The sequence below is a fragment of the Actinoplanes campanulatus genome, assembly GCF_014647795.1.
Classification (GTDB): Bacteria; Actinomycetota; Actinomycetes; order Mycobacteriales; family Micromonosporaceae; genus Actinoplanes; species Actinoplanes campanulatus.
This window is the reverse complement of record NZ_BMPW01000007.1, coordinates 170973-228643: the sequence shown is the minus strand read 5'-3', so window position 1 is coordinate 228643 and position 57671 is coordinate 170973. Positions and strand designations below refer to the sequence as shown.

At 70.8% G+C, this 57671-nt stretch carries 48 protein-coding genes (2 of these 48 cut by a window edge); 26 read left to right on the top strand and 22 right to left on the bottom strand.

Annotated elements, in window-relative coordinates; all coding sequences use genetic code 11:
• The 3 genes from IEZ13_RS15770 to IEZ13_RS15760 form a co-directional block, all read right to left on the bottom strand.
• Nucleotides 1-115 carry the 5' portion of an alpha/beta hydrolase gene (locus IEZ13_RS15770; protein WP_183221828.1) on the bottom strand. It extends 1553 nt beyond the left edge of the window, so 115 of the gene's 1668 nt are visible here — the first part of the coding sequence; the start codon lies at nucleotides 113-115; its stop codon lies beyond the left edge, outside the window.
• 452 nt (nucleotides 116-567) lie between these two features.
• Nucleotides 568-846, bottom strand: coding sequence for a hypothetical protein (locus IEZ13_RS15765; RefSeq protein ID WP_183221829.1), 279 nt, complete (start codon nucleotides 844-846; stop codon nucleotides 568-570).
• A gap of 135 nt (nucleotides 847-981) precedes the next feature.
• Nucleotides 982-1470: a hypothetical protein gene (locus tag IEZ13_RS15760; RefSeq protein WP_183221830.1), complete on the bottom strand. Its 489-nt coding sequence runs from the start codon at nucleotides 1468-1470 to the stop codon at nucleotides 982-984.
• Between the two features lie 96 nt (nucleotides 1471-1566).
• Between IEZ13_RS15760 and IEZ13_RS15755 the strand changes: the two genes are divergently transcribed.
• Together IEZ13_RS15755 and IEZ13_RS46495 are read left to right on the top strand one after the other, a co-directional pair.
• Complete coding sequence (locus tag IEZ13_RS15755) at nucleotides 1567-3036, top strand: AAA family ATPase (RefSeq protein ID WP_183221831.1); 1470 nt, start codon at nucleotides 1567-1569, stop codon at nucleotides 3034-3036.
• A 525-nt stretch (nucleotides 3037-3561) separates the two neighbouring features.
• Nucleotides 3562-3681 (top strand): DUF397 domain-containing protein, encoded by a 120-nt coding sequence (locus tag IEZ13_RS46495; protein ID WP_229794720.1) that lies wholly within the window; start codon nucleotides 3562-3564, stop codon nucleotides 3679-3681.
• Nucleotides 3682-3747: 66 nt separating this feature from the next.
• Here the strand turns inward: IEZ13_RS46495 and IEZ13_RS15745 are convergent, their stop codons facing one another.
• The 6 genes from IEZ13_RS15745 to IEZ13_RS15720 all read right to left on the bottom strand — a co-directional run bounded on the left by IEZ13_RS15745 (nucleotide 3748) and on the right by IEZ13_RS15720 (nucleotide 13827).
• Nucleotides 3748-4962, bottom strand: coding sequence for a TIGR02679 domain-containing protein (locus IEZ13_RS15745; protein ID WP_183221833.1), 1215 nt, complete (start codon nucleotides 4960-4962; stop codon nucleotides 3748-3750).
• Nucleotides 4955-9160, bottom strand: coding sequence for an SbcC/MukB-like Walker B domain-containing protein (locus IEZ13_RS15740; RefSeq protein WP_183221834.1), 4206 nt, complete (start codon nucleotides 9158-9160; stop codon nucleotides 4955-4957). The genes IEZ13_RS15745 and IEZ13_RS15740 overlap by 8 nt, the downstream gene beginning before the upstream one ends.
• Nucleotides 9161-9173: 13 nt before the next feature.
• Nucleotides 9174-10496, bottom strand: coding sequence for a DUF2398 family protein (locus tag IEZ13_RS15735; RefSeq protein ID WP_183221835.1), 1323 nt, complete (start codon nucleotides 10494-10496; stop codon nucleotides 9174-9176).
• Nucleotides 10493-12031 carry a TIGR02677 family protein gene (locus IEZ13_RS15730; RefSeq protein ID WP_183221836.1) on the bottom strand — a complete coding sequence of 513 codons (1539 nt, stop codon included), beginning with the start codon at nucleotides 12029-12031 and terminating at the stop codon, nucleotides 10493-10495. The genes IEZ13_RS15735 and IEZ13_RS15730 overlap by 4 nt, the downstream gene beginning before the upstream one ends.
• Nucleotides 12032-12315: 284 nt before the next feature.
• Nucleotides 12316-13104 carry a hypothetical protein gene (locus tag IEZ13_RS15725; protein WP_183221837.1) on the bottom strand — a complete coding sequence of 263 codons (789 nt, stop codon included), beginning with the start codon at nucleotides 13102-13104 and terminating at the stop codon, nucleotides 12316-12318.
• Between the two features lie 12 nt (nucleotides 13105-13116).
• Nucleotides 13117-13827 (bottom strand): helix-turn-helix transcriptional regulator, encoded by a 711-nt coding sequence (locus IEZ13_RS15720; RefSeq protein ID WP_183221838.1) that lies wholly within the window; start codon nucleotides 13825-13827, stop codon nucleotides 13117-13119.
• A 56-nt stretch (nucleotides 13828-13883) separates the two neighbouring features.
• On the opposite strand from IEZ13_RS15720, the gene IEZ13_RS15715 reads away from it, so the two are divergent.
• Nucleotides 13884-14672: a DUF2249 domain-containing protein gene (locus IEZ13_RS15715; RefSeq protein ID WP_183221839.1), complete on the top strand. Its 789-nt coding sequence runs from the start codon at nucleotides 13884-13886 to the stop codon at nucleotides 14670-14672.
• Nucleotides 14673-14712: 40 nt separating this feature from the next.
• On the opposite strand, the gene IEZ13_RS15710 is transcribed toward IEZ13_RS15715, so the two are convergent.
• Nucleotides 14713-15444 carry a S1 family peptidase gene (locus IEZ13_RS15710; RefSeq protein ID WP_183221840.1) on the bottom strand — a complete coding sequence of 244 codons (732 nt, stop codon included), beginning with the start codon at nucleotides 15442-15444 and terminating at the stop codon, nucleotides 14713-14715.
• 148 nt (nucleotides 15445-15592) lie between these two features.
• On the opposite strand from IEZ13_RS15710, the gene IEZ13_RS15705 reads away from it, so the two are divergent.
• The 5 genes from IEZ13_RS15705 to IEZ13_RS15685 all read left to right on the top strand — a co-directional run bounded on the left by IEZ13_RS15705 (nucleotide 15593) and on the right by IEZ13_RS15685 (nucleotide 24595).
• Nucleotides 15593-16408, top strand: a complete 816-nt coding sequence (locus IEZ13_RS15705; protein ID WP_229794719.1) for a basic amino acid ABC transporter substrate-binding protein — start codon at nucleotides 15593-15595, stop codon at nucleotides 16406-16408.
• Nucleotides 16405-17199, top strand: coding sequence for an amino acid ABC transporter permease (locus IEZ13_RS15700; RefSeq protein ID WP_183221841.1), 795 nt, complete (start codon nucleotides 16405-16407; stop codon nucleotides 17197-17199). Before IEZ13_RS15705 ends, IEZ13_RS15700 begins: the two co-directional genes overlap by 4 nt.
• Nucleotides 17199-17954 carry an amino acid ABC transporter ATP-binding protein gene (locus IEZ13_RS15695; RefSeq protein WP_183221842.1) on the top strand — a complete coding sequence of 252 codons (756 nt, stop codon included), beginning with the start codon at nucleotides 17199-17201 and terminating at the stop codon, nucleotides 17952-17954. Before IEZ13_RS15700 ends, IEZ13_RS15695 begins: the two co-directional genes overlap by 1 nt.
• Before the next feature lie 146 nt (nucleotides 17955-18100).
• The gene (locus tag IEZ13_RS15690) at nucleotides 18101-24175 is read left to right on the top strand and encodes a polymorphic toxin-type HINT domain-containing protein (protein ID WP_229794718.1); all 6075 of its coding nucleotides are present in this window, start codon (nucleotides 18101-18103) and stop codon (nucleotides 24173-24175) included.
• Nucleotides 24176-24199: 24 nt separating this feature from the next.
• Nucleotides 24200-24595: a hypothetical protein gene (locus IEZ13_RS15685; RefSeq protein WP_183221843.1), complete on the top strand. Its 396-nt coding sequence runs from the start codon at nucleotides 24200-24202 to the stop codon at nucleotides 24593-24595.
• Between the two features lie 15 nt (nucleotides 24596-24610).
• Here the strand turns inward: IEZ13_RS15685 and IEZ13_RS15680 are convergent, their stop codons facing one another.
• Nucleotides 24611-26179, bottom strand: a complete 1569-nt coding sequence (locus IEZ13_RS15680) for a methyl-accepting chemotaxis protein (RefSeq protein ID WP_229794717.1) — start codon at nucleotides 26177-26179, stop codon at nucleotides 24611-24613.
• A 555-nt stretch (nucleotides 26180-26734) separates the two neighbouring features.
• Here IEZ13_RS15680 and IEZ13_RS15675 point away from each other — a divergent pair.
• Nucleotides 26735-27868, top strand: coding sequence for a PQQ-binding-like beta-propeller repeat protein (locus IEZ13_RS15675; RefSeq protein ID WP_183221845.1), 1134 nt, complete (start codon nucleotides 26735-26737; stop codon nucleotides 27866-27868).
• Nucleotides 27869-27918: 50 nt separating this feature from the next.
• On the opposite strand, the gene IEZ13_RS15670 is transcribed toward IEZ13_RS15675, so the two are convergent.
• Nucleotides 27919-28542 carry a hypothetical protein gene (locus IEZ13_RS15670; RefSeq protein ID WP_183221846.1) on the bottom strand — a complete coding sequence of 208 codons (624 nt, stop codon included), beginning with the start codon at nucleotides 28540-28542 and terminating at the stop codon, nucleotides 27919-27921.
• Nucleotides 28543-28676: 134 nt separating this feature from the next.
• Between IEZ13_RS15670 and IEZ13_RS15665 the strand changes: the two genes are divergently transcribed.
• From IEZ13_RS15665 to IEZ13_RS15655, 3 genes are all read left to right on the top strand, one after another.
• On the top strand, nucleotides 28677-29432 hold the full coding sequence (locus tag IEZ13_RS15665) for a DsbA family protein (RefSeq protein ID WP_183221847.1): 756 nt from the start codon (nucleotides 28677-28679) through the stop codon (nucleotides 29430-29432).
• Nucleotides 29429-30049, top strand: coding sequence for a vitamin K epoxide reductase family protein (locus IEZ13_RS15660; protein WP_203833896.1), 621 nt, complete (start codon nucleotides 29429-29431; stop codon nucleotides 30047-30049). The genes IEZ13_RS15665 and IEZ13_RS15660 overlap by 4 nt, the downstream gene beginning before the upstream one ends.
• Before the next feature lie 145 nt (nucleotides 30050-30194).
• Nucleotides 30195-31322, top strand: coding sequence for a cytochrome P450 family protein (locus IEZ13_RS15655; RefSeq protein ID WP_183221848.1), 1128 nt, complete (start codon nucleotides 30195-30197; stop codon nucleotides 31320-31322).
• 4 nt (nucleotides 31323-31326) lie between these two features.
• Here IEZ13_RS15655 and IEZ13_RS15650 read toward each other — a convergent pair whose 3' ends face one another.
• Both IEZ13_RS15650 and IEZ13_RS15645 read right to left on the bottom strand, forming a co-directional pair.
• Nucleotides 31327-31719, bottom strand: coding sequence for a hypothetical protein (locus IEZ13_RS15650; protein ID WP_183221849.1), 393 nt, complete (start codon nucleotides 31717-31719; stop codon nucleotides 31327-31329).
• A 183-nt stretch (nucleotides 31720-31902) separates the two neighbouring features.
• Complete coding sequence (locus tag IEZ13_RS15645) at nucleotides 31903-32322, bottom strand: iron chaperone (protein ID WP_183222010.1); 420 nt, start codon at nucleotides 32320-32322, stop codon at nucleotides 31903-31905.
• Between the two features lie 533 nt (nucleotides 32323-32855).
• On the opposite strand from IEZ13_RS15645, the gene IEZ13_RS15640 reads away from it, so the two are divergent.
• Entirely contained in the window at nucleotides 32856-35000 is a 2145-nt protein-coding gene (locus IEZ13_RS15640) for an ATP-binding protein (protein WP_229794716.1), read from the top strand.
• Here IEZ13_RS15640 and IEZ13_RS15635 read toward each other — a convergent pair.
• The gene (locus IEZ13_RS15635) at nucleotides 34979-35512 is read right to left on the bottom strand and encodes a hypothetical protein (protein ID WP_183221851.1); all 534 of its coding nucleotides are present in this window, start codon (nucleotides 35510-35512) and stop codon (nucleotides 34979-34981) included. The two genes, IEZ13_RS15640 and IEZ13_RS15635, sit on opposite strands and share 22 nt — an antisense overlap.
• Nucleotides 35513-35709: 197 nt before the next feature.
• On the opposite strand from IEZ13_RS15635, the gene IEZ13_RS15630 reads away from it, so the two are divergent.
• Nucleotides 35710-38532, top strand: coding sequence for an FAD-binding and (Fe-S)-binding domain-containing protein (locus IEZ13_RS15630; protein WP_229794715.1), 2823 nt, complete (start codon nucleotides 35710-35712; stop codon nucleotides 38530-38532).
• On the opposite strand, the gene IEZ13_RS15625 is transcribed toward IEZ13_RS15630, so the two are convergent.
• Nucleotides 38522-38710 carry a hypothetical protein gene (locus IEZ13_RS15625; RefSeq protein WP_183221853.1) on the bottom strand — a complete coding sequence of 63 codons (189 nt, stop codon included), beginning with the start codon at nucleotides 38708-38710 and terminating at the stop codon, nucleotides 38522-38524. The two genes, IEZ13_RS15630 and IEZ13_RS15625, sit on opposite strands and share 11 nt — an antisense overlap.
• A 370-nt stretch (nucleotides 38711-39080) precedes the next feature.
• Here IEZ13_RS15625 and IEZ13_RS15620 point away from each other — a divergent pair, with 370 nt between their 5' ends.
• The 4 genes from IEZ13_RS15620 to IEZ13_RS15605 all read left to right on the top strand — a co-directional run bounded on the left by IEZ13_RS15620 (nucleotide 39081) and on the right by IEZ13_RS15605 (nucleotide 45937).
• Nucleotides 39081-40331, top strand: a complete 1251-nt coding sequence (locus tag IEZ13_RS15620) for an alkaline phosphatase (RefSeq protein ID WP_183221854.1) — start codon at nucleotides 39081-39083, stop codon at nucleotides 40329-40331.
• Between the two features lie 140 nt (nucleotides 40332-40471).
• Nucleotides 40472-41104 (top strand): hypothetical protein, encoded by a 633-nt coding sequence (locus IEZ13_RS15615; protein WP_183221855.1) that lies wholly within the window; start codon nucleotides 40472-40474, stop codon nucleotides 41102-41104.
• Nucleotides 41101-44205 carry an ATP-binding protein gene (locus IEZ13_RS15610; RefSeq protein ID WP_203833897.1) on the top strand — a complete coding sequence of 1035 codons (3105 nt, stop codon included), beginning with the start codon at nucleotides 41101-41103 and terminating at the stop codon, nucleotides 44203-44205. Before IEZ13_RS15615 ends, IEZ13_RS15610 begins: the two co-directional genes overlap by 4 nt.
• Nucleotides 44206-44215: 10 nt before the next feature.
• On the top strand, nucleotides 44216-45937 hold the full coding sequence (locus IEZ13_RS15605; RefSeq protein WP_183221856.1) for an AIPR family protein: 1722 nt from the start codon (nucleotides 44216-44218) through the stop codon (nucleotides 45935-45937).
• Nucleotides 45938-45987: 50 nt separating this feature from the next.
• On the opposite strand, the gene IEZ13_RS15600 is transcribed toward IEZ13_RS15605, so the two are convergent.
• Complete coding sequence (locus IEZ13_RS15600) at nucleotides 45988-46209, bottom strand: hypothetical protein (protein ID WP_183221857.1); 222 nt, start codon at nucleotides 46207-46209, stop codon at nucleotides 45988-45990.
• A 208-nt stretch (nucleotides 46210-46417) separates the two neighbouring features.
• On the opposite strand from IEZ13_RS15600, the gene IEZ13_RS15595 reads away from it, so the two are divergent.
• From IEZ13_RS15595 to IEZ13_RS15580, 4 genes are all read left to right on the top strand, one after another.
• Entirely contained in the window at nucleotides 46418-47413 is a 996-nt protein-coding gene (locus IEZ13_RS15595; RefSeq protein ID WP_183221858.1) for an arabinan endo-1,5-alpha-L-arabinosidase, read from the top strand.
• 95 nt (nucleotides 47414-47508) lie between these two features.
• Entirely contained in the window at nucleotides 47509-48486 is a 978-nt protein-coding gene (locus IEZ13_RS15590; RefSeq protein WP_183221859.1) for an arabinan endo-1,5-alpha-L-arabinosidase, read from the top strand.
• 148 nt (nucleotides 48487-48634) lie between these two features.
• Nucleotides 48635-49198, top strand: a complete 564-nt coding sequence (locus IEZ13_RS15585; protein WP_183221860.1) for a Uma2 family endonuclease — start codon at nucleotides 48635-48637, stop codon at nucleotides 49196-49198.
• 75 nt (nucleotides 49199-49273) lie between these two features.
• Nucleotides 49274-49672 (top strand): DUF6582 domain-containing protein, encoded by a 399-nt coding sequence (locus tag IEZ13_RS15580; RefSeq protein ID WP_183221861.1) that lies wholly within the window; start codon nucleotides 49274-49276, stop codon nucleotides 49670-49672.
• On the opposite strand, the gene IEZ13_RS15575 is transcribed toward IEZ13_RS15580, so the two are convergent.
• The gene (locus IEZ13_RS15575; protein WP_183221862.1) at nucleotides 49669-50598 is read right to left on the bottom strand and encodes a TIGR03619 family F420-dependent LLM class oxidoreductase; all 930 of its coding nucleotides are present in this window, start codon (nucleotides 50596-50598) and stop codon (nucleotides 49669-49671) included. The genes IEZ13_RS15580 and IEZ13_RS15575 overlap by 4 nt on opposite strands.
• Before the next feature lie 83 nt (nucleotides 50599-50681).
• On the opposite strand from IEZ13_RS15575, the gene IEZ13_RS15570 reads away from it, so the two are divergent.
• Nucleotides 50682-51314: a TetR/AcrR family transcriptional regulator gene (locus IEZ13_RS15570; protein WP_183221863.1), complete on the top strand. Its 633-nt coding sequence runs from the start codon at nucleotides 50682-50684 to the stop codon at nucleotides 51312-51314.
• The gene (locus tag IEZ13_RS15565; protein WP_183221864.1) at nucleotides 51311-51754 is read left to right on the top strand and encodes an acyl-CoA thioesterase; all 444 of its coding nucleotides are present in this window, start codon (nucleotides 51311-51313) and stop codon (nucleotides 51752-51754) included. Before IEZ13_RS15570 ends, IEZ13_RS15565 begins: the two co-directional genes overlap by 4 nt.
• 104 nt (nucleotides 51755-51858) lie before the next feature.
• Here the strand turns inward: IEZ13_RS15565 and IEZ13_RS15560 are convergent, their stop codons facing one another.
• The 4 genes from IEZ13_RS15560 to IEZ13_RS15545 all read right to left on the bottom strand — a co-directional run bounded on the left by IEZ13_RS15560 (nucleotide 51859) and on the right by IEZ13_RS15545 (nucleotide 56069).
• Nucleotides 51859-52692: a geranyl diphosphate 2-C-methyltransferase gene (locus IEZ13_RS15560; RefSeq protein ID WP_183221865.1), complete on the bottom strand. Its 834-nt coding sequence runs from the start codon at nucleotides 52690-52692 to the stop codon at nucleotides 51859-51861.
• 2 nt (nucleotides 52693-52694) lie between these two features.
• Nucleotides 52695-53738 carry a family 2 encapsulin nanocompartment cargo protein terpene cyclase gene (locus tag IEZ13_RS15555; protein ID WP_183221866.1) on the bottom strand — a complete coding sequence of 348 codons (1044 nt, stop codon included), beginning with the start codon at nucleotides 53736-53738 and terminating at the stop codon, nucleotides 52695-52697.
• A complete protein-coding gene (locus tag IEZ13_RS15550) occupies nucleotides 53738-55150 on the bottom strand; it encodes a family 2B encapsulin nanocompartment shell protein (RefSeq protein ID WP_229794714.1) in 1413 nt (470 codons plus the stop codon). Before IEZ13_RS15550 ends, IEZ13_RS15555 begins: the two co-directional genes overlap by 1 nt.
• Before the next feature lie 100 nt (nucleotides 55151-55250).
• A complete protein-coding gene (locus tag IEZ13_RS15545) occupies nucleotides 55251-56069 on the bottom strand; it encodes an alpha/beta fold hydrolase (protein WP_183221867.1) in 819 nt (272 codons plus the stop codon).
• 54 nt (nucleotides 56070-56123) lie between these two features.
• Here IEZ13_RS15545 and IEZ13_RS15540 point away from each other — a divergent pair, with 54 nt between their 5' ends.
• Nucleotides 56124-56396 (top strand): hypothetical protein, encoded by a 273-nt coding sequence (locus IEZ13_RS15540; RefSeq protein ID WP_183221868.1) that lies wholly within the window; start codon nucleotides 56124-56126, stop codon nucleotides 56394-56396.
• A 42-nt stretch (nucleotides 56397-56438) separates the two neighbouring features.
• Nucleotides 56439-57671: the 5' portion of a putative bifunctional diguanylate cyclase/phosphodiesterase gene (locus tag IEZ13_RS15535; RefSeq protein WP_183221869.1), read on the top strand. 981 nt of this gene lie beyond the right edge of the window; 1233 of the gene's 2214 nt are visible here — the first part of the coding sequence; it begins with the start codon at nucleotides 56439-56441; its stop codon lies beyond the right edge, outside the window.

Genomic DNA, 57671 nt, shown 5'->3' with positions numbered 1-57671 from the left:
CGCCGGTGGTGAACTTCCAGCCGTCGCCGGCCAGATCCACCCCGAAGTCGACCGACCCGGTGGTGGCGCACGCGGTCGACGAAGGCCCCGCTGAAGCCGATGTGGGAACGTTCACACACGCAAGCGAAAGGAGTATGGTGCCCAGCAAGGCGCGGGTCTTCAGTGACATGAGGTGTGCTCCCGGAGAGAAGAGACAAGTCCACAGACTCAAACAGGAAACATGCTGGACGCACACTCGCAATATCCACGTTCCGTGTCAATGGGGACGGACGCCGGGAGCCTGGTGTTGGAAATGTGCGAAACGCTCCGATGGTTCGGCAACGGAGCTGATCACCTCGACGGCGTAGCGGTCGGCACGGGTACTGCTCGCCGGAGTGCTCGATGGTGGCGCCGGTGGCCTGGATGTCGATTACCGAGTGCCCGCGGCCCGCGAGCGCTCGCGTGTGCCCTGCATGCCACCAGGCACAGGGCTGGCAGGGCAGCAGCGCGCGGCCGGCGGCAGATATGGATACGGTGCCGACGTCGCCTTGATACCCGCCAGCGGCGGGCATCAGGCTGATTCACGGCTCAGAAGGGTGCAGGGCCGCTACCGGTGAGCGACATCAGAATCTGCGTCGCCAGTAGTTTCCGGACGCCGGTGACGGCAACAGCCCCGATCTGGTCGTAAGGCAATTCCAGGTACAGCCCGTCACTCGCGTCCCGGATCTCCGCGTTGATCTGGTCCGGACGGAAGGTACCGCTCCAGCCGTTGATGCCCCCTCGCTGGTTGGTGCTCAGCGAAGCCATGCCGGACACCTGTGTTCCGCCGGCAAGGATCAGCCTCGCCGGCCCGGAGTAGGTCGTCATAGTTGCCAACCGTAACCGGCTCCCCGGCGGCCGCCACTTCAGAGTGACCTGAATGCCGCCGGGTCGCGTGCCGCTGGGCACGTCGCGGCATGAAGGTGAGCGGCGAGCACGATCAGCGGCAGATCGAAATCGGCCTCAACCGTAGGCGATTCCAGCCTGGTCGAGTAGGCGGCACATGTCGTGAAAGCCCTCCACGCACGCATCGACAACGACGCCGTAGTGGCCGGCGGACTTTGCATACTCCAACAGGAAGTACGGGTCGAGGGCGTCGGGAGCATAGATGTTGGCCTCGACAACCTCGCCGCTCACCGCGTTCTCGAACCGGCAGTGCTCGCCGTGCGGGTCCAGATACCAGGTCGCGTCGCCATATCGCACGGAATCCGGACAGTCGTCCTCCGGCGACGCGCCGGCCCTCATCTGCTCGACGAGCGCTCCCGCGATGCGGCGGAATCCGGCGACAAGGTCTTCCAGGGTCGGGCGCACGCTCGAGGCTTCCTCTGCGCTGACGAGCCGCAGGACGGTCAGAACCGGCCCCCGGCCTCGTGCCGAGGCGAAGACGGCCACATCCGGCCCGAGCGCGGACTTCAGGTCGCGCGCAGCGGCTGTCGCGATCGGCATAGTCATGGCGTCGTCGAGCGGGATGAGGAGGCTGCCGAGCCACAGGGTTATGGTTCTGAGAACTATACTTCTGTGAGTTGCTGGGCCGTGGGAGGCGCGTTCGTGGACAAACCGCTACGGATCTTCGGCCGGGCCCGGGAGTGGGACGGTCTCGCTTCCTTCGCGACCAGGCCCACCAGCGCGATGCGCGGCGGTGCGTCGCTTGCCGTGGTGAGCGGCCGGCGTCGGCAGGGCAAGAGCTACCTTCTGCAAGCGCTCGCCGAGGCATCTGGAGGGATGTATTTCGCTGCGACCGAGGCGACCGAGGCGGAGTCGCTCCGGCTGTTCACCGAGGCACTCGCGCGGCACACCCGCGAGTTCATCGAGACGCCGTTCCGGGATTGGAACGACGCGATAGCGCACATGTTCCGCAGCTTCAGTGACCGTCCGGCGGTCGTCGTGATCGATGAGTTCCCCTTCCTGTCGAGGACGACACCGGCTCTGCCGTCGATCATCCAGCGTGAACTCGGCCCGGGCGGCAGCGGTCAGGCGAGCACAGCACGGCTGGTGCTGTGCGGGTCGGCGATGTCGGTCATGGGAGGCCTGCTGGCCGGGCAGGCACCGTTGCGTGGCCGAGCGAGCCTCGAGCTCGTCGTCCAACCGTTCCGGCATCGGGAATCAGCCGAGTTCTGGGAGATCACCGACCCCCGGCTCGCAGCCCTGGTGCATGCGGTCGTCGGTGGGACCCCGGCCTACCGTAACGAGTTCACCCAGGGCGACGCCCCCACCTCGGTCGAAGACTTCGACGCCTGGGTGGTCCGGACCGTGTTGAACCCGCAGACGCCGCTGTTCAGGGAGGCGCGATATCTGCTGGCGGAGGAGTCCGCCATCCGGAACCCCGCCCTCTACCACTCGGTGCTGGCGGCGATCGCCGGCGGCCACAACACCAACGGCGGGATCGCCAACTTCATCGGACGGCGCGCGGACCAGATCACGCACCCACTCAACGTCCTGGAGGACTGCGCACTGATCGCCCGCGAACCGGACATGTTCCGGCCGGGCCGGGCCCGTTACCGGATCGTCGAGCCGCTGATCACCTTCTACGAAGCGATCATGCGCAAACGCTGGGCCGAACTGGAGATCCGCAGGGCTGAGCAGGTCTGGGCGACATCGCGGCAGACCTTCCTCACGCAGGTCGTCGGCCCCCACCTCGAAGCCCTGTGCCGGGCCCTCGCCCTGGAATCCGGCGACCAGCTCTTCACCGAGCAGCCCTCAGAGGTCGGATCCGGCACGGTCAACGACCCGGTCAACCGTACGCAGATCGAGATCGACGTGGTCGCGTTGTCCGCGCAGGAGGCGAACAGTCCTCGGCGCATCGTGTCTCTGGGTGAGGTGAAGTGGGGCGAGGTCATCGGCCATCCTCATCTCCACCGTCTGATGAGAGCGCGCGACCTGCTGCGAGCCAAGGGCTACGACACCGAAGCCACCACGCTCGCGCTCTACGGCGGTGCGGGGTTCACCACGGAGCTGACTGCGGCCGCCGCGACGGACGACCGCATCCTCCTCGTCGGCCTCGACCGCCTGTACTCCTGAGGGGTGGTTCGTAGCTTTCCGGGTCATCTATGCGTTGGCGCCACGGGCTGGCAATGCATGGCGATCTATCAATGGAGGAGGGGCGAGCGTCACCCTGCCGACGACGTGACGGACTCGGTCTCGCCCGCGACATTGAGTGGAATTCCTGCCGTCTGTAGGAACGCTCGCAGCGTCGCGGCGAGTGACTCCAGCCTGTCGTCTTCGACGAAGGCGTAACCGCCGTACGAAAGACTGTTGGCCGCCTGCTCCGCCGCATCGCGGATCGGGTCATGACCATCAAGGACTGGGCAACCGGCGGGCGCTCAACGGTCACCGCGTCAGGGCACGGAAACCAGGCACAGTCACAGGCGCATTTCGTCTTCCAGGGCTTGAACCACACGCGCACTGCACGGTGTCTCCGCATGGCCTTCTCCTTCCGTGGAGGTGAGGGGGCGGGTGTGGCCGCTACAGCACGGGGGACGTCAGCCACCACACCTGCACCGCCGTTGTGCGCGCGCACTTCTATTGGGTCAAAGACAACGGCGCGTGAATGACACCATCGAGGTCCGCGACACGAAGGACCGGACCAAGCCCGCACACGTCTTCACCCTGGCGGAGTGGAACGCCTTCATCGGCGGGGCGAAAGACGGGGAATTCGACCTCTGACGGGACGGTAGCCGGCCGAGCGCCACGGGGTGTGGGAAAGAAGCGGCAATCGATGAAAGCGGGCGGCTACGCCCGTAGGTCTGACAGCAGGGTTTCGAGGAGCCGCTCCTCCATCACCGCGCGGCCCGTGTCAGCCATGAGCCGGGACAGGGCAGGATCCCAGACCGTCGGGGCCGGGGTGCCGGCCAGCGGGATTCCGGGGCCGTCGGCTGCCGCGTAGTCGGTGCCCGACATACGCCACGGGACCGCGCCGGGGTAGCGGGCCAGGGCGGCTGCGGTCAGGCGCACGCCGGTCCAGTCGAAGTCGTTGCGCCAGTGGATCACGGTGTCGGGCCGGTGGCGGGACAGTAGGGCGTGGACCGCCGCGGAGGGGACGCCCTCGGTGCAGATCAGCGGGGCGGTGGCGGTGCCGGCGGCGGCGCGCAGGACGGCCGGGTTCTCGCACACGAAGATCTTCGCGAGATCCAGTACGAGCGGGGCGAGCCGCAGTTGGTGCAGGGTGACCCGGAACGGGACGTGCTCGGCCGCCGCCGCCGAGAGCCAGTCGCCGAGCAGGCCGCCGGAGGCCGGGAGGTTCAGGACCAGGACCTGGCTGGCCAGGTCGTCGGGGACCACCCCGGCCAACTCCCACAACGCCCGCTCCTGCTCGGCGCCGGCCGGGGCCGGAACCTCGTTCCAGGTGGCGAGGGCTCGCTGGATCAGGCCGCGCAGCGGGCCGTCGGTCAGGGCCTTGGTGTCGCCGAGGACCCGTTCGGCGAAGACCGGCATCGGCTCGGCGCTTGCCGGAAGCGCGTCCAGCACCGCCAGCACCTGGGCGAACGGCAGGCCGCCGCGGACGATGCGGGTGAGGGTCCCGTCGCGGCGGAGAGCGTCGATCCAGGTGTCGAACCACGGCTGCCCGGCGTGCCGGCTCGACGCTGCCTGCTCCAGGACGGCGTTGCGGGCGTCCGCGAGTTCGGCACGCTCACCGGGGCGGTCACGGAAGGGACCCACCGCCGACGCAAGATCGATGCCGTGGGCGTCGCGTAGGTAGCCGTCCAACTCGACGAGCCGGACCGAGACCCGGGCGACGCCGGCGGGCCGGTGCACCCCGGTCACCCCGATGACGACGTGCCGTTCCGCCTCGTCCGGTGCGGACAGCGACACCGACCCGGAGAGGCTGCCGCCGGTGCGTTCCAGACTGCGCCGGGCAGCGGCCAGCAGCCGTCCCCACCCCGGGCCGGCGGACCGGCCCGCGGCGGAGGGAGGAGCCGGGTCGGAGGCGGGGGAGGGGTCAGACATCGGCGGGGGCCCGGCGAGTTTCCGGGGAGCCCAGGGCTCGGGCGAGGGTTCCGTCGAAGTCGGCCACGTTCATCGTGCCGTCCCAGACCAGCAGGACCGTCGACACCGCGTGGTCCACGGTGGAATGGGACAGGTCGTAATGGGCGCAACCGGTGACCGCCGGATGCGTGGCCCACAGGTCGTAACCGGTCATGAACAGGTCCAGGTCGAACTGCTTGGCCAGCGACATCAGCTCACCCCGTCCGTTGTCGTCGACCCCGGCGAACGCCTCGTCCAGGCCCAGCAGCCGGGGCGCGTCCGGGCGGGCCGAACCGAACAGCGCGTTCGCGGCCGCGAACAACGGCAGATGCAGCGACACCGACTGCTCACCACCGGAGAGCTGGCTGTGCCGGGCCCGGGTCAACGGTTCGGCGTTGCTGCCCGGCCGGTGCAGCGTGAACGCGAACACCCGCCACTGCCGGTAGTCCAGGACCTCGGCCAGCAACTCCCGGTACGGCTTCTCCGGCGCCTGTGCCCGGGCCGTCTTGATCCGCGACGCGAAATGCCGCCGCAGCATGGTGAGCTGGCCGGGCCCGAGCCGGGCCGGGTCGCGTTCCAGCAGCTTGCACACCTCACGCTGCTCCGGATCCAGATCATCGGAGAGCCGCCAGCCGACACCGACGGTCAGGCCGGACGACATCCGGCGGGCCCGCATCTGCGTGTCCATCGCGTCGACCAGGTCACGGGCCTCGATCGTACGGCGGTGGATCTGCCCGGCCAGCTGACCCAGCAGCGCGTCCTCGAAGACCCGCTGCTCCGCGTCGGTGAGCAACTGCTCCTGGTCACGGCGTTCACCGGCGATGCGTTCCGCGAAGTGGGCGACCGGGGTCAGGCCCTGCTCGTCGGCGACCCGCACCACGATGACGCCCTCGTCGGTGTCCCACTCCGGCCGGTGATCGAGGCCCGCGGCCGGCAGCTGCGCCTGCAGGTCGGTGAGCGCGCCGGTCAACCGGGTGGCGCTCTGCTTCAGCGATGTCTCGGTCGGGGTCAGCTCCCGGGTGGCGGTCAGGATCGCCTCATGCAGCGCCACGACGGCCGGGTCGAGATCGTCGTCCGCGGCCTCGGTGGCCGGCCACCGCAGGTGCGGCGGGCAGCGCATCAGACCCAGAAGATCACTTTGCGCGTACGGGCGGAGCCGCACCGCCTCCCGCTGCGCCTCGACGACCGCGTCCGCCGCGGCCTGCTCCCCGAGTTCGACCCGGGCCGTGGCACCCGCATGATCACGCAGCGCTGAAGTGTGCGCGGCGCGGGCCGCGGACAGCACCGACTCCGCCTCGGTGACGGCCTGTTCGGTCTGTGCCACCTCGGCCAGCACCTGTTCGGCCTCGGCCCCGATCGCCGCCGACAGGGTCCGCAGTTCCTCGTCCTTCTCGGTGTGCCGGGCGTGCGCCTCCCGTGCCGTGGACTCGGCCTCCTCCACCTTCGCGGCCGCCTCGACGTGCCGTTCGGCGGCCTCCTCGGCCTGACCGGCAGCACGGTCGGCCGTCTCGTGGGCATGCCGCAACTCGATGCCGAGCCGCTCGAACCGGTCCAGCGCCACAGCGGTCACGTCGAGGCGCTCCACCGGCAGCGAACGCTCGGCCACCGCCCGGCGCAGCCCCGCACCGGCGGACGCCTGCTCCGCCACGGCGGCGTCGAGATCACCGGACGCCTTCAGCGCGGCTTCCCGCCGTACCCTCGAAAGGTTTGCGGCCTGATCGACCGCCCGCTCGGCGCGTGTGATGGCCGTGCGCGCCGGCAGGGTCGCGCCGGCCCGATCCACCTCGGCCAGCGTCTCCCGGCGTGCCGCCAGCAGCGCCTGGACCTGCTGAATCTCCGCGTCCAGGGCGGCGATTCGCTGGTCGCAGCCGGCGATCCGTGCGGCGCGCCGGGCCGCCCGGGCAGTCGCGCCGATGTATTCACACCGCTCCTTGGCGAACCGTCCGACGCCCGCTCCCTGCGCCCATCCGCCGTCACCGGTCACCCCGGACAGACCGGCCAGATCACCCAGGCCGATGCCGTGGAGCACGGCCGTGATCCGCGCGGCGGGCACCATCTCCTGGTCCTCGGGCACCAGCACTCCGGCCAGCGTGCCGTTCACTTCTGTGACCTGATTCCCTGAGCCGATGGCCCGCAGGTAGGCGTCCTGCTCGCCCGCGACCAGCGCGGTCTCCGTGTCGTCAGCGGAGGGGTGCACCCAGGCGTCGAGCAGCCCGGCCGCGTGCAGGGCCGCCTCGATTCCGGCGGCCTCCGCCTCAGGGATGTGGTCGGCGAAGCGGACCAGCCGCCACAGCGGTGCGCCCGCACGCCCGGCGCGCGGTGCTGGCCGGGTCGGGGACGGCGGGGGAGCGTCGTCGTGTTCGGCGGCGATCGCCGCCCGCTCGGCCCGCACGCTCGTCCGCTCACCGGTCAGGGTGTCGATTCGTGCGCCGAGCCGGGAGGCTTCATCGCGGACCGCCCCGGCCGGGGCCGCGAGCCGCGCGGTGAACAGGTCCCGCAGCGTGGGTGCGTCAACTCCCGTCGCTGCCGCGTCAACGGGATGCCCGGTCTGATGAGCCGCCGGGGCCGCGGGATATCCGGGCCTCCGGTTCCCAGGGCCGGCCGTGAGGGCTCCAGCGTGATCACCATCCGGGCTGGTGGCGGAATCGGCGGGGTCCTCCGGGATCTCGCCGGTGATCGAGGCGGCGAGTTCGGCGGGGAGGCCGGGCAGGTTCAGGTCGGTGAGCAGGGCCGTGTGGTCGGCGCCCCACCGGTGGACGGCGTCGGCGGTCTGCTGTTTCGCCTCCGCCAACCCGGCCGCCGCCGCACGTTCGGCGAGCGCCGCGTCGTCCACGGCGGCTCGGGCGTCGCGGTCGGCGGCCGCCGCGCGGACGTGTTCGCGTTCCGCGTCGGCGAGCCGGTTCACCTGGGCGCGCACCGCCCGCACATCGTCGCGGCGGGCCTCGGCGCGGGCGGACAACCGTGTGGCCAAGCCGTCCGGGTCGGCGTCGCCGGAGGTCCAGGCGATGCCGCCGGCCTCCGCCTCGCCGGCCAGGTCGGTGACGGTCCGGCCGACCTTCGCCTGCGCCTCCCGGGCGTCGGCCGCCGCCCGGACCGCCTCGCCGTGCCGCTTCGCAGCCGCCGCCCGCTCGGCCGTCACCACACCGTCCGCCCTGCGGGTGGCCTCGGCCAGGTCGGCGACGTGCCGTTTCAGGTCGGCGAGCTGCTCGTGCGAACGGTAGGCGGCCGAACCCTTCAACCGGTCCAGATGCGCCCGCAACCGGCCCGGTTCACCCTCGGCGGCCTGTAGATCGGCGGCCGCGCGCGCCGCGTACCCCTCTGCTTCTTCGGCTTTTTCTTGGGAAAGGGTGAGGTCGGCGTGATGCCGGGCCACGTTGTCGCGGCGCGCGGTCAGAGCGTCGGCGGCGGCACGGGCGTGCGTGCGCAGATAGGTGGCATAGACGGTGAGGAACGCGGCGGTCGCCGCGTCGGCGGCGATCAAACCCTCGAGGGTACGGGCGACCGCCTCCATGTCGTCGAACGAGCGGGCCGCCTCGACCAGCAGATGGTCCTCCACCGGGCGCAGGCCCCGCTGCAACGTGCGGGACAGCTCCACCGGGTTGAGATCCTTCGCCAACTGCGGTTTGCGCAGCGTCAGCACCAGATCCAGCAACTGCTCGTAGCGGGCCGGGCCGAGGCCGAACAGTTTCGCGTCGACCAGGTGCCGGTATTCCTCGGCCGAGTCCCGGACCGACTCGGCGCCGAGCCGGTCGATCAGGTCGCGGCGCGACACCGGGCGGTCGTCGGCGTCCAGAAGCGACAGGTCCACCCCGATCCGGCCGTCGGCGACGAAATGCCAGCGGGTCACCCGGTCGTTGTGCCGGTGCGCGCGCAGGCCGATGCCGATCGTCACGAACCGTTCGCCGTCGCCGAACTCCATCCACACGTACGCGTACGACACCTCCTGCCCCCGATAGAGCAGGTTCGACTTCATCGTCCGGTCCTCGCCGGCGAACGGGTTCAGCCGGCGCGGCTCGATCCGGCCGTCCAGCACGTACGGGAACAGCACCTCGAGGGCCTTGGTCTTGCCGGAGCCGTTCGGGCCGCGCAGCACCAGCCAGCCGTCGACGAACAGGAACTCCTCGTCGCGGTAGTCCCAGAGGTTGACGATGCCGGCGCGTGTGGGGGCGAAACGAGCCAAGAGACGTCCTCGATCAGAAGAGTGTGCGTTGTTTGACCTGGGCGATCGTGCTGCGGTAGCGGCCGATCAGTGGCAGGGCCAGCGCCCCGCCGGGCACCTCACGGACCGCGCCGAACCGGGCGAGCAGTGACACCGCCTCGGTGCGGAGCCGGTCCGGGTCCGTGTGCCACGTCGCGCCGAACGCCGACCCGTACCGTCTCAGGATGTCGGCGGTCGCCTCGCGCAGCACGCTGTCGGTGACCAGCGGCAGCCGTCGCTCGTCGGCCTCGGTCCCGTGCTGGGTGGGGCCGTCCGGTGCGGGGTCGGTGAGGATCGGGACCCCGGCGGGCAGGCCCGCGTCGACCTGGCCGATCAGCTTCGCCTGCGCCTCCGCCGGATCCGGTACGGGCATGCGCCGAGCCTTCCGCCCGTCCGGATCGGACACCCGGTCGGCGATCGCCACCGCCAGCAGCACCGCGGCCTGCGCCACCGAGCCGGTGCCGGGGAACCGATCGGCCGACCAGCCGGCCGTGTCGACCAGCAGCACCCCCTCGGCCCGCCGTTCCAGGCGCAATCCGGTCAGCCGGTACATGTCCGCGGGCAGTGCCTGGCCGCGCAGATGGTTGCCGATCTCGGCGGGCACGTCGTCGTAGTAGACGACCGGCCGCTCCAGCACCGCCCGACGGGCCGCCTGCGCCGCCGCCCGCCGCTCCGCGTTGCCGCTGGACTGCACCGACCGGTCCAGCAGGGCGGTCACCGAGTCGATGTGCTGCAACACCCGCGGCGGCAGGAACAGGGCGAACACGGCGTCACGGGCGATGTCGTACAGAGCCTCGCCGGCACCCGGATCGGACGCCCACGCCGTGCTGGAACCGTCGGCCAGCCGCAGCACCCCGCGCTCCTCCAGCCAGGCGACCGCGTCCACGAACGCCCGACGGTCCGCGCCGACGTCCGGATCCAGGCCCAGACCGGTGATCCGGTTCGCGTCGGCGGACACCGACTCGGCCAGCTCCGTCAACGTCACCTGGATGCCGGCGCGGCCCAGGGTGGCCAGGCACAATGACAGGTACGCGTACCGCTGCCGGTCGAACGGGCGGCCGGTACGGGTGATCGCCGGCCGGTCGGTCTCCAGCCGGTCCGCTGTCCGCACCAGACGGGCCGTGCCGCCGTGCAATTCGAGGCGGTAGCCGAACGCCTCCGACAGGTCCTTGCGCAGCTCGGCGGAGAACCGGCGGACCCTCGGCAGCGCCTTCTCGTCCGGCCACGTGGCGGTGATCAGCGGATGCCGTAGCAGCAGCCGGACGGCACGCTGATAGTCGGCCAGCTCCATGTCGGGCACCTCGGCGGCGAACCTCATGCGACGCGCCGAACCCCGGTGTGCCCGGCCGCCTCGACCGTCAGCGTGTACCCGTCGAGGTGCAGGTTCCCCGACTCGGTCGGCACCGTCGTGAACCGGCCCGGCCGGGGCTGAAGCGTCAACCGCACCCCGAACGCCGCCGCGGCCAGCGGCGCGTCCGAGCGGCCCGCCGCCCGCGCGGCCAGCGCGATGTCCAGCAGCCGCCGCAACGCGGACGCCTGCGCGCCGGTCAGCACCTCCGCGCCGACCAGACCGGCCGCCGCCTCCGCCTGCCGGCGCTCCTCGGCGACCTGCTGTTCCCGCAGCGCCCGCCGGGCACCCTCGGACCGGTCGATCCGGGCGATCCGGCCGTTGCCCTGACCCGGCATCCGGCCGGTCTGCACCAGCGACCGGGACAGCTCCACCGCGGGCGCCTCCCACCAGGACAGACGGCCCGGGATCGCCTCCGGGTCGGGATAGCCGACCCCGACGTGCCGGGGCGAACCCAGCCCGAACACCACCTCGAAGATCGCGTGCGCCGCCTCGTCGGAGCCGGCCCCGGTGAACCAGGCCGCCAGGTGCCGCAGCTGCGACTCCCGGCTGACCCCACCCCGGCGGGCCTCGGTGACCCGCCGCAGCAGCGCCAGCACGTCACCGATAGCGGCCATCGTGGCACCCGACAGCCGGTCCGCCTCGCTGGGCTGATCACCGGCCGGGGCCAGCCAGGACCGCAGGCCCCGCCAGCGCCGATGCCAGTCGGCGAGCCGTTCCACCGGGGTCGCGAACAACCTTTCGTCGGCCTCCGCGGCCGCCTCGATCATCCGCTCCAGGCCGGTGGCCTCCACCTCGTGCACGGCCTCCCGCAGCCGGGGCGTGTACCGCTGCAACTCGTCGTGGAAGTCGCGCAGATGTGCGAGCAGGGCGTCCTTGTGGGTGAGGAACACCTCCGGGCGTACGTCATGGGTGCGGCTCAGGTCACCGAGCATGTGATAAAAGCGGGCGGCGCGTTCCGCGACGTCGGCCAGTGCCCGGTCCAGGCGGTTGAGCTTGCGGTACACCTCCTCGGCGTCACCGTCCTCGTTCGCCTTCGCCAGCGCCTTGAGGTCGGCGAGCAGGTCGGCGAAGACCAGCCGGGACAGGGTGCTGTCGTCGATCCCGGCGGCGAGCACCGATTCGACGGCCCGGTGCGCCCGGTAGCCGGCCTCGGTGAACTGGTAGACCGAGTGACGGTTGCGGTACTCGGCGAGGGTGGCGGCGCGGGCCCCGTCCTGGCCGCGGTCCAGCACACCCCAGTCGACCAGCGCGTCCAGCAGACGCGGCAGCTCCAGGGTCGCCGGGTCGGGGCAGTCGTGGTGTGCCTCCGCCAGGGCGGCCAGCGACGCCTGCACCTCGGAGGTGTGCAGGACGACGTGGTAGCTGGAGCGGGCCGTGTCGAACGCGCGCAGCAGCCACAGGTAGGCGAGCCGGTTGTCGGCATTCACATAACTGAACAGCCGGAGACGTTCGTCGAGCCCGAAGTCGTCCAGCCCGAAAGACGGCGACGGCGACTCCGGCATGGCGCCAACCCTACCGTCCGAAACATGAAACCCCGGACACCCGGAAGTGGGGTTTCCTCTCCGCGGGGCGAGGTCGCGCTGCTGGTTCCGGATGCGCGACGGGTGGCCGTGGTTCCCGCGAGGGTGGGTGGGCACACACGGTGGCAGTGTTGTGGTCGGCCACATGGCTGATAGCCCTGGTGGCCGCGCACGCGACGTCTTTCGTGTTCGGCCACATGGCTTGGCGGCCCGGCCGTGTGCGCCCGGCCCGGGAGGACGGACGGTTGTGTGCGGGCGTCGGTTCCTCAGACGGTGACGCGTTCGGTGACGGGCTGGGTGGCGACCACAGACCAGTCGCAGATGGCGGCTGTGTTCTCGAACGGGCTGGCGCCCACGCTGACGTAGAAGTGCCCGGTGGTCGACGGCGGGGTGGGCAGGGGAAGGGTGCCCGGGGACAGGTATGACCGGGTGACCCAGCCGGGGCCGGACATCGAGTTGTCGGGGCTCCTCGGGGGCAGCGTGTTGGTGGGTGAGTCGGTGAACGCCATCGTCATGCCCGCTTTCGGCGTTGCGCACGCCCTCTTGCCGGTCACCGTGATCGGGGTGTCGGCGATGGTGATCGTCGGGCCGGCGAAGGTGCAGGCGTTGGGCCGGGGGGCGCCGCAGTCGACGCCCTCCTCGCTGTGGGAGAAGATCGTCTTGGTCACCGTCTGGTTGATGTAGACGGTGAGGGCGTCGGCCGCGGTCGCCCGCTTGCGCTTGGTGTTGCCCCGGTAGACGGCCTTGTACATGCCGGTCGTCGTGGCCGTCACGGTCTTGCGGAAGTTTCCGTGTGCGTTCGCCGTGGTGGACGTCAGCAGCCGGTAGCCGGCGCCGGTCCTGGCGAAGTAGACGTCCACCCGGGCCTTGTTGCCGGTCGCGTTGTAGTGCGCCCGCCCGGTCAGGGTGACGGTGCTGCCGCGGACGGCGGCGGTGGCGGATGCCGCGAACGTGATCCTCACCGGCTTCTTCGGCGCCGCCACGGCGGGGCTGGAAGTCAGGACCACCGCCGTGGCCAGGGTCATGGTGAGCATGGTCAGCCTGATGGTCCGCACCGGCGGGGCCCCCTACCCGTCTAGGTGATCTTCAACGCGCGCCATTGCATCAGGTGGGGGCAAACGGACGACACACGCGGCGGGAGCGCCGAACGGCTCCAGGGTGGCGCCGTCGGTGGGGGCGCCGTGCTTCTCGAGGATGCCGCGGATCACCCCGGCGTGCAGGGCGCACATCGCGTCCGGATTCTTGCCGACCAGGTCCAGGAACGGGCACGTGTGCAGATGCACCGGGATCTGGCCGCTCTCGGTGGCCGGCTGGACCGACGGGGCGAAGCCCAGCCCGTCCAGGACCGTGGTCACCGCCTCGATCGGGTCGCCGGTCGGCGGGGAGGCCGTGGCCAACTGCCGGCCCCAGTCGCGGCCCACCCGGCCGGCGGTCGCGCGCACGTCCGGGCCCTCGCCGGTGACATGGTCCAGCAGGGCGGCGGCCAGCGCCCGGTACGGAGCGGGCACCGGATCGGTCGCGGTGGCGCGGTACCGCCACGCCGGGCGGCCGGGCAGACCACCGCTCGCCCGGGCCTTGACCAGCAGGCCGGCGTCGACCAGCCGCTCCAGGTGGACGCGGGTCGTCGACATGTGCTGACCGGTCCGGGCGGCGACGTCGGCGGCGGTCAGGCCGCCGGCCGCCTCCCGGATCAGCCCCAGGATCGTCACCCGGCTGTCCGACCCCAGGGCCCGGTGCCGGGGAGTTTCCGTAGTCCCGCCGTTCGGCCCTACTCGCATGGTTTCCACGGTCAATAACGTTATAACGCAGAACAGCGTTGAAACCAGGAGGGCTCATGTCCCACAACACCGACGCCGACGCCCGCGCCGCCCAGGCCGTGGTGACCCACCACCGGCAACTGGCCGCCGCGCTGACCGGGCACGTCACCGACCTCGTCGCGGCCGCGGAGATGGGCGGCCTGCGGCAGGTCTGGCACCACCGCGACGCCCTTCTCGGCTGGCTGCACACCGAACTGCTGCCCCACGCGTACGCCGAGGAGAACGCCCTGTACCCGGCGGCCGCCGCCCGGCCCGGAGGGCGGCTGCTGGTCGACGGCATGCTCGACGAGCACCGGACCATCGCGGCCCTGGTCGCCGAACTGGAGGAGACCAGCGCGCCGGTCGCCGCCGCGGCCGCGGCCCGCGCCTTGCAGGCCGTCTTCTCCACGCATCTGGCCAAGGAGAACGACCTGGTCGTACCCCTGCTGGTGGCCGCCGGCGACGTCAGCCTGGCCGATCTGCTCGACGGCATGCACGACCTGATCGGCGGCGGCGGGCAGGAGGGCTGCGGCGGCCACTGCGGCTGCGGTGGGGACGCGCCCAGCGAAGGAGAGCCCGCGGTGCTGAGCATCGACCCGCGCCTGGACGTCCGCGACCTGCCGCACGGGCAGCGGCACGCCCGGGTGCTGGCGGCGATCGACGCGCTCCCGGCCGACGGGGCGCTGGTCCTGGTCGCGCCGCACGCCCCGATGCCGCTGCTCGCCGAGATCGACGCCCGCTACCACGGCCAGGTGGCCGTCGAATGGCTCCAGAACGGGCCGGACGTGTGGCAGATCCGTCTCGAGCGGGTGACCGTCGCGGTCTGACGCCCGAGGGCCGGCGCGGACTCCGCGCCGGCCGAGGGGATCAGGCGGGTAGGCCGCCGACCTGCGTGTTCACCCAGGCGCGGATGGACGGCAGGTCGCCGTAGATGGACGGGGCGGTGGCGCAGACGGAGCTGTTGTTGCCGGCGCGGCTGGTGACGCCGATCAGTGCCCAGCGGCCGCTGACCTGGCGCACCTGCGGGCCGCCGGAGTCGCCGTAGCAGGCGCCGGCGGTGCCGTTGGTGTTGTTGGTGCAGATCTCGTACGCCGCGTCGATGCCCGAGCAGCGGCTGTCGGCGACGATCGAGGTGTTCAGCTCGTTGGCGACCCGGGGAGTGGAGCCGCAACCGCGGGTCGGGCAGGTCTGGCCCCAGCCGATGATGCGGGTGGCGGTGCCGACCGCGCCCGAGGCGGTCGGGATCGGGGCCGGCGCGTGGGTCACCGACGACGCCAGTTCGAGCAGTTTGACGTCGATCCGCGGGTGGTTGACGGCCCGGCGGACGGCCACGACGGTGCCGCCGCTCGCGCGGTCGACGCTGCCCACCCGTACCGATGCGGGGGTGGGGCAGTGTTTGGCGGTGACCGCCCAGTTCGCCTTGATCAGCGAACCGGTGCAGCCGGACACGTAGACCATGAACGAGTAGTTCTCGGTGGCGGGCTGGCCGCCGACGACCAGCGGGCCGGGGTCGCCGGGTGCGGCGAGGGCGGCGGCGGGCGTGAACAGGCCGGCGACGGCGACGACGGCGGCCAGCAGGATCCGGGCTGGGGTGCGCATAGAACGTCCCTTCTGCCTTCGGGGGAACGGGCGGGGTGCCCGGCCACGAAGATTGCCAGAAAGTTACGTTCATCAATACATCCCAGGTGGTGCCTCTGGTTCGGATGATGAACCGGCCGAATCGGCCACTGTGGATTAATCTGGGACGGTGAACAGGCAGGGATATTTCCAGAGGATCGTCGTTGTGGCGGCCGCCGCGGTGCTGGTCGCGGGGTGCGCCAAGGAGGACACCGGCGGGACCAGCGAGAGCGGGGTCCCACTGATCAAATCGGGCGTGCTGACCACCTGTACCCACCTTCCCTACGCGCCGTTCCAGTCCAAGGACTCCAGCGGCAAGGTCGTCGGCTTCGACGTGGCGCTCATCGACCTGGTCGCCACGAAACTCGGCGTCACCCAGGAGATCGTCGACACGCCGTTCGAGGGCATCAAGTCCGGGTCGGACCTCAACTCCGGCAAGTGCGACGTCGCCGCCGCCGGGATGACCATCACCGACGAGCGCAAACAGGTGCTCGACTTCTCCGAACCGTACTTCGACGCCACCCAGGCGCTCGCCGTGCTCACCGGCAGCCCGGTCAAGACCCTCGAGGAGCTGGCCGGCAAGCGGCTCGGCGTGCAGGGCGGCACCACCGGCGAGGACTACATCAAGAAGCAGGTGGCGGAGAAGAAGCTCGACATCGAGGTCGTCTCCTACCGCGACCTCGCCGCCCTCCAGCAGGCGCTCGCCACCAACCAGGTGGTGGCGGCGGTCAACGACCTGCCGGTCTGGAACGAGTACATCAAGGCCAACCCGAGTAGGGTCGCCGTCGCCGCCGGGTTCGACACCGGAGAGCAGTACGGCTTCGCCGTCAAGAAGGGCAACACCGCGCTGCTCACGACCGTCAACGAGGCGATCGCGGCGGCGCGGGCCGACGGGACGTACGACAAGATCTACGCCACCTGGATCGGGGACAAGCCCACTTCATGAGGTTGAGTCCCCGCCGCCGCCGACGGATCGCCCAGGCCGTCGGGTATCTCGTGTTCGCCCTGGTGATCGCCGTCGTGGTGGCCGCCGCCGACTGGGGGCGCCTGTCCGAGGCGTTCTTCCGGCTCGACATCGCCCGCGGCATGTTCCCCGGGGCGATCACCGTGGCGTTGCGCAACACGATCGTCTACACGCTGCTGGCGTTCGTGTTCGGGCTGACGCTGGGGCTGATCCTGGCGCTGATGCGGTTGTCGTCGATCCCGCCGTACCGGTGGTTCGCGACCGCGTACATCGAATTGTTCCGGGGTTTGCCGGCGCTGTTGGTGCTGTTCATGGTGGGGTACGGCGTGCCGCTCGCGTTTCCGGACCGGGAGATCCCGGGCGGCGTCTACGGGTCGGTGACGGTCGGCCTCGGGCTGACCGCCGCCGCCTACATGGCCGAGACCATCCGCGCCGGCATCCAGGCCGTCCCGAAAGGGCAGCTCGAGGCGGCCCGCACGCTCGGCATGTCGCACACCCGCGCGATGATCTCGATCGTGCTGCCGCAGGCGTTCCGGATCGTCATCCCGCCGCTGACCAACGAGATCATCCTGCTGACCAAGGACACCTCCCTGGTGTACGTGCTGGGCGTCACGGCGACCACCATCGAGCTGACCAAGTTCGCCGGCGACACGCTGAACACCCGGGTCAACCCGACGCCGCTGGTGGTGGCCGGGCTGCTCTACCTGCTGATCACGCTGCCGATGTCGCAGCTGGTCCGCGGGCTGGAGCGCCGCGCCGGAAGGGAACGCTGATGTCCACCATCGAGATCGAGGGCCTGCACAAGTCGTTCGGCGCCCTGGAGGTGCTGCGCGGCATCGACCTGGCGGTGGAGCCGGGCGAGGTGGTCTGCGTGATCGGGCCGTCCGGGTCGGGCAAGTCGACGCTGCTGCGCTGTGTGAACCTGCTCGAACAGCCGACCGCCGGGACGATCCGGGTGGCCGGGGTGGAGGTGACCGACCCGGACTGTGACATCGACGCGGTCCGGCGCGGCATCGGCATGGTGTTCCAGCAGTTCAACCTGTTCGGGCACCTGACCGTCCGGGAGAACGTGACGATCGCGCAGCGGCGGGTCCTCAAACGCGGCCGTGCCGAGGCCGACCGGATCACCGCCGAGAACCTGCGACGGGTGGGGCTGGCCGAGAAGGCGGCCGCCTACCCGGCGCAGCTGTCCGGCGGCCAGCAGCAGCGGGCCGCGATCGCCCGGTCGCTGGCGATGAGCCCGCGGCTGATGCTGTTCGACGAGCCGACCAGCGCGCTGGACCCGGAGCTGGTCGGGGAGGTGCTGGCGGTGATGCGCGCTCTGGCCGGCGAGGGCATGACGATGCTGGTGGTGACGCACGAGATGGCGTTCGCCCGGGAGGTCGCCAACCGGGTGGTGTTCATGGACGCGGGCGTGATCGTCGAGCAGGGTCCGCCCGCCGAGGTGTTCGGCCGGCCCCGCGAGGAACGCACCCGCGAGTTCCTGCACCGGGTGCTGGAGCCGACACGGGTGCGCCCGGCGGACTGAACCACCTGTAAGAATCGAAATCTATAGATGTAAGGGGGATTGACCCCAGGTCAGTGGGAGCGCTCCCGGGAAACGGGGTTGATCGTACACATCGATGTCCGTGAGGGTGGCTGGCGGCTTGTCCATCCACTGCGCGGGGGCGCATCGTGAAGACACTGCCGGCATTCCGGCTGCTCTGCCATGCCCTGACACTGATTCTCATCGTCACCATGCTCACCGGTACGCCACGGCTCGCCGTCGCCGCACCCGGAGCGCCGGTGGCCGTACCCGGACAGGGACCGGTGCAGCGCGGCGTGCCCGCCTCAGCCGCACCACGACATGGTCTCTCCGACGGAGTGACCGCTCCGGCCGTGCCGCCGGCCATCGAGGCGGCCGGGAAACCGGTGTCCGCCGCGGTGGCCGCACGCACCGCCGAACCGGCCGTGCTCCAGGCCGTCGACCCGCTGCTACGGCCGGGCTACCTGCTCGGCGACACCTCACTCGTCCTCTACTTCAACGGCGACCTCGACCGCGGCAACCCGCAGTCCTGGGCCCGCTGGTGGGTGACCGTCACCGACGTCGCATCCGGCGCCGAACAGCGCTCGGCCGACCTCGGCCAGAACGACGTCGCCGACTGCGGGACACCCCGCGAGTTCTGCCGCAGCCTCGGCGCCGCCGAGGGCTGGGTCCTGAACCCGGCCCGCGAATACCACGCCGTGATCACCGTCGTCCAGGCCGACGGGTCGGAGGCCGCGTCACCGCCGTCGAACCCGGCCGAGCCGCGGACCACCGACGTGCCGCCGGCGCTCCCGGCCGGCCAGGCGGTCGGCTGCGGATGCCCGACCGTGCTCGGGCCGGTCCTCAACGGCCAGGCCATCCGCGGAGCCGGCGTCAACACCGCCACCGGCGCGTTCTCCCGCACCGAACACGACTTCGTGATGGCCTCCTACGGCATCCCGTTCTCCGCCAGCCGCTACTACTCCTCGGCCAACCCGGCGGTCGGCATGTTCGGCACCGGCTGGAGCTGGACCTACGACGCCCAGGTCGTGGCCGCCGAAGGCTCGGTACGGGTCCGCGCCGAGGACGGATCGGAAGCCGTCTACACCCGCCGGGCGGACGGCGCCTTCGACGTCCCGGCCGGCATCCGGTCCACACTCACCACCGTCGACGGCGGCTGGCAACTGCTCACCCCGGACCAGCGCCGGGTGCGGTTCGACACCCAGGGCCGCCTCGTCTCGGTCAAGAACGCCCGCGGCCACGGCGTCACCCTCGCCTACGACACCGACGGCCTGGTCTCCACCATCACCGACGCGTCCGGCCGGGTGGTCCGCCTGGAATGGCGCCGCGACCTGCGCCGCATCTTCAAGATCACCCTGCCGGACAACCGGTCCGCGCAGTTCGACTACGAGGCCGGCCGGCTCGCCAAGATCCAGGACCCGCGCGGCTTCACCACCCAGTACCGCTACGGCGCGACCGGCCTGCTCACCGAGGTCGTCGACGCCCGCGGCGCCCCGGCGATCCGCAACGAGTACACCGCCGGCCGGGTGGTCAGGCAGCTCGACCCGGAGGGCGGCGCCACCACCTTCACCACCCAGGCGTCCACCGACGGCGGCGCCGACACGGTCGCCACCACCCGTGACCCGGACGGCGTCGAGACCGTCGACGGCTACCGCAACAGCGTCCTGATCTACTCCCGCAACGCCAACCAGGACGTCGTCAACCACCGCTACGACGGCAGACTGCGCCGAAACCTGGTCGTCGACGCCAAGGGCAACCAGGAGTCCACCGGCCACGACGCGAACGGCAACCCGGTGTCGCGGACCGCCCCGGAACCGTTCGCCTACACCACCGAGAACACCTTCGACGACCGCAACAACATGACCGCGCACAAGGACGGGCGCGGCAACACGTGGCGGTACACGTTCAACGACAACAACGAGATGACCGGGCAGAGCGACCCCGGACAGAAGGGGTACGAGTACACGTACGACGCCAAGGGCCAGGTCGTCACCCGCACTGACCAGCGAGACAAGACCACCCGGTACGAGTACGACACCCACGGCAACCGCACCGCCGAGATCAGCCCGACCGGCCGCCGCACCGAGATGACCTACGACCTGACCGGCCGGATGACCACGATCGTCGACCCGCGCGGCACCGTGACCGGTGCCGACCCGGCCAGGTACCGCACCCGGATCGTCTACGACCAGCAGAGCCGCGTCCGGGAGGTGTGGCAGCCGGGCAAGAGCCAGCCGTCCCGCACCGACTACGACGAACTCGGCAACCCGGTCGTCGTCACCGACCCGCTCGCCAACTCGACGCGACTCACGTACGACAGGAACAGCCGCGTCGTCACCGTGAAGGACCCGATCGGCAACGTCACGTCGAAGACGTGGACGCCCGGCGGGCGGCTCGCCACCGAGACCGACGGGCAGGGCAACGTCACCTCCCGCACCTACGACAGCGAGGGCCGCCAGGCCACCGAGACGTCCCCGCGGGGCAACCTGCCCGGCGCGGACAAGACCCTGTTCACCACGGTCTTCCACTACGACTACAACGGCAACCTGATCCAGGCCGACCGGCCCTACGGCTCCGGCGGCCAGCGGGTGCAGGTCGACACCGGCTTCGACGAGATGGACCGGCCGGTCGAACAGCGCGACGAGTTCAACGTCGCCACCAAGGTCGGCTACGACGCCAACGGCAACGTCACCGAGATGACCGACGAGAAGGGACAGAAACTCACCCACTCGTTCGACTCGGCCAACCGGCGCACCGGATCGACCGGCGCCTCCGGGGCGGCCGCCATCGAGTACGACGACGCCGGCAACCCGCTCAAGCAGACCACCCCGAACGGCGGCGTGATCACCTGGCGCTACGACGACGACGGCCGCCCGGTGTCGATCACCGAACCGCGCGGCAACGTGGCCGGCGCCGACCCGGACGCCTACACCACCCGCTACGCCTACGACCCGGCCGGCAACCTGGAGACCACCACCGACCCGCTGGGCAACGTCACCCGCACCGCCTACGACGCCAACAACCAGGTCGTCTCGGTCACCGACCCGAAGAGCCAGATCACCCGCTACACGTACGACGCCGCGGACCGGCTGGCCTCGGTGCTCGGGCCCGACGCCAGCGGGGAACAGCAGTCGACGCGGTACACGTACGACGCCAACGGCAACGTGATCAAGCGGACCGACCCGCTCGGCCGCGTGTCCAGCCTGGAGTACGACCGGGCCGGCCGCGCGATCGTCAGCACCGACCCGCTCGGACGGCGCCGGGAGATGGTGTACGACGCCGACTCCAACCTGATCGAGCAGGTCACCGCCCGGCAGGTCGACTCGGATCAACCGGACCGCCCGGACCCGATCCGCCCGGCCCGGACCATCTTCTACACCTACGACAACCTGAACCGGCTGATCGCCAAACGGATGGGCGCCGACGGGTTCACCTACACGTTCGGCTACGACGCGAAGAACCGGCTCGTCTCCTCGGCCGACCCGGGCGGCGTGCAGGACCGCGTCTACGACCGGACCGGCCGGCTCACCGAGGTCCAGCGCGGCGCCGAGGTCTTCACCTACGGCTACGACGACGACGACCGGATCACCGCCCGCACCTACCCGGACGGGACCCGGATCACCGCCGAGTACGACGAGGGCGACCGGATCACCGCGCTCACCTCGGCCAAGGGCGGCAACGCCGACCGGTACGGCTTCACCTACGACGTCGCCGACAACCTCACCAGGGTCACGCACCCGTCGTCGACCGGCTATGTGGAGGATCGCGGCTACGACCGGGCCGGCCGGCTCACCTCGGTCGCCACCACCAAGGGCGACCAGGTCGTCGCCGGCTTCGACCTGACCCTCGACCCGGCCGGCAACCCCACGAACGTCACCTCCCAGCGCACCTCGGCCGGGACGCCGACGATCACCGAGACCACCGCCTACCTGTACGACAAGGCGAACCGGCTGACCTCCGCCTGCTACGGGGCGACCACGTGTGCGGGGGCGTCGGGGGAGCGGATCGACTACACCTACGACCTGGTCGGCAACCGGGCCACGCAGAAACGCGTGGCGCCGGGCGAGAACACCACCGCCACCTACACCTACGACGCCGCCGACCAGCTCACCCGCGAGACGGTCACCGGCACCGCGGCCAGCACCCGCGCCTTCGAGTACGACCTGGAGGGCAACCAAACCAGGACCGGCGGCGAGACCTACACCTACGCCCTCGACCACACCATGACGTCCGCGACGGTCAGCGGCGTCACCACGGTCTACCAGTACGACGGATCCGGCAACCGGATCTCGGCGACCACCGGCGCCGGCGCCGGGCAGACCGTGCAGAAATGGGCCTGGGACGTCAACGCGGGCGGCATGCCGCAGCTCGCGGTGGACAGCACCGGCGGCACGTCGCGGTCCTTCCTGTACGACCCGGCCGGCTCACCGCTGGCCCTGCTCGCCGGGGACGGGGCTCACACGTACGCCCGGGACTGGCTCGGCGGGGTCGCCGCCGTCGTCTCACCCACCGGCGCCGCCGAATGGTCCTACCGGTACGACCCGTTCGGAAAGGCCCGCGGCACCGGGCTCACCGACGGCGGCACGAAACTGTCCGACACCGCCCCGGACAACCCGATGCGGTACGCGGGCGGCTACCACGACGACAGCCAGGGCGACCGCTACCAGCTGCGGGCCCGCAACTACGACCCGGGCACCGGCCGGTTCGACGCCCAGGACCCGGTCAGCCAGCCCGCCACCGACACGGCGATCTCGGCGTACGCCTACGCCGACAACCGGCCGAGCGTGCTGACCGACCCGACCGGCCGCGACCCGATCTCGGAACACTACGAGAGCATCTACAACCCCAACTACCAGGCGCCGGCCCCGCTCGACCCGCAGACCTCGGCACAGTGCGAGGCCGACACCAGCGACCCGGAATGCGTCGACAACCCGGGCTACCTGGACGCCAAGAACCTCGTCGACGAGGCCGACAAGTTCGTCAAGCAGATCGCCGACGAGATCGTCAACCTCATCCTCGACCTGGTCGGCTTCAACGACGCCAAAGCCTGCGTCACCGAGGGCGACATCGTGGCATGCATCTCCACGGCACTGCAGGCCGTACCGTGGGGCAAGCTCTTCAAGGCCGCCAAGGTGATGATCAAGGCGGTCGGCGTCGGACGGCGCCTCATCGAGGCGTACGGGAAACTGAAATCCGCCAAGGCCGCGCTCGCCAACATCCCGCGCAAGCTGAAACGGGCCGGCGCCACCGCCGACGAGGCGGCCGACACCAACAAGTACAAGAAGGCCGTCGAATCCGCCTCCTCCGGCGCGAAGGAGACCGGCCAACAGGCCAAACAGACCACCCGCAAGGCCACCGAAGGCGCCAAGAAACAGCAGCGCAAGGAAGGCTGCAACTCCTTCGCCGCCGGAACACTGGTGGTGATGGCCGACGGCACGGCCGAACCGATCGAGGACGTCCGCCCCGGCGACGCGGTGCTCGCCACCGACCCGGAGACCGGGCGCAGCGCGAGCCGGCAGGTCACCGCGGCCATCGAGGGCACCGGCGACAAGACACTCGTCGACCTGACCCTCACCGGCGACGGCGAGGAGCTCACCGCCACCGGCGGGCACCCGTTCTGGGTGCGCGGGCGCGGCTGGGTGCCGGCCGCCGAGGTGCACGACGGCGACCGGCTGCGCGACACCACCGGCCGCGACGTCGAGGTCCTCGCGGTCGAGGTGCGCGGCGAGCACACGACCGTCCACAACCTGACCGTCGCCGACATCCACACCTACTACGTCCGTACGCCGTCCGGCATCGCGGCACTCAACCACAACGACAACGACCCCGGCCTCATCGACCTGCGGGGACAGGTCGGCGCCGCCTGCCCGCTCCGGCAGGTGTCGGAGTCCGACGAGTTCTGGCTGGAGACCGGCGGCGGCCTGTTCGTGCCCGGCCCGTACGCGGCCCGGTCGATCGCCTCACGCAGCCGGTCGCAGACCTTCGACGAGGGACAGCGCTTCTTCCTCAACCAGATCGGCGACCGGTACGGCTGCCACACCTGCGGGGTGCCGCTGCCCGGCACGAAGACCGGATGGTGGATCCCCGACCACCAGCCCGTCTCGTTCTTCGTGCCGCCGGGCACCACGCAACGGCTCTTCCCGCACTGCGCCGCCTGCTCGTTCTCGCAGATGAGGGCGGTGAGCGTCTGGCGGGCCAAGGGCTGGTTGCGCCCCTACAGCTGATGCCGATCGATTAGCCTCGAACCCATGCCTCTTCTCGGACAACTCACGGCCTCGATCCGCGGAGGCGTGCTCCTCATCGGTGACGACCGGGTGCTCGAGGACGGCATGGGAGACGACGGGCCCCACCCCCTGTTGGGGGTGGGGCCCGCTCAGCTCGTCCTCAGCGTCGAGCACGGCGCCGAGGGCGACACCGCCGTCCGGATAGCGTCCACCGCCGTCGACCAGCCGGTGGGCCCGGCCATCTTCGACGGCATCGTCCGGATCTCCTCCGGGCGGCTGCGGGTCGGCGACGCGGTCGACGAGGCGGTCCTCTGGATCACCGTCCCGCCCGGCGATCTGCGGGTCCGGCTGTGTGTCAGCGACGCCGACCCCGACGCCTACCCACCGGACCGCGTCGACATCGTCCTGCCCGACCTCTGACTCTCCGGACTCCGCCTAGTGGCGGAATCCGTTGACGATGGCGGTGAGCTCGTCGGAGAGCTGGGTCAGACCGGCGGCGGCCTGCTGGGTCGAGCTGGCGCCGTCGGCGGTGGCGGTGGCGCCGTGAGCGACGTTGGACACCGTGCCGGCCAGGCCACTGCTGTTCGCCGCGACGTCGGACACCGACCGGCTCATCTCCGAGGTGGTCGCGGTCTGCTCCTCCACGGCCGAGGCGATCGTGGTGGTGTAGTCGCTGATCTGCTGGATGACCTGGGTGATCTCGCTGATCGCCTCGGTGGCCGTGCCGCTGGAGGACTGGATCGCCGCGATTCGGGTGGTGATCTCCTCAGTGGCCTTCGCGGTCTGCTGCGCCAGGTCCTTGACCTCGCCGGCCACGACCGCGAAGCCCTTGCCGAGCTCGCCCGCCCGGGCGGCCTCGATGGTGGCGTTCAGCGCGAGCAGGTTGGTCTGCTCGGCGATGACGGTGATCAGCTTGACCACGTCACCGATCTCGGCGCTGGCCGTGCCCAGCTCGGCGACCTGCGCGGTGGTGCGCTCGGCGACGCTCATCGCCTGGCCGGCGACCTGGGCGGCCTGCCCGGCGTTGTTGGCGATCTCAGCGATCGACGCGCTCATCTCCTCCGCGCCCGCCGCGATCGTCTGCACCCCGGCGTTGACCTCCGCGGTGCCCTGCGACGCCGCACTGGCCTGCGCCGCGGCGTCCGCGGCGCCGGACTGGAGCCGCGAGCTGACCACGGTCAGCTCCTTCGACGCGCCGGCCAGCGTGACGGCCGACCCGCCGATGGTGGCGACCGTCTCACGCAGCCGTGCCACCGCGGTGTCCAGCGCGCGGCCCATCCGGCCGGGCTCGTCGAGAGATGTCAGGTCCGCGGTGTGCGTCAGATCGCCCACGGCGAGACTGTCGCAGACGGCATGAACCTTGCGCAGCGACCGGACGATCTGCCGGGCGACGAACACACCCAGGCCGAGTGCGGCCGTCAGCCCGACCGCGAGCAGGACGATCGAGATGGCGAGATTCGAGTCGTACGACTCCTGTGCCGCGTCGGCGTTGGCCTTGGCGTCGGCGGTCTCGGCGGCGCCCATGGCCGCGAGCATCTGCTCGGCCTTCTCGGCCAACGGCGCGGTCGCCGAGGCATGGATCTTCTGCCAGGTGGCCAGGTCGTTGCGGTCGCTCACCGGGAAGAGCTTGCCCTCGGCGATCTGCACGTAGCCCTGGTAACCCGTCTCCAGCCTGTCGATGAGCTCGACATCGGTGGCCGGGTTGCTGGCCCGGTAGGTGGCGAAGGCCGCTGCCGCCGCCTTCTGGTCGGCGGCGAACGCCTTGCGGTATTCAGCCTTGCTCGCCTTGTCCTGTGAGGTCGCATGGCTTGTCATGTCGACCTGGGTCTTGTAGAAGGCCGTCTTCAGCTCCGACAGCGCGCTCACGTTGGTGACGTTGCTGCTGTAGAGCTTGTCGGCGTATCCGTTGGTCTCGCCCAGCCCCTGCCAGCCCAGGACACTCACGGTCAGCGCGACCAGTGACGACACCGCCACCGCGCTGACGATTTTGACGTTGACGCTCAAGTCGTTGAAGGAGCGCCGTCGGGTGGACGAGGCGGACGATTTCACAGCACTACCGGGCGCGTTCAATGCGATCTCCCCATATCCTCGTCGAGATTCATCGGGTGCGAGCGATTGGCCTGCTTGCCGCCATGACCGCTCGCCTACGAGATCGGTACGGGAGTCCACGTATCTGAAGGGCGCCACCGAGTACACCGATGTCGCACCTGGGTTGCACCAGGGTTGTCCCTCCGGGGGTGATGCAGGACACGCATCGGCTGTGCTGTGGGCGTACGATATGGGGTTTTTTCAAATAACAGGCAGGTTTATGAGGCTAAATAGAGAAGGTACAGAGCAACCGGTTGGGTCCGGTTTGGGGGTCGCTGGTTGGCCTCCGGCGAGGGGTCATGTCGAAGCGAGATCGACATGGCCCCTCCGTGCGCCCGGGCGGTACGGGAGCGCTCCCGCGACGGTTCAGTCAGACTATTTGATCGATGCGACCATCTTGTCCGGCAAAAAGGACATATTGTCGCGTTCATGTCCCTAGCTGGTGTTTCACGGCGAATAGCCGTACTCGCGATGTTGTTCGCCCTGCCCGCCGCACCCGCCTCCGCGGCCGGCACCCCACCGCTCTCCACCACTCCCGAGCAGACCGTCGGGTTCGACGGCCTGGTGTACGCCAGCGTGCACGTCGGCGACACGGTCTACCTCGGCGGGAACTTCACCCACGCGTACGCCGGCGGCCAGACCGTGAAACGAAAACGGCTCGCCGCGGTCGACGCCCGTACCGGCAAACTGCTGCCCTGGTCGCCGGTCCTGGACGGGACCGTCCTGGCCCTGACCGCCCACGGCAGGAACCTGTACGTCACCGGCGAGTTCACGAAGGTGAACGAACAGCCGCGGGCCAGGCTCGCCGCCGTCGACCTGTCCACCGGCGCGGTCGGATCGCTGCGGCCCGCCCTCAACGGCTTCGGCCACGCCGTCGAGGTGTCCGGCGGGCGCCTCTTCGTGGGCGGCCGGTTCACCGCGGTGAACGGCCGCGCCGCCCGCAGCCTGGCCGCCATCCGCCTCGCCGACGGCACCGTGGACACCGGCTTCACGGCCGGCACCGACGGCAAGGTGCTGGCCCTTGCCGCCGCAGGCAATCGACTCTACGTCGGCGGCGCCTTCAAGAAACTCGCCGGCGCCGCCGGCACGGCCCGGCTCGGCGCGCTGAAACTGGCCGACGGGAAGGTGGACACCACCTTCAAGCCGGGCACGCCGTACCCCACCTTCGGCCTCACCGTCACGAAGGACCGGGTGTTCGCCGCCCTCGCCGGCGCCGGTGGCCGGGTCGCCGCCTACCGCCCCGACGGCGGGCTCGCCTGGACCAGCGTCACCGACGGCGACGTACAGGCGATCACCCACCTGAACGGGACCGTCTATGCGGGCGGCCACTTCACCACCGTCTGCACGCAGCCGTCCCAGATCGCCAATTCCTGGTGCAAGCGGGCCATGCAGCGCAAACAGTCGAAGATGGCGGCCTGGGACTCGGCGACCGGCAAGGTGCTCGACTGGGATCCGCGCAGCAACGGCAAATGGGGCGTGCTCACCATGAAGGCCGACATGAGGCAGGGCCTCACCGTGGGCGGCGACTTCACTGCCTTCGGAGCGCGGGACCAGAAGCGCTTCGCCCGGTTCCTGATCTGCCGTTACGGCTGCCCCACCCGATGACCACCCGGTCGCCCGGCCCGGCGGCGCCGGACCGGGCGGCCCTCACCGCGTCAGGACGCGAGCTCCAGCACGTACGAATCGCCCCGGGGCTGGAAGCCGAGCCGGTCGTAGTAGGGCGACCGCATGCCGGCCGGGGTGATCACCGTGCGGCACCCGCGGTCGATGAAGTAGCTGCTCCGGCGGAAGACGAACTCACCCGGCGTCAGATCCCGGTATCGTTCGGTGACGTAGTCCAACTCCACCTGGGCGACCCCGTCGCCCGCCGCGTGGAAGACCACCACACCGGCCACCTCGTCCGCGTTCAGGATCAGGAAGGCGGCGGCGTCCCGGCGCGTCAGGCCGTCCAGGGTCAGATCCGGGTTGAACCGGACGATGTCGTCGTGATGGGTCCGCAGAATGTGCGCCAGCAGATCGTCGCCGGTGCGGACCTCCACCACCTGGTACGCCTTGTCGTCGTGCCGGGTCGCCAGCATCCGCCACAGATACCAGAGGTTGATCACCGCAAGCACCACGTTCAGACCCACCATGGGCCAGACGCCGATCGCGGCGTTGAACCCGAGCAGCACCAAGCAGCCGAGCAGGTTGAGCGCCCGCAGGCGCAGCAGGCGACTCTGCAGCAGAGACCAGACCAGCAGGGCCGATCCGGCCCAGCCGATCACGTCGAGTGGTTCCATCCGGCCAGCGTACGGCGGGGGACCTTGGTCCTGACCAGCGCCGCCGATGGTCCCGACTCGGCCCCGGGTGATAACGCGGCGAACCGATCTACGCCAACGTGAAGGCGGACAGTTCGTACTAGGGGGCCAACAGCATGGGCACTAAGACCGGTAACCGGCACACCGCGGCGCAGAAGGCGGTCGCCTCCGCACGCGCCGGACAGCGCGGGCACCGGACCATCATGATCATCGGCGGGGCGATCATCGTCGCGCTGATCGCGGCCATCGCCATCTCGGTGATCACCGCCATGAACGACGGCGACAAGTCCGGCGCCGACGGGCCGCTGGTCGTACCGGCGACGGCCACCGCCGACGGCGGCCTCGCGGTCGGCAACGGGCCGGTCGACGTCGACATCTACCTGGACTACATGTGCCCCTACTGCGGAAAGTTCGAGGCCGCCAACCACGCCGACATCCAGCGGCTGATCGACGACGGCACCGCCACCGTGAACCTGCACCCGCTGGCCTTCCTCGACAAGGCCTCGCAGGGCACCGAGTACTCGACCCGGGCGGCCAACGCCGTGGCGACCGTCGCCGACAAGGACCCCGGGCACGTGCTGAACTTCAACACGGCACTGTTCGAGAACCAGCCCGAGGAGAACTCGGAAGGACTCGACGACGCCAAGATCGCCGAAGTGGCCGCGTCGGTCGGGGTGCCGCAGAGCGTGACCGACACGTTCGCGGACCGCACCTTCGTCCCGTGGGTCACCCAGTCGAACGACGCCGCCTTCGAGAACGGCATCACCGGGACACCCACCGTCAAGATCAATGGTGTGGTGACCGAGGTCGACCTGTACACCGCCGGACCGCTCTACGAGGCCGTCACCGCCGCCGCGGGCACGACCAAGTGACCACCCTGTTCACCCGGGCCCGCGCGATCCGGCAAAGCAACACGTGGATCTACAGCACCATGCTGTTCTCCGCGCTGATCAGCCTCACCGCGTCGCTGGTGCTCTCGATCGACGCGGTGGAACTGGCCCGCGACCCCACCGCCGACCTCTCCTGCAACATCAACTCGGTGGTCAGCTGCGGCGCGGTCGGAGTGTCCTGGCAGGCGCAACTGCTCGGCTTCCCCAACGCGTTCCTCGGGCTCATCGCCGAACCCGTGGTGATCACCATCGCGGTCGCGGCCCTCGGCGGGGTGCGCTTCCCGCGCTGGTTCATGATCGCGGCACAGACCGTCTACACCATCGGGCTGATCTTCGCCTACTGGCTGTTCTACCAGGCCATCGTCAACATCGGCGCGCTCTGCCCGTGGTGCCTGCTGGTCACCCTCTCCACCACGGTCGTGTGGGTGTCGCTGACCCACGTCAACATCCGCGACGACTACCTGCCGATGCCCCGCGCGTGGCGGAGCTGGGCGCGCGAGGCGATCGCCAACGACATCGACCTGCTGGTGGTCATCGCCTGGCTGCTGGTGCTGGCACTCATCATCGTCACCCGCTACGGATCCGCCCTCTTCGCCTGACTCCGGCCACCCCGATGACCATTCGGCCCACCCCGGGGTAGCGGAACGGGTGATGGATGTGGTTCGATTTGAAGCGAAAGGCCGGGCATCTTCCCCCGTGGATGCCCGGCCTTCCTTTTGTCCGGGTGAGAGCGAGGCGCAGGACATGATCTCGGCGGAGTTCCACACCGACCCGCACACCGTCTACCGCCGGCTCCGCGAACACAGCCCGGCCACTCGGGTGGAGCTGCCGGACGGCTCCCCGGTCTGGCTCGTGACGCGGTACGCCGACGTTCGCGCCCTGCTCGCCGACCCCCGCATGTCGGTCGACAAGGCCAACGGCGACGGCAGCTGGCGCGGATTCTCACTGCCGCCCGCACTCGACGCCAACCTGCTCAACATGGACCCGCCGAACCACACCCGCATCCGCCGGCTGGTGTCCCAGGCGTTCACGCCGCGCCGCGTCGACGGGCTGCGCCCCACCATCCAGAAAACCGCCGACGACCTGCTCGACCGTCTCGACGGCCAGGCCGACCTGGTCCGCGACTACGCCGGCCGCCTGCCGGTGGCGGTCATCTGCGACCTGCTCGGCGTCCCGGACGGCGACCGCGACCGCTTCCGCTCCTGGACCGACGTCATGCTGGTCCCGCCGCGCGACGACCCCGCCGCCGGAGCCCGGGCGATCGGCGCCATCCACGCCTACCTGTCCGGCCTGATCGCCGCGAAACGCGCCGAACCCGCCGACGACCTGCTGTCCGCGCTGATCGCCGCCCGCGAGGACAGCGACCGGCTCAGCGAGGACGAGCTGACCTCACTGGCCTTCCTGTTGCTGGTCGCCGGCTACGAGAACACCGTCCACGCCATCGGCACCGGACTGCTCACCCTGCTCGACAACCCCGGGCTGCCGGTCGACGTCGAGGAACTGCTGCGCTACGAGCCACCCGCCCCCGTCCTGCTGCGCCGCTTCCCGACCGAGGACATCGAGGTCGCCGGGACCGTGGTGCCGCGCGGGTCGACCGTACTGCTGGTGGTCGGCGCCGCGAACCGTGACCCGGACGCCTTCGGAGACCCCGACACGGTCGTCCCGGGCCGGGCCGGAGGCCACCTGACCTTCGGGCACGGCATCCACTACTGCGTCGGAGCGCCGCTCGCCCGCCTGGAGCTGGAGATCGCCATCGGCACGGTGCTGCGCCGCTTCCCGTCACTGCGGCTCGCCGTCCCGTCCGGCGACCTGCGCTGGCGGCCGTCCTTCCGCACCCGCGGACTGGTCGCCCTGCCGGTGCTGCTCGGCTGAGCCGTCAGAAGCGGACCCCGCCGTGCCGGTAGCCGCCCAGCGTGTCGGCCGTCTTCGTGACCAGCGCGGCACCCAGGTCGACACCCAGATACTCGGACAGCTCCAGCAGCCGGATCAGGATGTCGGCGAGCTCCAGGCTGAGCGCGTCATCGGGCCGGCGCGCGGCCGGATCCAGATCGACCGCCCGGTTCCGGATCTCCTGCAACGCCTCGGCCGCCTCACTCTGCAACAGCGCCAGCCGGGTCGCGGCCAGATAGGCGCGCCCACTGCCGTGCGCGGCCTCGACCTCGCCGGCCCCCGAGAAAAGATCAATCCCTTTGGCGTACGCGTGCGCGCCGCGCTGAGCGTCCGGCAGCAACGCGGCCAGCGCCTCGATGTGCCGCAGTGCCTCACTCACCCTGCCACCATCCATCTCCGTCAGTCAGCTTCCCACCCGTTGCGGAGAAGTCGCTCGCGCCATCGTTGCTCAGCCGGCCAGCACCCACCACCCACAGATCTTGTTCGATTGGCCACCGGAATCGGTGGCAAGGCGTTCAAGATCGCGGGTGGTGGGTGCGGTGCGGGGCGACGGGCGGAGGGGTCAGGCGGCGGCGCGCTGGACCAGGTCGGTGATGCGGGACTCGGTGGTGGGGGTCAGGGCCGTCACGGCGAAGTAGGTGGCCCACAGGTCGCCGTCGTCGAGGTGGGCCTCGTCGCTGAAACCGAGCATCGCGTAGCGGGACTTGAACTTGGCGGCCGCCTGGAAGAAGCAGACCACCTTGCCGTTGCGGGCGTAGGCGGGCATGCCGTACCAGAGCTTGGGGGCCAGGCCGGGCGCGGCCGCCCGGATCAGGGCGTGCACCCGCTCGGCCAGCACCCGGTCGTCGCCGTCCATCTCGGCGATCTTCGCGAGCACCTCGGGCTCGAGGTCCTTGCCGTTCTTCTTCAGCTCCCGGGCCCGCTCCTTCATGGCGCCCCGCTCGGCCTCGGTGAAACCGTCGTACGTCTTGGTGCTGGTCATGTCAGTTCTCCTCTGGCGGTGTGCCGAACTCTGGCGGTGTGTCGAAACGTCGATGCGGTGGACGGCGGCGGTGATCGCGATGCTGAGCAGCAGCGCCGCGAGTTCCCGTTGATCGAAGTGCTTGGCGGCCCGGTCCCAGACCCGGTCGGGCACCGGGCCGGAACGGGTGACCGCCGCGGTCAGCGCCACGACGGCGCGTTCCTCGCCGGTCTGGGCGCCGGTGGCCGCGCCGGCCGGGCCGGTCAGTGCCAGCAGCCGTTCGCCGAGGCCGGCGCCGGCGATCGCCCGGTGCAGGGCGGTCAGCGCCTCCCGTGCGCCGGGGACGAGATCCGCCGGGTCCGGCATCCGTTCGATCGGCATCGGTTCCCCCTCCCTCGGTGTCGTGGTGTTCCTCGCCGACGGGATTCATCCGACCACCGCGGGCATGCGGCCCGCGCCGTCCGTGGGACACCGTGGGACACCCGGAACAGGCCTGACCTGCGGCGACATGTCGCCGATCCGTTGCCGTGGCACGGGACGTTAGGGTGTTGCACGTGTCCGGCCCGCACGAGCGACTGGTCTCCCAGCTCGCTCAGATCAAGGAGTTGAGCGGGCTCAGCCTGCGCGCCCTGGCCCGCGACGCCGGGCTGAGCAGCTCCTCACTGTCCCGCTACCTGACCGGCCGCCTCGTCCCGCCGTGGGAGGCCGTCGTCGCCCTGTGCCGGGTGGTGCACCGCGACCCCCGGCCGCTGCGCCCGCTGTGGGCCGAAGCCGACAAGGCCGGCACCGCGCCCGGGCCCCGCCGCAACGACCTGCCCGCCGACCTGTTCGACTTCACCGGCCGGGAGCGGGAGACGGCCCGGGTCGAGGAACTGCTGCGCACCGCCGGGGCCGTGGTGATCGACGGCATGGCGGGAGTGGGCAAGACCAGCCTGGCCGTGCACGTGGCACACCGGATGGCCGGCGCCTACCCGGACGGCGGCCTCTACCTCGACCTGCAGGGGTTCACCCCGGGCCAGGAGCCGCTGGACCCGCCGACCGCACTGGGCCGGCTGCTCGGCGCCCTGGACATCACCCATCCACCGGCCGGGGAGCAGGAACGGGCGGCGCTGTGGCGCTCGGAACTGTCCCGGCGGCGGGCGCTCGTGGTGCTCGACAACGCCGCCGACGCCGACCGGGTGCGCCCGCTGCTGCCCGGCGCCGGGAAGTCGGCCGTCCTGGTGACCAGCCGCAACCGGCTGGTCAGCCTGGACGGGGTGCCACCGGTGTCACTGACCCCGCTCGCCGACGACGACGCGGCCCGCCTCTTCGGCACGGTCGCCGGGGTCGCGCTCACCGGCGAGGACGAGGTCGGCCAGGTGCTCGACCGGTGCGGCGGGCTGCCGCTGGCGCTGCGGATGGCGGGCGCCCGGCTGCGGCACCGGCCCGGCTGGACGGTCGGCGTCCTGGCCGAGCGGCTGCGGGACAGCCCGGCCCGCTTCGACGCCGCGTTCGGCATGTCGCTGCGGCAGCTCGACGACCCGGACCGCCGCGTGTTCCGGCTGCTCGGGCTGCTGCCGGGCGCCGACTTCGACACGGGAGTCGTGGCGGCGCTCACCGGCCTGCCGCCCGGCCGGTGCGCCGACGCGCTCGACGAGCTGGTCGACGCCCACCTGGTGCTGGAGTCGTCGCCGGGCCGGTTCCGGATGCACGACCTGATCCGGCAGTACGCGGCCGACCTCGCCGCCGAGGAGGAACCCGCCTCCGGGACGGCCCAGCGCCGGGTGCTCGACCACTACCGGGAACGGGCCGAGACGTACGACCGGATGCTGCCGTCACCGCACCGCCCGGCCCCGGCGCCGGGCGATCCGCAGCGGGCCATGGCCTGGTTCGACCTGGAGTACGTCAACCTGATCGCCGCCTTCGACCTGGCCGTACGCCTCGGCGCCGACGAGGTGGCGGTCGCGCTGCCGCAGGCGCTGCGGGTCTGGTTCTTCCGCCACCGGGGCACCGACGACCAGGTGCGGCTGCTCGACGGGGCGGCCGCCGCGGCCGGACGGCTCGGCCGTGACACCGAACGGGCCGCCCTGCTCGCCGACCTCGGCTACGCGCTGGCCGCCGCCGGCCGCCTCGGCGAGGCGCTCGCCGCCTACCGGGAGGCCGACCGGTCCGGCCCCGCCGACGGGCTCGCCGCCACGCTGGCGCTGCGCACCGGGTTCGCCCACCGTGACCTCGGCGAGGCACGGACCGCCCGGGAGTCGTTCCGGCGGGCCGCCGACCTGTTCGAACGGGCCGGCAACCGGGCCGGGCACGCGCAGGCGCTCGCCTTCGATGCCTTCGTGACCCTGCGCCTCGGGCAGCCGGCCCAGGCCGCCGGCCTGGCCCGGGCCGCACTCGACCGCGCCGACGGGCCGGCCCGCATCACCGGGCTGGTCACCCTCGGCGTCGCTCTCGCCCACGACGGGAACGACGCCGAGGCGCTACGGCACCTGCACGAGGCGCTGGACCTGGCCGAGCGCAACCGGCTCCAGCACCAGCAGGCCTGGTGCCACACCTACCTGGCGGTCGCCCTGCGGGAGACCGGATCGCCTGAGCGGGCCCTTGAACACCACCGGACGGCACTCGCCCTGCTCGAGCCGCTCCACGAGGTGCAACTCGAGATCGAGTGCCGGCAGGCGTACGAGACGACGCTGGCGGCTCACACGGCGGGCGAGGGGTAGTTCGTCGACGAGTACGTGGCCGGATGGCAGATCCGATACGTCGCCCGGTAGTGCAGCAGCCGCCGGCCGGGGCTGCCGACCGCCAGGTCGATGTGGCAGACGTTGCGGTCCCACCGGATGTCGTCCACGTAGCTGGCGTCCTCGAAGTAGAAGTCGGTGCCGTCGTACCAGCCGGCCCGCCCGACCCGGTAGGCGGCCCGCGCCACCGCGAGCGTGGCCCGGCAGGAGGCGCTCGTCGCACCCTGCGCGAACATCGCGATGCCGAGCAGCTTGGACAGCAGGGCGCCCGGGCGCAGCAGCCGAAGCCCGCCGGAGGTGAGCAGCAGGCCGTTGGCGAAACAGCGGGCGATCACCTTCCTGTTGGCGAGCAGCAGCGGTACGACCACGGCCTTCCACTGCGCGGCCGCGTACCGGGTGGGGTCGCGCCGAGCGGCCGCGTGGGCGGCTCCGGGCCCGGCGAGCCCGACGGCGAGGGCGAGAACGACGACAACGACGATCATGCGGGATTTCACCGATTTGCTCCTTCTCATGCGGACCGCGCCGTACGCGACCGCAGTGTCGACAGGTCCGAACGCGGTGGGGCGCACGTCTCGGCGGGGGCCGTGAGCTGTGTCCCGGCCTGCGAGAGCGCCCGATCGTGACGACCGGCGCCTGGGTAATGTGCGAACCGCGTTAACCCGTGGCCACAAACAGAATGCCTGGACATCTCGTGACACAAGCAGCCATTGCCGCACCGCTGGTCGAGAACCTTCGCCGGGCGGGCGTGACCGACGTCCTCACCGACGCGGCACACCGATCGGCGTACGCGTCCGACGCCTCGCTGTACCGGATCGTGCCGCAGGCGATCGTCCGGCCGCGCTCCGCCGAGGACGTCCTGGCCACCCTGCAGGTGTGCCGGACGCTGGGCGTGCCGATCACGGCGCGCGGCGCGGGCACCTCGGTCGCCGGTAACGCGATCGGCCCCGGCGTGGTCCTCGACTTCAGCCGCCACATGAACCGGGTGCTCGACATCGACCCGGTGGCGCGGACCGCCCGGGTGCAGGCCGGCACCATCCAGGCCACCCTCCAGGCCGCCGCCAAGCCGCACGGGCTGCGGTTCGGGCCGGACCCGTCGACGCACACCCGCTGCACCATCGGCGGCATGATCGGCAACAACTCGTGCGGGTCACGCACCCTCGGCTACGGCCGGACCTCGGACAACGTGGCCGGGCTGCGCGCCTACACGATCGACGGCGACGAGCTGATCACGGACCCGCTGAGTGGCGCCGAGAAGATCACCGAAGCCCTGCGCGGCGTCATCGGCGACAACCTCGCGGTCGCCCGCACCGAGTTCGCCCGCTTCGGCCGCCAGGTCTCCGGCTACGCGGTGGAGCACCTGCTGCCCGAGAACGGGTTCAACCTCACCGAGTTCCTGGTCGGCAGCGAGGGCACCCTCGCGGTGATCACCGAGGCGACCGTGAAACTGGTCGCCGACCCGGTCCACCGCACCCTCGTCGTCCTCGGCTACCCCGACTTCGGTACGGCCGGCGACGTCATCCCGAAGATCCTGGAGTTCGCGCCCACCGCCTGCGAGGGCCTCGACCACCGCATCTGCGACGTGGTCCGCAGCCGCCGCGGCCCGGACGCCGTCCCGCCGCTGCCCGGCGGCGCCGCCTGGCTGATGGTGGAGATCGCCGGCGACGACCTCGACGACGTCCGCGACCGCACCCGTCGGCTGATCGCCGTCGCCGAGGCGGTCGACTCCCGGATCGTGGAGGACACCGCCGAGGCCGCCCCGCTGTGGAAGATCCGTGAGGACGGCGCCGGCCTCGCCGGGCGCGCACCGTCCGGGCTGCCCGCGCACGCCGGCTGGGAGGACGCCGCCGTCCCGCCCGCCCGCATCGGCGCCTACCTGCGCGACTTCGACGCCCTCACCGCCCGGCACGGACTCAGCGTCATGCCGTACGGGCACCTCGGCGACGGCTGCGTGCATGTGCGCCTCGACTTCCCGCTGGACAAGCCGGACGGCCCGGCCCGCTTCCGCGCCTTCCTGGAGGACGCCGCCGACCTGGTCGTCAGCTACGGCGGATCACTCTCCGGCGAACACGGCGACGGCCGCGCCCGCAGCGAACTGCTCGCCCGGATGTACTCGCCGGACGCCATGAACCTGTTCCGCCGGATCAAGCACACCTTCGACCCCGGCAACCTGCTCAACCCGGGCAACCTGGTCGACCCGGACCCGGTGGACGCCAACATCCGCGTCTCCCAGGCCCGGCCGGTGCGCACCGAGCTGGCGCTGGCCTACCACTCCGACGGCGGTGACTTCAACCAGGCCGTGCACCGGTGCACCGGCGTCGGCAAGTGCCGCGCCGACACCACTGTGCTCGGCGGCGTGATGTGCCCGTCCTACCTCGCCACCAAGAACGAGAAGGACTCCACCCGCGGACGGGCGCGCGTGCTCCAGGAGATGCTCGACGGCGATCTCGTGCCGGACTGGCGCGCGGAGGCCGTACACGATGCGCTTGATCTTTGTTTGTCCTGTAAAGGCTGTGCGTCGGACTGCCCGACCGGGATCGACATGGCGGCCTACAAGTCCGAGGTGCTGCACCAGAGCTTCAAGGGGCGGGTGCGGCCCCGGTCGCACTACTCGCTCGGCTGGCTGCCGCGCTGGTCCCGGCTCGCGTCGAGGATGCCCGCGCTGGCCAACCTGGCGACCAGCCTGCCCGGCATCCGCGGCCTCGCGCTGTGGATCGCGGGCGTCGACAAGCGCCGCAACATCCCGAGCTTCGCGCCGAAGACGTTCCGCGGATCCTTCGTGCCGGTCAAAACCGGCAAACCGGTCGTGCTGTTCGTCGACAGCTTCACCGACCACTTCTCGCCGGAGATCGCCCGCGCCGCCGTCGACCTGCTCGTCGACGCCGGCTACGCCCCGCAGGTCACCAGCCGGAAAGCCTGCTGCGGCCTCACCTGGATCTCCACCGGCCAGCTCGACGCGGCCCGCCGCATCCTCGGCACCACCGTCGCCGAACTGCACGAGGCGGTCAAGCAGGGCATCCCCATCGTCGGCCTGGAGCCGTCCTGCACCGGCGTGCTGCGCCAGGACGCGGTCGAGCTGGTCGACAACGAGGCGGCCAAGGCGGTGGCCGCGGCGACCAAAACGGTGGCCGAGCTGCTCGCCGCCACCCCCGGCTGGGAGCCGCCCTCCCTGGAGGGGGTCCGGGTGATCGCCCAGCCGCACTGCCACCACCACGCCGTCATGGGCTGGGGCGCCGACGCCAAGCTGCTCAAGAACGCCGGGGCCACGGTCAAGCGGCTCGGCGGCTGCTGCGGGCTGGCCGGCAACTTCGGTGTCGAACGCGGCCACTACGAGGTGTCCGTCCAGGTCGCCGAACAGCAGCTGCTGCCCGCCCTGGAGAAGGCCGAGGAGGGTGACGTCTTCCTGGCCGACGGGTTCTCCTGCCGCACCCAGGCCGACGACCTGGCCGGGGTGACCGGCGTGCACCTGGTGCAGCTGCTCGCCGACGCGCTGCCCAAGAAGCAGGTCAATCGGTGAGCATCCGGTCCAGGAACCGGTCCGGGTCCGCCAGGAAGGCGCGGGTCAGCACGACCGCGTCCGCCTGGTCGTAGCCGATCTCGCTGATCCATATCAAGTCTGACCAGGCCGCCCCGGTGATCGCCGCGGTCAGTGTCGACTGGAGTACTCTCGCCGCCGAGAAGGAGGGCGACGGCATCCGTAGCCGCCGCCCCGCCATCGCTGTAACGCCCGCACCGCAGGCAATTTTCGAGGAGAATTTCCCTGTTAACGGCTCCCCATGGACAGATCCACGGGGATTCCCAGCTCGAACCGCACCCGATCCACCACCCAGTAGGTGAGGTGGCCGCGTGTCTCACGTCGTCAGTGCTGGCACAGACCCGCTCTGCCGTGTCGAGGTTTCCCTCGCGGCATCGATACTGCCCGAGGGGGTTGGTGCGATTCAAGCCCTGCACACGTAAGGATTCCGTTAGGCATCCAGCAAGGCTGCCTCAGATGACGTGCCGAAAGTCCGGCCGAGGCGTCTGCTCATGCGGGTGAACTTGCAGCGATGGAGTTGGGAGGAGCGCATGCTGGTCCGAATCAGTCATCGGCTCGCCGCTCTGCTCGTCGCGGGAGCCCTGAGCTCCTGCGCCCCGGTGACCGGCGTCGCCGCGGAGGAGCCGGCCGCACCGGTCGCGCGCAACGTCATCTTCATCAACGGCGACGGCATGGGCGCCGCCCACCGCGAGGCCGCCCGTCTCTACCACCTCGGCCCCGACGGGCGGCTCGCCATGGACCGGCTGCCGTTCTCCGGGCAGCTCACCACCAGCCCGAAGGACCCCGTCTCGGAGATCACCGACTCGGCGGCCGGGGCCACCGCGTGGGCCACCGGCCGGCGCACCTACAACGGCGCGATCAGCGTCGACACCGCCCGCAATCCGCTGCCGACCCTCGGAGCCCAGGCCAAGGCCGCCGGCCGGGCCACCGGGCTGGTCACCACGGCCCAGGTGACCGACGCCAGCCCGGCCGCGTTCTACGCCAACGCCGTCGACCGCGACGCGCAGGACGACATCGCCCGCCAATACCTGGACGTGTCGAAACCGGACGTCATCCTGGGCGGCGGCGAGGACTGGTGGCTGCCGAAGGGCACCCCCGGCGCCTACCCCGACAGGCCCGCCGCCGACCGCACCGAGGCCAGCCGCGGCACCGCGGGCAACCTGATCACGCGGGCCCGCGCGGCCGGCTACCAGTACGTCTCCACGCCCGCCCAGCTCGCCGCGGCCGGCTCCGGCAGACTGCTCGGCCTCTTCGCCAACGAGGAGATGTTCCAGCAGCACGCCGAAGGCAGGGGCGACGTCTACCAGCCGGTGGTCAGCCTGCCGACGATGACCGGCAAGGCGCTGGACATCCTCTCCACCGACCCCGACGGCTTCTTCCTGTTCGTCGAGGAGGAGGCCATCGACGAGTTCGCCCATCAGAACAACGCCAGACGCACCCTCCAGGCCATGTGGCAGCTGGACCGCACGGTCGCGGTGGCCCGCGCCTACGCCTCGGCCCATCCGGACACGCTCGTCGTGGTGGCCGGCGACCACGAGACCGGCGGCCTGTCCGTGGAGGCCGTCGACCCGAAGGACGAATCCGGCGCCGGTAAGTCGGCAGAGGACGGGCCGCTCCCGGTCAAGGGCACGAAGCTCCGCTTCACCATGGACTGGACCACCACCGCGCACACCGGCCAGGACGTTCCGGTCACCGCGGTCGGCCCACAGGCCGACAGATTCACCGGCAAACACCCCAACACCCATGTGTACGACGTACTGGCGCCGATCCTGACCGGTTGAGCAGTCAATGGGTGTATCGGTGGGTGTAGCTATCGGATAGCGGACAGGGTCGGGACCGGTAACGCCGTCCCCACTTCCGGTAATGATGCTTCGGACAGCGCGTTCGCGTGGTTCGAGACTCAGATCCGGAGATCGCATCGATGACTGCTGACCTCAGCACTCCCGCCCGGCAGGCCCTCATCGCCCTGATGGTGCGTGCGGAGCGGACCTCGAACCCCGACCTCAAGCAGCGCTACCGGGTCGAGATCACCAAGCCCGCCCGGGAGGAACTCACCGCACAGAAGCTGATCACCTGGGAGACGGGCGCGCGGCGCGCGATCTTCTACGAGCTGACCGACCTGGGCTGGGCGCGGGCCCGGCAGGAGTTCCGGTCGCCGCCACCGGAGAAGGTCTCCGCCGCCTGGCTGCTGCACTACGCCACCCTGCGCCACCTGGACAGCCTGCTGGCACGCGGCGACCAGCAGATCGCCGACCTCTACGCCGAGCCGGACCCGGGGCCGCCGCCCGCCGGCACCATCGAGGAGCGGATCCGCGGCGCCTACGCGGACCTCGCCGAGAGGCCGGGCGACCTGATCCGGCTCGTGCTGGTCCGTGATCGCCTGACCGACATCACGCGGGACGAACAGGATCGGGTCCTCGAGGAGCTGGACCGGCGCCGGGAGATCCACCTCGACCCCGACCCGGCCCGCAACGAGCTGCCGCGGGAGGCGCTCGACGCCGCGATCCTCATCGGGGGCGAGGCGAAGCATCTGATCACGATCGGCCCGGCGTGATCGAGGCGGACCAGCGGCGTGCGCTCACTGAGCTACGCCGGCTGGACTGGGCGCCGACACCCGAGGACGTCTGGACCGCCCTCGACGTTCACCTCGACGAACTGAACGGCGCCGCCGGAGCGGCGGTTCTCCACGCCTTCGAGGAGGCGGAGGCGAGGCGGACCGGCTCGCCGCTGGGCCTGGTCGTGGAGGGACAGCACGGCTCGGGCAAGACGCACCTGCTGCGATGGGCCCGTGAGAAGGTTCAGGAACGCCACGGCTACTTCTTCCTGATGGGCATCACCGACGGCCGCATGTTCTGGCCGAACATCCTGCAGACGTTCCTGCGGGGGTTACGCCGCTCCGGCTACTACCGGCACTCCCAACTGGTGATGCTCCTGGAACGGCTCAGCGAACGGGCGGAGGTCCCACTCGCGCTGCGCCGGCAGATCCGTGGGCAGAGCCCACTGACACCGGCCACACTCGATGCGTTCGTCACCGCGGTCCGGCTCGCGGACCCCGAGACCGGCCGGGAGTGCCGGCACACGCTTCGCGCGCTCGTCCTGATGGCCTCGGCCGACATCGACGTCATGGACCTGGGTGAGTCCTGGCTGCTGTCGGCGCCGGACCTGGAACAGGCTGAACTGACCGAGTGGAGCCTGCCGAAACCCGGTATGTCGGCCCAGGCCGTGGCCGTGCAGATCTCCCAACTGCTCGCGCTCACCGGACCGAGCCTGCTGGCGGTCGACCAGATCGACGTGATCTTCGCCCAGAGCAGCGATGTCGCAGCCCCAGGACTCGCCGCGGATCTCGGGCATGGGCTGATGGACGTACGCGAGAAGCTGTTCCGGACCGTGACCGTGGTGGCCTGCCTGCCCACCTCCTGGCAGCGGATCAGGCAGGACTCGCTCGCCTCGTTCGAGGGCCGTTTCCGGCAGGAGACCCGGCTGGCGCGGCTGCCGTCACGGGAGGTCGCCGAGAGCCTGATCGCGGCCCGGTTCGCGCCGCTCTTCGACGTGGCCGAGTACAAGCCGCCGCATCTCACCTGGCCACTGCTGCCGGGGGCCTTCAACCGGGCGGACAAGTACACGCCGCGGCAGTTGATCCAGCGGGCCGACGAGCATGTTCGCTACTGCCTGGCCGAGGACGAGGTCATCGGGCTGGCGGACTTCGACGATCACCGCGAAGGCACGGCGCCGCTGCGGGCGCCGGTGGACGAGGCCGGGATGATCCGGCTCGGCGCACGTCTCGCCGAACTGACCGCGAGTGCCGACGTCGACGGCGCCCTCGCCCCGCGAACCGAGGACCGGGAGATGCCACGGCTGCTGGAGGCCGGGCTTCGAGCCTGGGCGGTGGAACAGGGCGGCGGCCGGTTCTCCGTGCAGCCGGTGGAACAGGGCAACCCGTCCGCGCACGCCTGGCTGTGCGAGACGCTCGACGCCGAGATCGAGGACGAGGCGCACTGGTACATCCGGGGTCTGTCGCACGCACATCCCCGGGCCGTCCAGGCGCGCCTCGCCCGGTTGCGTGACCTCGCCTGCCTGGATCCGATGATCAAGAAGCGGCGTGCCTACCTCCTGCGCAACGGACCATGGCCCACCGGCCCGGTCAGCACCCGGGTCCGGAAGGAGTTCCTCGACCTCGGCGGGATCATCACCGGAGTGTCCCCGGACGACCTGCGCACCTTCGCGGCACTGGCTGTCCTGCTGGAGGAGAACGACCCCGCGCTCCCGGAGTTCCTCCGGGCCGACCGGCCGGCCGGGAACACCACCCTGCTCACCGAGATCCTCGGCCCGCCCTCCGGCCACGATGCCGGACGGCCCGGGCCCGCACCGACCGGACCGACGGCCACCGCGGTGCCGCCCACCGCCGCACCGGCCGATGAGCCGACCGGAGAACCCGGCATTCAGGTCGGCACGGTCGCCGAGAACGGCGCCCCGGTGAGCCTCACGCTCGAATCGCTGCGCAAGCACTCGGTGATCTTCGCGGGCTCCGGGTCCGGCAAGACCGTGCTGATCCGGCGGCTCGTCGAGGAGTGCGCCCTGCACGGCGTCTCGGCGATCGTGCTGGACCCCAACAACGACCTGGCCCGGCTCGGCGACGCATGGCCCGAACCGCCGGAATCCTGGCGTGACGGCGACGCCGAGCGGGCCCGGGCCTACCTCGGCGCCACCGACGTGGTGGTCTGGACCCCGCGCCGCGAATCCGGCCGGCCGCTGGTCCTGCGGCCGCTGCCCGACTTCGGGGCGGTCCTCGACGAACCGGACGAGTTCGCGCTCGCCCTCGACGCGGCCGTCGCGACCCTGGCCCCGCGCGCCCGGATGGCGGCGAACACCGCCAAGGCCGACCGGGGAAGAGCGGTGCTGCGCAAGGCCCTGGAACACTTCGGCCGCACCGGCGGAGGGCGGCTCGCCGATTTCGTCGACCTGCTCACCGACCTGCCGGACGAGGTGACTAGCCTCGGCCGGGCCAGGGAGCTCGCCGCGGACATGGCGGAGACCCTGAAAGCCGCGATGGTCAACGACCCGCTGCTCGGCGGCTCCGGAACCCCGCTCGACCCCGGTGCGCTGTTCACCCCGGCTCCCGGCCGCCGCGCCCGGGTGTCGGTGATCAGCCTGATCGGATTGCCCGGTGACGAACAGCGGCAGAGCTTCGTCAACCAGCTCCAGATGGCGCTCTTCTCCTGGGTCAAACGCCATCCGGCCGGTGACCGGCCGCTCGGTGGGCTCTTCGTGATGGACGAGGCGCAGACCTTCGCCCCGTCCGGCGGCACCACCGCCTGCACCGAGAGCACCCTCGCGCTGGCCAGCCAGGCCCGCAAGTACGGCCTCGGCCTGATCTTCGCGACCCAGGCGCCGAAGGGCATCCACAACCGCATCGTCGGCAATGCGGCCACCCAGTTCTTCGGCTTCCTGAACAGCCCCACCCAGATCGCCGCGGCCAAGGAGGTGGCGCAGGCCAAGGGCAGCGCGGTCCTGGACATCTCCCGGCTGCGCACCGGCCAGTTCTACGCGGTCACCGAGGGCCGCCCGTTCCGCAAGGTGTCGACCGCGATGTGCCTGACCTACCACCCGCCGAGCGCGCTGACCACCGAAGAGGTCCTACAACGGGCCCGCGACTGAGGAGCACCGGTTGGACATCGTCGTAGACAGCCTGGTCAAGAAATTCCAGGCGGACCATGATCTGTCGGCGCTGGCCGAGGACGAGGCGTTCGAGGCGTTCGCCGGCTACTGCGTGCTGAGTTCGTTCCACGAGGAGGCCTTCAACCCGGACACCTTCCGGATGGGCGGCGGCAACGACCTCGGCATCGACGTCTGCGGTCTGCTGGTGAACGGTGTGCTCCTGCGCGACGAGGTCGACGTACGGGCGGCGACCGAGCAGGCCCGGCAACTCGACGTGCGGATCATCCTGGTCCAGGCCAAGACCAGCCCCAAGTTCGAGGCGAAGGTGCTCTCCGATCTCGCCGACAACCTGGCGCATGTCGTCGTCTCCAAGGAGAAGCTGCCGTACCCCGCTTCGCCGGACGTGGAGAATCTGCGCGCCTGCCTGGACGCGATCTACGCCAACATCGCCAAGTTCTCCGGTGGGCGCCCGAAACTGCACGTCGCGTACGCCACGACCGGCGGCCAGGTCGCCGACCTGATCCGGCGCAAGGCGGTGTCCGCGGAGAAGCGGCTGATGGCGACCGGTCTCTTCGACGCCGCCGAATTCCGGTGCGTCACCCGCGACGACCTTCGCGATCTCTACCGGCGGGCGACGCAGGCGGTGTCGGTGGTCTTCGAGATGCCGAAGAAGATCTCGCTGTCGCGGATGCCGGGGGTCAAGGAGTCGCTGCTCGGCGTGATGCCGGCCCGGGAACTCGTGACGAAGGTGCTGACCGATCCGACCGGCCACATCCGCAAGGCGCTGTTCCACGAGAACGTCCGCGACTTCCAGGGCTACAACGGCGTCAACGCGCAGATCCGTGACACCGTCCGCGACGACGACGGCCACCGGCGGTTCGCGGTGCTGAACAACGGCATCACCATCGTCACCCGGAACCTGGACGTCGTCGGCGACGAGGTGCACGTCCGCGACTTCCAGGTGGTCAACGGCTGTCAGACGTGCCACGTGCTGTTCGACGAGCGGGACCGGCTGACCGACGACGTGCAGGTCAGCGTGCGGGTGGTGCACAGCGAGGAGGAGAGCGTCATCGCGGGCATCATCGCGGCCACGAACCGGCAGACCGCGGTGAGCGAGGAGGACCTGTCGACCCGTGAGGACTTCCACCTCAAGCTCGAGGACTTCTTCGCCGCCCAGGACCCGGAGCGGCGCCTCTTCTACGAGCGGCGGTCCAAGCAGTACGCGTCCCGCCCGGACGTCGAGAAGACCCGGGTCGTCAACCGTACCCAGCTGACCCGTGCGTACGCCGCGCTGTTTCTCGGCGAGCCGGCCGCCGTCGGGCACTACCGTGATCTGACGACCCGGCGACGCGACGATCTGTTCCAGCCGGACCAGCTGCCGGAGCTGTACTACGCCGCAGCCGCCATGCACTACCGCGTCGAGTGGCTGTTACGGACCCGTCGTCTCCTGCCCCGGTTGCGCCCGGTGCGCTACCACCTGATGACGGCGCTGCGCTGGCGGGTGCTCGGCGCGGCGCCGGTCGCGAGTCACCCACGCAGAGCCGTGGAGCAGGGCCGCCGGCTGCTCGATCTGGTCTGGGAGCCGGGAAAGGCGGAGCAGGCCGTACTCAAGATCGTTCCGGATCTGAACCGGATCATCGAGCGGGAGGAGGCCGCCGGGGTGCCGCTGGGGGAGATGGTGCGGAACCGGCGGTTCGCGGACGCCGTACGCGCGGCTGTTCTGCCGATGTGACGACGGCCCGGTGGGGCATCACCCAGGGTGACACTCCACCGGGCCGGCTGTCAGTTGGCGTCGGCCAGGGCGGCGAGGGCCTGGGCGGCGCGGAAGTACTTGTTGCGGCCCAGCTCGCCGATGGTCTTGATGCCGAGGGCCTCGCGGATCAGCTTGGCGCCGTTCTCGCTGACGCCGGCCAGGGCTTCCACCGGAGCGTCGAGGATCTCCTGCAGGGACTTGTCCTGCCAGGCCTTGTCGACGATCTTCTCCAGGTCGGCGGTGACTGCCACTCTTCCTCCACTAAGTCGATCCGAAATGGATCTTCACTGTCGGGCGCGAAGCTTAGCTGATCTTGGAGTCGCGCCAGCCCGCGGTTGGCCCTGTGAGCGCGCCAGCCGACTCGATGGCTGATCATGAGGCTGACTTGACTTCCTGCTTGTGATCGTTAACATAACGGCAATCGCATCGATGTCGATAAAAGTTTTACCGGGAGCACGGATGTCGCCAAGCACCACCCGTCGCGCCGCGGCGATCATCGCCGCGCTGATCCTCACGACGGCCGGCGGCTGCGACACGGACGAGCCCGGCGGCACCCCCGCGACCGCCCCGGCCACCCCGCCCGATCCCACGTTCCTGCTCGGCGACGCAGGGGTGCACGACCCCACCCTCGTCAAGAGGCCGAACGGCGGCTACCTGCTCGCCCACACCGGGGCCGGCCTGCGGCTCCGCACCTCCACCGACCGCAACACCTTCACCGAGGCGGGCGCCGTCTTCCCCGGCGGCGCACCCTGGACCACCGCCTACACCAAGGGCAGCGCCGACCTGTGGGCGCCGGACCTGTCGTACCGGGATGGGAGGTTTTGGCTGTACTACTCGGCCTCGACGTTCGGCTCCAACCGGTCGGCGATCTTCCTGGCCACCAGCCCCACCGGCATGGCCGGCAGTTGGACCGACGCCGGCAAGGTCATCGAGTCCACCTCGAAGAGCGACTTCAACGCCATCGACCCCAACCTGTACGTCGACGACGCCGGAAACTGGCGGCTCACCTTCGGGTCGTTCTGGACCGGCATCAAGCAGATCGAGCTGGACCCCACCACCGGCCTGCGCCGCGGCGACACGATGGCCGGCGTCGCCGAACGTTCCGACACCGCGATCGAGGCCCCCTACCTCGTCAAACACGATGACTACTACTACCTGTGGGTGTCGTTCGACGCCTGCTGCAAAGGAGCGGCCAGCACCTACCGGACCATGGTGGGCCGCTCCATCAGCCCCGACGGTCCGTTCGCCGACCGGAACGGCACCCCGATGACGGCCGGCGGCGGCACCGAGATCCTGGCCGGGCACGGCAGTGTCCACGGCCCCGGCCACCCGGCGGTCCTCGCCGACACCGATGGCGAGTACCTCGTCTACCACTACTACGCCGACTCGGGCTCGCCGCACCTCGGCATCAACCCGATCGGCTACGACGCGGCCGGCTGGCCGTTCGTCCACTGATCCACCCGCGCGGCGGGGCCCACCCCCAGCGCCGGCGCGCGGCGACCCCCTTGAGGAACCGCTTTCCCCGAAGCGAAACCGAAGGTGACATCCCCATGAGAATCCGCAAGCTGCTCCTCACCGGCGTGACCGGCATGCTCGCCGTCGCCGCCGGCCTCTACGGCATCCAGTCGGCCAGCGCCGCCACCTACCCCAACCCGGGCGTCGTGACCGGCTCGACCGGCGCACACGACCCGTCGCTGATCAAACGGCCGACCGGCGGCTACCTGCTGGCCACCACCGGTGACGGCATCACCCTGAAGACCTCCGGCGACCGGACCGCCTTCGCCGACGCCGGCAAGGCCTTCCCCAACGGCACGTCGTGGGCGTCGACCTACACCGGCGGCAGCGCCAACCTGTGGGCGCCCGATCTGTCGTACCGCAACGGCAGGTACTGGCTGTACTACTCGGCCTCCACGTTCGGCTCCAGCCGGTCGGCGATCTTCCTGGCCACCAGCACCACCGGCGCGGCCGGCAGCTGGACCCACGTCGGCAAGGTCATCGAGTCGACCACCAGCAGCGGCTGGAACGCCATCGACCCGAACCTCAGCGTCACCACGTCCGGCGAGTGGTACCTGACGTTCGGCTCGTTCTGGACCGGCATCAAGATGGTGAAACTCAGCTCCAGCACCGGCCTGCGGGCCGACAGCACGATGTACAACATCGCCGAGCGGTTCACCAACAGCAAGTCGGTCGAGGCGCCGTTCATCCACTACCGCAACGGCTACTACTACCTGTTCATGTCGTTCGACTTCTGCTGCCAGGGCGCGTCCAGCACCTACCGGACCATGGTGGCCCGCTCGACCAGCATCACCGGCCCGTACAAGGACCGCGCCGGCGCCCTGACCACGGCGGGCGGCGGCACCGAGATCCTCGCGTCCCACGACAGCATCCACGGCCCCGGCCACCCGGCGGTCATGACCGACTCGGACGCCGACGTGCTGATCTACCACTACTACAACTCGTCGGGCGCCGCGAGGCTCGGCATCAACCTGCTCTCCTGGAGCTCCTCAGGCTGGCCCACGGTCTACTGACCCGGTCACCCTCGCGGAGAAGGCGCCGGCACGTCGCGGCGCCTTCTTCCCTTTCCCGGAGTACGGGGTCGGCTTCGACGATTCCGCTCTGCTTGCCCTGCCGGGTACATGGCAGAATTGGCGCGTCATCGGTCTGGAGGTGTTGTCGATGAGCGTGACGCTGTTGGAGCATCCGGGTCCGTGGAACGAGGAGCAGTACCTCGCGCTCGGTGAGACGCCGAACCGGATCGAGTTGATCGACGGGGGACTGTGGGTGAGCCCGGCACCGAACAAACCTCATCAGGACATCTCGTTTCTCCTGATGACCGGCATCCGCCCAGCGGCTCGGGCCGTCGGCCTGCGTGCCTACGAAGCGGCCAACGTCCGGCTCGGCACCGACCGGATCGTCATTCCCGACCTCGTAGTCGCCGACACGGATCCCAAGGGTGGTGTGATCGAGGCGGCCGAGGTCGCCTTGATCTGCGAGATCGTCTCACCGAGCAACGCCGCGAACCACCGGCTCCTCAAGATGCAGTTCTACGCTGCCGCCCAGATCGGCTGGTATCTGCTGGTCGAGCCGGACCTCACTGATTTCGAGTCGGTGGCCTTGCGCCTGTTTCGCCTCGAGGGCCAGCACTACGCCGAGCATGCCATGGTGCCGTTCGGTACCATCCTGACTCTCGACGTCCCGTTCCGCTGTGCGATCGACACCAGAACCCTTCTCGACTGGTAGGCCGGCTGGGGTTGCGCCCGGTGTCGGCGTTCGGTGCGTTGGTTCGCGTGGGTGTGGGCGGGGTATCCGGACGGTATGGCTGCTCGACGAACGAAGAACCATCAACTGGACGCCGGCGACCGCAACGCCATGCCGGAGAGTGTGTTCGCGTTTCCGCGGGTGCGGAAGGAGCCGCTCAACGACGCGGGTCACGTTCGGAACGCCATCGCACGGTTCGACCAGGTTCGCGACGTCAGCGACACCGAGCGGGGCGAGGCGTTCCGCCGCATCCAGCAGGCCGCCCGTAGGTTCGGCGTGGAGATGACCGAGACCCGCTGGCGGCAGCTAGGCAAACCGTCGAAGAGCATGAAGTCGTCGGACAAGCCGCGCGACACCGCTACCCGGGCCGAACTCTACGCCCAGGCCCGGGATCGTGGTGTCGCCGGCCGGTCCACCATGACGAAGGAGGAACTCCTGCGGGCGCTGCGGGATTAGAGGACCGCGCGGGCCTTCTCGTGGAACTCGGCGGCGCGGTCGATCAGCTCCTTCACGTCGTCGACCGCGGCCGGGAGTGTCACGTAGATGTGGTCGGCGCCCGCCTCGGCCAGTGCCGCCACGTCCTCGGCCAGCTGGGCGACGCTTCCCGCGTACGGCGGACGGGGTGACGCGGTCGACTCGGTGATGTCCAGGGTGCCGATCTGGACCGTGCAGCTGATCGCCGCCGGGTCGCGGCCCGCCTCGGCGGCCATCTCCCGGATCCGGGACCACGTCGCCTTCACCTGCGCCGGGGCCGCGCCGCTGGCCACCCAGCCGTCGGCGCGCCGGGCCACCCGGGCCAGCGCCTTCTCGCCGGCCCCGCCGAGCAGCACCGGGATCGGCCGGGCCGGCTTCGGGCCGATGTCGGCGGCCGCCAACCGGTAGCGGCCGGTGTCGTAGGCGACCGGGTCGGGGCCCCAGGCGGCGGCCGCGATGTCCAGGAACTCGTCCAGCGCCCGGCCGCGGCCGGCGAGCGGCACCGGTGACCCGGCCTCGAACTCGTCCGGCGACCAGCCCGTGCCGAGCCCGGCGAGCACCCGGCCGCCGCTGGCCGCGTCGAGGGTCGCCAGTGCGCGGGCCAGCTGCAACGGCGTGTGGAACGGCACCACCAGCACGCCGGAGGCCAGCTCGATCCGTTCGGTGACGGCGGCCGCCAGGGTGAGCGTGATCAGCGGGTCGGTGACGCCCCGGTAGCGGTCGGGCCAGGGCAGATCGGGTACGCCGTACAGTCCGTGCGGGCCGCTCTGGTCCCGCGGCACGAGCAGCCGTTCGAAGGCCCACAGGCTGTCGTAGCCGATCTCCTCGAACGCCCGGGCCGCGGCGATCACGTCGGCGCCGGGGGAGTAGTGACGGAACTGGGGCAGGCTGATGCCGAGTTTCACCATGCCACCCACACTTCCACAGGGGACGGCGCCGCAGTGACCGGCGTTATATTTACGAACGGTCGGTCGGATTGTAGGTTCGGGGCATGACCCAGGACGGCCGGCTCATCCGCGGCGAGCGCACCCGCAGCGCGGTGCTCGAGCAGGCGCTCGTGCTGGCCACCGTCTCCGGCCTCGACGGCCTGTCACTGAGCCAGGTCGCCGACGCGCTCGGCGTCAGCAAGTCCGGCCTCTTCGCCCACTGGCGATCCAAGGAGGCGCTCCAGCTCGCCGTCATCGACCAGGCCCGCGCCCAGTGGCGTGACCGGGTCATCCGGCCCGCCCTGGAGGTCCCGGCCGGGGTCCGCCGGCTGTGGGCCGTGCACGATCGGCGGATCGCGTTCTACGAGGCCAGGGTGTTGCCCGGCGGCTGCTTCTTCGCCAACGCCCACTTCGAGTTCAACGCCCGCCCGGGCGTCATCCGGGACCGCCTGGCCGGCGAGCTCACCGACTGGATGACCTTCCTGACCGGCCTGGCCGGTGAGGCGGCCGGCCTCGGTGAGCTGCGGCCCGGCGTCGACCCGGCCGGGCTCGCCTACCACGTCGAGTCGCTCGGGGTCTGCGCCGTGATGCAGGCCCCGGTCGTCGGCGCCGCACCCACCTACGCCCAGGCCCGCCGGCAGCTCCTCGAGCACCTGCGCGCCGTCACCATCGATCCGACGATCCTGGAGCAGAAATGACCACCGTCACCGAGACCGGCGCCGCCTACGGGGCCGTCGAGCGCACCGCGGTCCACTTCGACGACCTCGACGCCATGGGCATCCTGCACAACTCGCGGTACGCGGTGCTGGTCGAGCGGGCCGTCTCCCAGTGGTGGACCGAGCGGGGCGTCTCCTTCACCGGCGGCCGCCCGACCACGCCGGACGCCTTCAACGCCGTCCGGGAGTACGCGATCATCTTCCACCGCCCGGTCGCCAGTGTCGGTGACATCGCCGTCCACTTCTGGCTCGATCGGCTCGGCAGCTCCAGCGCCTCCTACGGCTTCCGGGTGACCTCGCTGGACGGGGAGGTCGTCTACGCCGAGGGGCGCCGGGTCAACATCCGCCTCGACCCGGCCACCATGCGCCCGGTCCCGTGGACCGACCACGCCCGCACCCTGGCCACCGCCCTGATCCGCTGATCACCCCGACAGTCGGCCGGTGACGGACCGGTCACGCCCGGCGGGCGCGCCGCGGCCTGGACGGAAGTCCCAGGCCGCGGCTCTGTGCGTACAAGAAATGGGTTTTAGATGCGGTCTGCGGCGATCAGCAGGTAGTGGAAGCTGCCCTCCTGGTAGGCGGTCAGGAAGGCCTCCTCGATGCCGGTTGCGACCGACGACCGCGCGCGCAGCTGCCAGTAGGGGATGGTCGCCGCGGTGAGATCGACGACCTCGATCGGCACCAGGCCGTTGTCGGCCAGCGCGCGGAAGTAGGCGCTGCGCGGATGGATGTCGCACGTGTAGTGCTCGTTGATCCGGCTGACCGCTTTCGATCGCAGGCCGGTCACGTCGTTGGCGCACCCGGTGATGCAGACGTAGCGGCCGCCGAAGCCCAGCACCCGCGCGAACTCCCGGTACAGGTCGCCGAGGTCGACATACATGGTCGTCTCGTTGGTCCAGATCGCCTGGCGCGAACCGGACGGCAGCCGCGTGTCCAGCATGTTCCGGAAATGGAAGCGGACCCGCTCGGCGATGCCCCGCCGCGCCGCCTGGTCGTTGGCGAACCCCACCTGGTACTCGGAGATCGACAATCCGTCCACCTCGCACCCGAACCGCTGGTGCGCCATGATGCTGGTGCCGCCGCGACCGGAACCGGCGTCCAGGATCAGCTCGTCCGGCTCGACCGGCCCCAGATGATCGAGCAGCAGGTCGGCCTGTGCGCTCTCCAGCCGGTGCAGCTCGCCGATGATTCGCTGCTCAGGGCCCTCCAGCACGGCCGGGTCGTACGGACCGACGCCGTAGTGATGGTGGTAGAGGTCGTCCACCTCGCCCAGCCGCAGGTTGACCGGATCGTTGCGGTGGGTGTTCCAGTACGCGGCCACCGACTTCTCGAAATCGGTACGCAGAATCGTGCTCGTCATGATCAACTCCTCTGATAGCGGCCGGTGGTGGCGTGCCAGCGTCGGCTGCCGCCGGTCCAGGCCCAGACGTCCGCGAGGAACCGCCGCAGGTTCGGCGATCCGGCGACGCTGAGCCGGGCGGCCAGTTCGACGAAGGTGTGCATCAACTCGTTGTGGATCTCGACGGTGCGCCGCATCGCGTCCTTCGGCGAGAGGCCCTCGGCCTGGGCCAGCACCTTCGGCAGGTTGTAGTCGTTGTCCGATTCCGACGGCGCCGAGTGGATGTCGTTGACGAGGACCGCGGCGTTGGCGGCCGTCGTGTAGGCGCGGCGCACCTCCGGGTGGTAGAACTCGTGCGCGGACAGCTCGTACCCGGCCAGCACGTCGACCAGGATCATCGGCGGCAGGTAGCTGTTGAGATGCCGCTGGACCAGGTATTCCCAGACCGGGGGAGTGCGCCGGTTGGCGTGCCAGTCCGCCTCCTGGCACCAGGCCAGGAACAGGATCGCCATCTGATGCTGGAACCGGCCGATCTGCGCCGTGGAGGCGTACCGGGCCAGGTGTTCCATGGCCGTGCGGAAGGCCTCCGAGATCGGTTGCAGCCGGTGGTAGGCGTCCATGTCGGCGGCGTAGCGCGGCACCATCGCCGCCGGGTCGACCACCGACATGAGCCGGGCCAGCCGCGAGCCGACCACCATCGGATCCGACCCCAGCTCCACCTCGTCGACGTAGTAGTCGTCCGCCGCCCACTCGGCCACCAGGCACTTCGTGGCGGCGAGCAGCCGGTCCGGGTCGTCGACGGCCGGGTGGGCCAGCATCATGTAGCGGCCGAAGCCGTACGACCGCAGCTTCTCCAGCCGGCCCTCGTAGATCCCGACCTGGCCGGCCCAGGCGATCAGACCGTCGTCGACCACCTCGCCCAGGGCCGGATCGTCGCGCAGCGCGTCCGGGCAGTACAGCTCACCCTCCGGCGGCGGCTTGACCAGCGGGCCCAGGAAGGCCGCCGACATGCCGAGACCGGGCAGCAGCCTGCGCAGATCCCCGGGCGGCGCCAGGGTCGCGGCCATCAGTGCGACAGCTCGACGTGGTCGAGGATGCCCAGCGCGTCCGGCACCAGCACGGCCGCCGAGTAGTACGCGCTGACCAGGTACGACATGATCGCCTTCTCGTCGATCCCCATGAACCGCACGTTGAGGCCCGGCTGGTACTCGTCCGGCAGCCCGGTCTGGTGCAGCCCGATGACACCCTGGTCATCTTCGCCGGTCCGCATCGCCAGGATCGACGTGGTGTGCGTGGGGCTGATCGGGATCTTGCCGGACGGCAGGATCGGCACCCCGCGCCAGGACGGGACGGTGTGCCCGTCCATCTCCACCATCGGCGGGTAGATGCCCCGCTTCGTGCATTCCCGGCCGAACGCCGCGATCGCCTGCGGATGGGCCAGGAAGAGCCGGGTGCTGCGCCGCATGGCGAGCAGTTCATCCAGGTCGTCCGGGGTGGGCGGGCCGCTGCGGGTGTGGATGCGCTGGCGCAGGTCGGCGTTGTGCAGCAGACCGAACTCACGGTTGTTGACCAGCTCGTACTCCTGCCGCTCCCGCAGCGCCTCCACGGTCAGCCGCAACTGCTGCTCCACCTGGTCCATCGGGTCGTTGAAGAGGTCCGCGACCCGGGTGTGGATCTTGAGGACGGTCTGGGCCACGCTCAGCTCGTACTCGCGGGGGCGCAGCTCGTAGTCGACGTACGTGCCGGCCAGCGTCGGCTCACCGTCGTGCCCGGCCGCCAGCTTGATCTCGGCCTCACCGTACTTGTTCTGCGGCCGCCGGGTCTTGTCCCGGAACCCCTCCACGTGCCGCCGCAACGTCTCGCTGGTCGCCGTCAGCTCGGCGAACGCCGACCGCGGCAGCGCCAGGATGGTCACCGAGGTCATCGCCTTCGCGGTGTACGCCCAGATCGGGTCGGCCTCGATCAGCACCCGCTCGCCGAACACCTCCCCGTCGGCCATCACGCCCAGGCTCAGCGGGTCACCGTAGGCGCCGACGCCCACCTTGACGACCTTGCCGTGCGCGATCAGGTACATGTTGTCGGCCACCGACCCGAACTCGACGATCACCTGCCCCGGCTCGTACTCCTGCTGCTCGAACCGGCCCGCGATCCCATTCAGCAGCTCCATGTCGTCGATCCCGGCGAGCACCGCGATCTCCCGCAGCTCGTCCGGCACCACCTGCACCGTCGAACCGGTGTTGATGAAGGTGAGCCGGCCGTCGCCGATCCGGTAGGTCATCCGGCGGTTCACCCGGTAGGCGCCACCTTTCACCTCCGTCCACGGCAGCTTGCGCAGCAGCCACCGTGAGGTGATCTCCTGCATCTGCGGGACCGACTTGGTGGTGTTGGTCAGATTCCGGGCCGCCGTGGTGCTCAGGCTCTGCTGGTACTGCTGGTCCTTTTCCTCACGCGTTTTCGCCGACTTCACAGAACTGGTCACGGTGAACGCCCCGTTTCATCCGGATGTAGGGTGACATGCTGGTTCTATCCCAGTCATCCGGTGATTTGTCAGGGTTCTCGCATTCTGCTGGTAGGCGAGATCAGCCGAGGAAGCCGTCCACCAGCTCACGGAAGGCCACCGGCTCCTCCACCCACGGGCGGTGACCGGAAGCCGGCATCACCTCGAGACGGGCACCCGGATGGGCGGCCGCCACCGTCCGGGCCGGGGCGACGCCGATCATGCCGTCCGAGGCGCCCGCCACCACCAGCACCGGGGCGCTCACCGGGGACGGGCAGGCCGCCTCGGCGCCCGCGTAGAACGCGTCACGCAGCCACGGCAGCGACGTCGAATGGCCCGCCACGTACTCGTGGCGGCGCTCCGGCGCCCACCGGTGCCAGTGGAACGGGATGAGCCGGGCCTGCAGGAACGGGCCCTGACCGCCGGCCGCCAGCTCGCGGGCGGCGGCCGCGGCCTGCGGATACCACGGCTCGGCGCTGCGGGTGGCACGGACCGCGGCCACGTCGGCGAGGTCGATGTCCCGGCCGGTACGCCCCACCGGCGTCACCAGGACCAGCCGGCGCACCCGCCCGGGATGGCGGGCCGCGTACTCCTGGGCGGTCAGCGAACCCGCCGAATGCGCCAGCAGGTCGAGCCGGTCCAGCCCCAGATGCTCACGCAGCGCCTCGACATCGCCCGCCTGCCGGACGAACGACACCGTCGACCGGTCCGCCGGCACCTCGGAACGGCCCGCCGCGCGCCCGTCCAGCCGGATCAGCCGCCGGCCGGCCGAGAGACCGCCGAGGTCACCCAGGTAGCGCACGTCCATACCGGGGCCACCGCCCAGCACCACCAGCGGATCGCCGGTACCGAGGACGTCGTAGAACAGCTGGACACCGTCAGGGGCGGGGAAGCGCGGCACCCGGAGATCGTGCCACGCCGATTGAATCCGCCGCGATCGGGAAAATCACCTGTCGTGACCTGGCTCGAATTCGCACTGCTGCATGCCGACGAACCCTGCACCGTCCGGGTGCAGACACCCGGCAGCGGGACGGTCCCGGTGGGCCCCTGCGTCATCGCGCACCGGGAGACCGGCACCACCGTCCTGTGCCCGCCGGACACCGAGGCCCCGCCCGGCACCCGGATCATCCTGCCCGCGGGGGAGACCGTCGAGGTCGTCGGCGCCCATCACCTGGACCCGGCCGGCACCCGGCTGCCCGAGCACCGCCAGTTCGACGTCGTGCGGTAGGCAATTCTCAACCTCCGGCCGGAGCCGCCGATAGGTCCGGCCATGTGGAGGCTGGCCGGTGTCGTCGTGGGTGTCTATGCGGCCGTCTGCATCCTGTCCGACCTCGGCGCCGGCATCAGCGACCACCCGGTGGGCGGGGTGCTGCTGATCACCACCTACCTGATCCCCGGCCTGCTCGTCGCCGCCCGCGCGCGCCGCGACGACCCGGCCTGGGCGTTCCTGTCGGCCGGCATGATCGCCTACGGGGCCGGCAACCTCTACTGGTTCCTCCGGATCCGCGACATGAATCCGGAACCGCTGGCGACCTGGGCCGACGCGCTGTGGCTGGCCTTCTATCCGGCCTGCGCGGCCGCCCTCGCCCTCCTGCTGCGCCGGCGGCTGCCCCGGCTCGGCACCACCGCCTGGCTGGACGGGCTGATCGCCGCGACCGCGGTGGCCGCCCTGGTCTCCCTGCCGTTGCTGGCCGCCGTCGAACCGGCCCCGCACTCCTCCACGCTCGGCGTCGTCGTGAACGCCGCCTACCCGCTGTCCGACATCGCCGTCACCGGCTGCCTGCTCGGCGTGTGGGCGCTGTGCGGCTGGCGCGCCGACCGGGTCCTCGGGCTGCTGATCGCCGGGATGGGCCTGTTCGCCGCCGCCGACGCGGTCAGCATGATCCTGCTCTGGCAGGGCGTCGAGATGCCCCGGACGCTGGACCTGCTGTGGATCGCCGGACTGTTCCTGCTCGCCATGGCCGTCCGGCAGCCGTCCGGCCGGCGCGAGACCGGGCCGCCGAACATCTGGCTCAGCACCGCCGTACCCGCCGGGCTGGCCTTTCTGTCCCTCGGTCTTCTGATCTTCGCGGCGCTCAGCGAGCGGTCCGTCACGACGGTCACCAGCCTGCTCGCCGCGACCGCGGTGACCGCGGCGATCATCCGGATGATCGCCAGCGTCCGCACCGCCGAACAACTCGGCGCGGCCCGCCGGATGGCCCGCACCGACGAGCTGACCGGCCTCGCCAACCGGCGCCACTTCATCGAAAGCCTCGACCGGGAACTGGCCACCACCGGCGGGCCGCTCGCCGTGGCCTTCTTCGACCTGGACCGGTTCAAAGAGGTCAACGACAGCTTCGGCCACGACGTCGGGGACAGCCTGCTGCGGCTGGTCGGCGCCCGGCTGCGCGACGCGGTCCGCGACCCGGTCCTGCTGGCCCGGCTCGGCGGCGACGAGTTCGCGCTGCTCATGCCCGGCATGGGCCGCGACGACGCGGCCGCCGTGGTGAACCGGCTGCTGAGC

Coding starts and splice junctions, on each gene's coding strand:
- IEZ13_RS15590 (WP_183221859.1), top strand. CDS start 47,509: ATGAGAATCCGCAAGCTGCTCCTCACCGGCGTGACCGGCATGCTCGCC.
- IEZ13_RS15760 (WP_183221830.1), bottom strand. CDS start 1,470: ATGACTATGCCGATCGCGACAGCCGCTGCGCGCGACCTGAAGTCCGCG.
- IEZ13_RS15715 (WP_183221839.1), top strand. CDS start 13,884: ATGTCCCACAACACCGACGCCGACGCCCGCGCCGCCCAGGCCGTGGTG.
- IEZ13_RS15575 (WP_183221862.1), bottom strand. CDS start 50,598: ATGGTGAAACTCGGCATCAGCCTGCCCCAGTTCCGTCACTACTCCCCC.
- IEZ13_RS15665 (WP_183221847.1), top strand. CDS start 28,677: ATGGGCACTAAGACCGGTAACCGGCACACCGCGGCGCAGAAGGCGGTC.
- IEZ13_RS15745 (WP_183221833.1), bottom strand. CDS start 4,962: ATGTCTGACCCCTCCCCCGCCTCCGACCCGGCTCCTCCCTCCGCCGCG.
- IEZ13_RS15625 (WP_183221853.1), bottom strand. CDS start 38,710: ATGCCGTCGCCCTCCTTCTCGGCGGCGAGAGTACTCCAGTCGACACTG.
- IEZ13_RS15570 (WP_183221863.1), top strand. CDS start 50,682: ATGACCCAGGACGGCCGGCTCATCCGCGGCGAGCGCACCCGCAGCGCG.
- IEZ13_RS15595 (WP_183221858.1), top strand. CDS start 46,418: ATGTCGCCAAGCACCACCCGTCGCGCCGCGGCGATCATCGCCGCGCTG.
- IEZ13_RS15585 (WP_183221860.1), top strand. CDS start 48,635: ATGAGCGTGACGCTGTTGGAGCATCCGGGTCCGTGGAACGAGGAGCAG.
- IEZ13_RS15555 (WP_183221866.1), bottom strand. CDS start 53,738: ATGGCCGCGACCCTGGCGCCGCCCGGGGATCTGCGCAGGCTGCTGCCC.
- IEZ13_RS15560 (WP_183221865.1), bottom strand. CDS start 52,692: ATGACGAGCACGATTCTGCGTACCGATTTCGAGAAGTCGGTGGCCGCG.
- IEZ13_RS15675 (WP_183221845.1), top strand. CDS start 26,735: ATGTTGTTCGCCCTGCCCGCCGCACCCGCCTCCGCGGCCGGCACCCCA.
- IEZ13_RS15580 (WP_183221861.1), top strand. CDS start 49,274: ATGGCTGCTCGACGAACGAAGAACCATCAACTGGACGCCGGCGACCGC.
- IEZ13_RS15670 (WP_183221846.1), bottom strand. CDS start 28,542: ATGGAACCACTCGACGTGATCGGCTGGGCCGGATCGGCCCTGCTGGTC.
- IEZ13_RS15700 (WP_183221841.1), top strand. CDS start 16,405: ATGAGGTTGAGTCCCCGCCGCCGCCGACGGATCGCCCAGGCCGTCGGG.
- IEZ13_RS15620 (WP_183221854.1), top strand. CDS start 39,081: ATGCTGGTCCGAATCAGTCATCGGCTCGCCGCTCTGCTCGTCGCGGGA.
- IEZ13_RS15720 (WP_183221838.1), bottom strand. CDS start 13,827: ATGCGAGTAGGGCCGAACGGCGGGACTACGGAAACTCCCCGGCACCGG.
- IEZ13_RS15645 (WP_183222010.1), bottom strand. CDS start 32,322: ATGACCAGCACCAAGACGTACGACGGTTTCACCGAGGCCGAGCGGGGC.
- IEZ13_RS15685 (WP_183221843.1), top strand. CDS start 24,200: ATGCCTCTTCTCGGACAACTCACGGCCTCGATCCGCGGAGGCGTGCTC.
- IEZ13_RS15765 (WP_183221829.1), bottom strand. CDS start 846: ATGACGACCTACTCCGGGCCGGCGAGGCTGATCCTTGCCGGCGGAACA.
- IEZ13_RS15710 (WP_183221840.1), bottom strand. CDS start 15,444: ATGCGCACCCCAGCCCGGATCCTGCTGGCCGCCGTCGTCGCCGTCGCC.
- IEZ13_RS15615 (WP_183221855.1), top strand. CDS start 40,472: ATGACTGCTGACCTCAGCACTCCCGCCCGGCAGGCCCTCATCGCCCTG.
- IEZ13_RS15565 (WP_183221864.1), top strand. CDS start 51,311: ATGACCACCGTCACCGAGACCGGCGCCGCCTACGGGGCCGTCGAGCGC.
- IEZ13_RS15735 (WP_183221835.1), bottom strand. CDS start 10,496: ATGAGGTTCGCCGCCGAGGTGCCCGACATGGAGCTGGCCGACTATCAG.
- IEZ13_RS15695 (WP_183221842.1), top strand. CDS start 17,199: ATGTCCACCATCGAGATCGAGGGCCTGCACAAGTCGTTCGGCGCCCTG.
- IEZ13_RS15655 (WP_183221848.1), top strand. CDS start 30,195: ATGATCTCGGCGGAGTTCCACACCGACCCGCACACCGTCTACCGCCGG.
- IEZ13_RS15730 (WP_183221836.1), bottom strand. CDS start 12,031: ATGCCGGAGTCGCCGTCGCCGTCTTTCGGGCTGGACGACTTCGGGCTC.